This window comes from Gilliamella sp. B2828 (assembly GCF_026537125.1).
Classification (GTDB): domain Bacteria; phylum Pseudomonadota; class Gammaproteobacteria; order Enterobacterales; family Orbaceae; genus Gilliamella.
This window is the reverse complement of the sequence record NZ_JAFNMU010000007.1, coordinates 1-57,671: the sequence shown is the minus strand read 5'-3', so window position 1 is coordinate 57,671 and position 57,671 is coordinate 1. Positions and strand designations below refer to the sequence as shown.

Annotated in this window: 54 protein-coding genes and 1 pseudogene (1 of these 55 running past the window's edge); 14 read left to right on the top strand and 41 right to left on the bottom strand. The window is 35.1% G+C overall.

Going from position 1 to position 57,671, the window contains the following annotated elements; translation table 11 throughout:
• On the top strand, window positions 1-679 hold the 3' portion of the coding sequence (gene pssA, locus J3U19_RS07485; protein ID WP_267341346.1) for a CDP-diacylglycerol--serine O-phosphatidyltransferase. 677 nt of this gene lie to the left of the window's left edge; only the last 679 of its 1,356 coding nucleotides appear in the window; its start codon lies beyond the left edge, outside the window; its stop codon occupies window positions 677-679.
• Window positions 680-1,021: 342 nt separating this feature from the next.
• On the opposite strand, the gene J3U19_RS07480 is transcribed toward pssA, so the two are convergent.
• The 14 genes from J3U19_RS07480 to ilvI form a co-directional block, all read right to left on the bottom strand.
• Window positions 1,022-1,996, bottom strand: coding sequence for a sugar-binding transcriptional regulator (locus J3U19_RS07480; protein ID WP_267341348.1), 975 nt, complete (start codon window positions 1,994-1,996; stop codon window positions 1,022-1,024).
• A gap of 23 nt (window positions 1,997-2,019) precedes the next feature.
• Complete coding sequence (locus J3U19_RS07475; RefSeq protein ID WP_267341350.1) at window positions 2,020-2,799, bottom strand: triose-phosphate isomerase; 780 nt, start codon at window positions 2,797-2,799, stop codon at window positions 2,020-2,022.
• Window positions 2,800-3,009: 210 nt separating this feature from the next.
• A complete protein-coding gene (locus tag J3U19_RS07470; protein ID WP_267345904.1) occupies window positions 3,010-4,122 on the bottom strand; it encodes a glycerol dehydrogenase in 1,113 nt (370 codons plus the stop codon).
• 68 nt (window positions 4,123-4,190) lie between these two features.
• The gene (gene dhaL, locus J3U19_RS07465) at window positions 4,191-4,847 is read right to left on the bottom strand and encodes a dihydroxyacetone kinase subunit DhaL (RefSeq protein WP_267341352.1); all 657 of its coding nucleotides are present in this window, start codon (window positions 4,845-4,847) and stop codon (window positions 4,191-4,193) included.
• A 17-nt stretch (window positions 4,848-4,864) separates the two neighbouring features.
• A complete protein-coding gene (locus J3U19_RS07460) occupies window positions 4,865-5,863 on the bottom strand; it encodes a dihydroxyacetone kinase subunit DhaK (RefSeq protein WP_267341353.1) in 999 nt (332 codons plus the stop codon).
• 44 nt (window positions 5,864-5,907) lie between these two features.
• Entirely contained in the window at window positions 5,908-6,252 is a 345-nt protein-coding gene (locus tag J3U19_RS07455) for a Lin0368 family putative glycerol transporter subunit (RefSeq protein WP_267341355.1), read from the bottom strand.
• Between the two features lie 13 nt (window positions 6,253-6,265).
• Window positions 6,266-6,748, bottom strand: a complete 483-nt coding sequence (locus J3U19_RS07450) for a Lin0368 family putative glycerol transporter subunit (RefSeq protein WP_267341356.1) — start codon at window positions 6,746-6,748, stop codon at window positions 6,266-6,268.
• 15 nt (window positions 6,749-6,763) lie between these two features.
• Entirely contained in the window at window positions 6,764-7,147 is a 384-nt protein-coding gene (gene dhaM, locus J3U19_RS07445) for a dihydroxyacetone kinase phosphoryl donor subunit DhaM (protein ID WP_267341357.1), read from the bottom strand.
• 306 nt (window positions 7,148-7,453) lie between these two features.
• On the bottom strand, window positions 7,454-8,365 hold the full coding sequence (locus J3U19_RS07440; RefSeq protein WP_267341358.1) for a lysine exporter LysO family protein: 912 nt from the start codon (window positions 8,363-8,365) through the stop codon (window positions 7,454-7,456).
• A gap of 199 nt (window positions 8,366-8,564) precedes the next feature.
• Window positions 8,565-9,509 carry a VirK/YbjX family protein gene (locus tag J3U19_RS07435; protein WP_267345903.1) on the bottom strand — a complete coding sequence of 315 codons (945 nt, stop codon included), beginning with the start codon at window positions 9,507-9,509 and terminating at the stop codon, window positions 8,565-8,567.
• 231 nt (window positions 9,510-9,740) lie between these two features.
• Window positions 9,741-11,042, bottom strand: coding sequence for a phosphopyruvate hydratase (gene eno / locus J3U19_RS07430; protein WP_267341360.1), 1,302 nt, complete (start codon window positions 11,040-11,042; stop codon window positions 9,741-9,743).
• 48 nt (window positions 11,043-11,090) lie between these two features.
• Window positions 11,091-12,728 carry a glutamine hydrolyzing CTP synthase gene (gene pyrG / locus J3U19_RS07425; RefSeq protein WP_267341362.1) on the bottom strand — a complete coding sequence of 546 codons (1,638 nt, stop codon included), beginning with the start codon at window positions 12,726-12,728 and terminating at the stop codon, window positions 11,091-11,093.
• Between the two features lie 417 nt (window positions 12,729-13,145).
• Entirely contained in the window at window positions 13,146-13,640 is a 495-nt protein-coding gene (ilvN, locus tag J3U19_RS07420; protein ID WP_267341364.1) for an acetolactate synthase small subunit, read from the bottom strand.
• A complete protein-coding gene (gene ilvI / locus J3U19_RS07415; protein ID WP_267341366.1) occupies window positions 13,640-15,358 on the bottom strand; it encodes an acetolactate synthase 3 large subunit in 1,719 nt (572 codons plus the stop codon). The genes ilvN and ilvI overlap by 1 nt, the downstream gene beginning before the upstream one ends.
• Before the next feature lie 285 nt (window positions 15,359-15,643).
• Between ilvI and ygfZ the strand changes: the two genes are divergently transcribed.
• Window positions 15,644-16,522, top strand: a complete 879-nt coding sequence (ygfZ, locus tag J3U19_RS07410) for a tRNA-modifying protein YgfZ (protein WP_267345901.1) — start codon at window positions 15,644-15,646, stop codon at window positions 16,520-16,522.
• Window positions 16,523-16,638: 116 nt separating this feature from the next.
• Here ygfZ and J3U19_RS07405 read toward each other — a convergent pair whose 3' ends face one another.
• From J3U19_RS07405 to ppdD, 5 genes are all read right to left on the bottom strand, one after another.
• Window positions 16,639-17,790 carry a M20 aminoacylase family protein gene (locus J3U19_RS07405; RefSeq protein ID WP_267341370.1) on the bottom strand — a complete coding sequence of 384 codons (1,152 nt, stop codon included), beginning with the start codon at window positions 17,788-17,790 and terminating at the stop codon, window positions 16,639-16,641.
• A 150-nt stretch (window positions 17,791-17,940) separates the two neighbouring features.
• Window positions 17,941-18,723 (bottom strand): prepilin peptidase, encoded by a 783-nt coding sequence (locus J3U19_RS07400; protein ID WP_267345899.1) that lies wholly within the window; start codon window positions 18,721-18,723, stop codon window positions 17,941-17,943.
• Window positions 18,724-18,728: 5 nt separating this feature from the next.
• The gene (locus J3U19_RS07395) at window positions 18,729-19,904 is read right to left on the bottom strand and encodes a type II secretion system F family protein (RefSeq protein ID WP_267345897.1); all 1,176 of its coding nucleotides are present in this window, start codon (window positions 19,902-19,904) and stop codon (window positions 18,729-18,731) included.
• Window positions 19,901-21,010, bottom strand: a complete 1,110-nt coding sequence (locus tag J3U19_RS07390; RefSeq protein ID WP_267345895.1) for a GspE/PulE family protein — start codon at window positions 21,008-21,010, stop codon at window positions 19,901-19,903. The genes J3U19_RS07395 and J3U19_RS07390 overlap by 4 nt, the downstream gene beginning before the upstream one ends.
• Window positions 21,011-21,043: 33 nt before the next feature.
• Complete coding sequence (gene ppdD, locus J3U19_RS07385; RefSeq protein WP_267345893.1) at window positions 21,044-21,475, bottom strand: prepilin peptidase-dependent pilin; 432 nt, start codon at window positions 21,473-21,475, stop codon at window positions 21,044-21,046.
• Between the two features lie 203 nt (window positions 21,476-21,678).
• Between ppdD and ampD the strand changes: the two are divergent.
• Window positions 21,679-22,227: pseudogene (ampD, locus tag J3U19_RS11570) on the top strand (1,6-anhydro-N-acetylmuramyl-L-alanine amidase AmpD); the annotation flags it as partial.
• A complete protein-coding gene (locus J3U19_RS11565) occupies window positions 22,207-22,542 on the top strand; it encodes a YqcC family protein (protein WP_416380232.1) in 336 nt (111 codons plus the stop codon). The pseudogene ampD and the gene J3U19_RS11565, both read left to right, overlap by 21 nt.
• 119 nt (window positions 22,543-22,661) lie before the next feature.
• On the opposite strand, the gene mltG is transcribed toward J3U19_RS11565, so the two are convergent.
• Together mltG and alr are read right to left on the bottom strand one after the other, a co-directional pair.
• Window positions 22,662-23,672 carry an endolytic transglycosylase MltG gene (gene mltG / locus J3U19_RS07375; protein WP_416380231.1) on the bottom strand — a complete coding sequence of 337 codons (1,011 nt, stop codon included), beginning with the start codon at window positions 23,670-23,672 and terminating at the stop codon, window positions 22,662-22,664.
• Between the two features lie 6 nt (window positions 23,673-23,678).
• Window positions 23,679-24,767 (bottom strand): alanine racemase, encoded by a 1,089-nt coding sequence (gene alr, locus J3U19_RS07370; protein WP_267345890.1) that lies wholly within the window; start codon window positions 24,765-24,767, stop codon window positions 23,679-23,681.
• A gap of 208 nt (window positions 24,768-24,975) precedes the next feature.
• On the opposite strand from alr, the gene J3U19_RS07365 reads away from it, so the two are divergent.
• Complete coding sequence (locus tag J3U19_RS07365) at window positions 24,976-27,123, top strand: TonB-dependent receptor plug domain-containing protein (RefSeq protein WP_267345889.1); 2,148 nt, start codon at window positions 24,976-24,978, stop codon at window positions 27,121-27,123.
• Between the two features lie 71 nt (window positions 27,124-27,194).
• Here the strand turns inward: J3U19_RS07365 and J3U19_RS07360 are convergent, their stop codons facing one another.
• A complete protein-coding gene (locus J3U19_RS07360) occupies window positions 27,195-27,533 on the bottom strand; it encodes a nitrous oxide-stimulated promoter family protein (RefSeq protein WP_267341382.1) in 339 nt (112 codons plus the stop codon).
• Window positions 27,534-27,605: 72 nt separating this feature from the next.
• Between J3U19_RS07360 and J3U19_RS07355 the strand changes: the two genes are divergently transcribed.
• Window positions 27,606-28,436 (top strand): shikimate 5-dehydrogenase, encoded by an 831-nt coding sequence (locus J3U19_RS07355; RefSeq protein WP_267345888.1) that lies wholly within the window; start codon window positions 27,606-27,608, stop codon window positions 28,434-28,436.
• A gap of 75 nt (window positions 28,437-28,511) precedes the next feature.
• Here J3U19_RS07355 and ycaO read toward each other — a convergent pair whose 3' ends face one another.
• Entirely contained in the window at window positions 28,512-30,278 is a 1,767-nt protein-coding gene (ycaO, locus tag J3U19_RS07350) for a 30S ribosomal protein S12 methylthiotransferase accessory factor YcaO (protein ID WP_267341385.1), read from the bottom strand.
• A gap of 127 nt (window positions 30,279-30,405) precedes the next feature.
• Here ycaO and J3U19_RS07345 point away from each other — a divergent pair, with 127 nt between their 5' ends.
• A complete protein-coding gene (locus tag J3U19_RS07345) occupies window positions 30,406-30,765 on the top strand; it encodes a DUF4282 domain-containing protein (RefSeq protein WP_267341386.1) in 360 nt (119 codons plus the stop codon).
• 109 nt (window positions 30,766-30,874) lie between these two features.
• Here J3U19_RS07345 and tsaD read toward each other — a convergent pair whose 3' ends face one another.
• The 4 genes from tsaD to coaE are packed head-to-tail and all read right to left on the bottom strand — an operon-like array spanning window position 30,875 to window position 33,495.
• Window positions 30,875-31,900 (bottom strand): tRNA (adenosine(37)-N6)-threonylcarbamoyltransferase complex transferase subunit TsaD, encoded by a 1,026-nt coding sequence (tsaD, locus tag J3U19_RS07340; RefSeq protein ID WP_267341387.1) that lies wholly within the window; start codon window positions 31,898-31,900, stop codon window positions 30,875-30,877.
• Window positions 31,900-32,118, bottom strand: a complete 219-nt coding sequence (yacG, locus tag J3U19_RS07335) for a DNA gyrase inhibitor YacG (RefSeq protein WP_267341388.1) — start codon at window positions 32,116-32,118, stop codon at window positions 31,900-31,902. The genes tsaD and yacG overlap by 1 nt, the downstream gene beginning before the upstream one ends.
• Before the next feature lie 28 nt (window positions 32,119-32,146).
• Window positions 32,147-32,884, bottom strand: a complete 738-nt coding sequence (gene zapD, locus J3U19_RS07330) for a cell division protein ZapD (RefSeq protein WP_267341390.1) — start codon at window positions 32,882-32,884, stop codon at window positions 32,147-32,149.
• A 2-nt stretch (window positions 32,885-32,886) separates the two neighbouring features.
• The gene (coaE, locus tag J3U19_RS07325) at window positions 32,887-33,495 is read right to left on the bottom strand and encodes a dephospho-CoA kinase (protein WP_267345887.1); all 609 of its coding nucleotides are present in this window, start codon (window positions 33,493-33,495) and stop codon (window positions 32,887-32,889) included.
• Between the two features lie 406 nt (window positions 33,496-33,901).
• Between coaE and lexA the strand changes: the two genes are divergently transcribed.
• The gene (lexA, locus tag J3U19_RS07320; RefSeq protein WP_267341393.1) at window positions 33,902-34,528 is read left to right on the top strand and encodes a transcriptional repressor LexA; all 627 of its coding nucleotides are present in this window, start codon (window positions 33,902-33,904) and stop codon (window positions 34,526-34,528) included.
• A gap of 51 nt (window positions 34,529-34,579) precedes the next feature.
• A complete protein-coding gene (locus tag J3U19_RS07315) occupies window positions 34,580-34,951 on the top strand; it encodes a hypothetical protein (RefSeq protein ID WP_267341395.1) in 372 nt (123 codons plus the stop codon).
• Window positions 34,952-35,079: 128 nt separating this feature from the next.
• Here the strand turns inward: J3U19_RS07315 and hisM are convergent, their stop codons facing one another.
• From hisM to J3U19_RS07300, 3 genes are read right to left on the bottom strand one after another with little or no spacing between them, the layout of a single operon-like run.
• Window positions 35,080-35,784 (bottom strand): histidine ABC transporter permease HisM, encoded by a 705-nt coding sequence (gene hisM, locus J3U19_RS07310; RefSeq protein WP_267345886.1) that lies wholly within the window; start codon window positions 35,782-35,784, stop codon window positions 35,080-35,082.
• 19 nt (window positions 35,785-35,803) lie between these two features.
• Complete coding sequence (locus J3U19_RS07305; RefSeq protein ID WP_416380226.1) at window positions 35,804-36,487, bottom strand: ABC transporter permease; 684 nt, start codon at window positions 36,485-36,487, stop codon at window positions 35,804-35,806.
• On the bottom strand, window positions 36,488-37,273 hold the full coding sequence (locus J3U19_RS07300; protein WP_267341399.1) for a lysine/arginine/ornithine ABC transporter substrate-binding protein: 786 nt from the start codon (window positions 37,271-37,273) through the stop codon (window positions 36,488-36,490). It lies immediately after the preceding gene.
• Window positions 37,274-37,715: 442 nt separating this feature from the next.
• On the opposite strand from J3U19_RS07300, the gene argS reads away from it, so the two are divergent.
• Window positions 37,716-39,449: an arginine--tRNA ligase gene (gene argS / locus J3U19_RS07295; protein ID WP_267341401.1), complete on the top strand. Its 1,734-nt coding sequence runs from the start codon at window positions 37,716-37,718 to the stop codon at window positions 39,447-39,449.
• 123 nt (window positions 39,450-39,572) lie between these two features.
• Here argS and J3U19_RS07290 read toward each other — a convergent pair whose 3' ends face one another.
• Window positions 39,573-39,866 carry a putative quinol monooxygenase gene (locus tag J3U19_RS07290; protein WP_267345885.1) on the bottom strand — a complete coding sequence of 98 codons (294 nt, stop codon included), beginning with the start codon at window positions 39,864-39,866 and terminating at the stop codon, window positions 39,573-39,575.
• A 475-nt stretch (window positions 39,867-40,341) separates the two neighbouring features.
• Between J3U19_RS07290 and J3U19_RS07285 the strand changes: the two genes are divergently transcribed.
• Complete coding sequence (locus J3U19_RS07285) at window positions 40,342-41,358, top strand: amidohydrolase family protein (RefSeq protein WP_267341404.1); 1,017 nt, start codon at window positions 40,342-40,344, stop codon at window positions 41,356-41,358.
• 639 nt (window positions 41,359-41,997) lie between these two features.
• On the opposite strand, the gene rluB is transcribed toward J3U19_RS07285, so the two are convergent.
• The 3 genes from rluB to rnm all read right to left on the bottom strand — a co-directional run bounded on the left by rluB (window position 41,998) and on the right by rnm (window position 45,072).
• On the bottom strand, window positions 41,998-42,888 hold the full coding sequence (gene rluB, locus J3U19_RS07280) for a 23S rRNA pseudouridine(2605) synthase RluB (RefSeq protein ID WP_267341405.1): 891 nt from the start codon (window positions 42,886-42,888) through the stop codon (window positions 41,998-42,000).
• Window positions 42,889-43,572: 684 nt separating this feature from the next.
• On the bottom strand, window positions 43,573-44,193 hold the full coding sequence (locus J3U19_RS07275) for an L-threonylcarbamoyladenylate synthase (RefSeq protein ID WP_267341406.1): 621 nt from the start codon (window positions 44,191-44,193) through the stop codon (window positions 43,573-43,575).
• A 27-nt stretch (window positions 44,194-44,220) separates the two neighbouring features.
• Entirely contained in the window at window positions 44,221-45,072 is an 852-nt protein-coding gene (gene rnm, locus J3U19_RS07270) for an RNase RNM (RefSeq protein ID WP_267345884.1), read from the bottom strand.
• Window positions 45,073-45,143: 71 nt separating this feature from the next.
• Here rnm and rraB point away from each other — a divergent pair, with 71 nt between their 5' ends.
• Complete coding sequence (gene rraB / locus J3U19_RS07265) at window positions 45,144-45,536, top strand: ribonuclease E inhibitor RraB (RefSeq protein WP_267341409.1); 393 nt, start codon at window positions 45,144-45,146, stop codon at window positions 45,534-45,536.
• 125 nt (window positions 45,537-45,661) lie between these two features.
• Here the strand turns inward: rraB and J3U19_RS07260 are convergent, their stop codons facing one another.
• The 5 genes from J3U19_RS07260 to prfA form a co-directional block, all read right to left on the bottom strand.
• Window positions 45,662-48,340 carry a beta-N-acetylhexosaminidase gene (locus J3U19_RS07260; protein WP_267345883.1) on the bottom strand — a complete coding sequence of 893 codons (2,679 nt, stop codon included), beginning with the start codon at window positions 48,338-48,340 and terminating at the stop codon, window positions 45,662-45,664.
• 9 nt (window positions 48,341-48,349) lie between these two features.
• Entirely contained in the window at window positions 48,350-49,765 is a 1,416-nt protein-coding gene (locus J3U19_RS07255; RefSeq protein WP_267341411.1) for an OprD family outer membrane porin, read from the bottom strand.
• 453 nt (window positions 49,766-50,218) lie between these two features.
• Window positions 50,219-51,073, bottom strand: coding sequence for a 3-deoxy-8-phosphooctulonate synthase (gene kdsA, locus J3U19_RS07250; protein ID WP_324123793.1), 855 nt, complete (start codon window positions 51,071-51,073; stop codon window positions 50,219-50,221).
• A gap of 16 nt (window positions 51,074-51,089) precedes the next feature.
• Window positions 51,090-51,926 (bottom strand): peptide chain release factor N(5)-glutamine methyltransferase, encoded by an 837-nt coding sequence (gene prmC, locus J3U19_RS07245; RefSeq protein WP_267341413.1) that lies wholly within the window; start codon window positions 51,924-51,926, stop codon window positions 51,090-51,092.
• Window positions 51,923-53,008 (bottom strand): peptide chain release factor 1, encoded by a 1,086-nt coding sequence (gene prfA / locus J3U19_RS07240; RefSeq protein ID WP_267341414.1) that lies wholly within the window; start codon window positions 53,006-53,008, stop codon window positions 51,923-51,925. The genes prmC and prfA overlap by 4 nt, the downstream gene beginning before the upstream one ends.
• A 349-nt stretch (window positions 53,009-53,357) precedes the next feature.
• Between prfA and J3U19_RS07235 the strand changes: the two genes are divergently transcribed.
• Together J3U19_RS07235 and manA are read left to right on the top strand one after the other, a co-directional pair.
• Window positions 53,358-54,542, top strand: a complete 1,185-nt coding sequence (locus tag J3U19_RS07235; protein ID WP_267341415.1) for a carbohydrate porin — start codon at window positions 53,358-53,360, stop codon at window positions 54,540-54,542.
• A gap of 170 nt (window positions 54,543-54,712) precedes the next feature.
• Window positions 54,713-55,900 carry a mannose-6-phosphate isomerase, class I gene (manA, locus tag J3U19_RS07230; RefSeq protein ID WP_267341416.1) on the top strand — a complete coding sequence of 396 codons (1,188 nt, stop codon included), beginning with the start codon at window positions 54,713-54,715 and terminating at the stop codon, window positions 55,898-55,900.
• Window positions 55,901-56,296: 396 nt separating this feature from the next.
• Here manA and J3U19_RS07225 read toward each other — a convergent pair whose 3' ends face one another.
• Both J3U19_RS07225 and J3U19_RS07220 read right to left on the bottom strand, forming a co-directional pair.
• The gene (locus tag J3U19_RS07225) at window positions 56,297-57,181 is read right to left on the bottom strand and encodes a putative type VI secretion system effector (protein WP_267341417.1); all 885 of its coding nucleotides are present in this window, start codon (window positions 57,179-57,181) and stop codon (window positions 56,297-56,299) included.
• Between the two features lie 27 nt (window positions 57,182-57,208).
• On the bottom strand, window positions 57,209-57,671 hold a 463-nt coding region (locus tag J3U19_RS07220), incomplete at its 5' end, for a hypothetical protein (protein WP_267341419.1).

Here is a 57,671-nt window from a genome sequence, read left to right as displayed (position 1 = left end):
TTATCAATATACCAATAATGCAAATAATCATGAGTTATCCGTATCACCCATTGCTGGTCTTGGTCGCAATAATGCATTAAATAAAATTATTCATCATTTAATTAATTCTGCACAACATAAGATTATTTTGTGCACGCCATATTTTAATCTGCCGAATATTTTAGTTCGTGACATTATTCGTTTGCTTAGAAAGGGTAAACAAGTTGAAATTATTATTGGTGATAAAGAAGCGAATGACTTTTACATCCCTGAAGATAAGCCATTTAATATTTCCGGCGGCTTACCTTATTTGTATGAAATCAATTTAAGAAACTTTATCGAACGTTTGCAGTCTTATGTTGATAAAGAACAGTTAATTATTAGATTATGGAAAGATAATGATCAAACTTATCATTTAAAAGGTGTTTGGGTTGACAATGAATGGATGTTAATTACTGGAAACAATCTTAACCCAAGAGCTTGGCGTTTAGACCTTGAAAATGGAATATTGGTGCACGATCCTAAACAAGAATTACAAGAACAAATCACCAATGAACTTGATACAATACGCCAAAAAACGACATTAATTACACACTTTCAACAGATCCAAGCTAGCCAATTTTATCCAAAGCAAGTCCATAAATTAATAAAAAGATTGAGCCGTATCCGCGTGGATAGAGTGATCAAACGTCTATTATAATTATCTGATATGAATTAAGTTAGACATAATAAATTTAAATAAGTTAGATTTAAAATTATCAGTTTGGCGTTAAAACAACATGCTCTAGTGCATTTATCCGTGTACTAGAGCCATAATTTATTTAACCACCTATAAAAATAAGCACCCAAATCAAATTTAAAAAATGGAGAGTTGCTCATTACATATTGTAATGGAAACACAAAACGCTATTAACGGATTGCTTTGGATTAATAGAGCTAATATTAATCGCTTATGTAACCGGTATCATTATTACATGATTTGGATAATTACGTTATTTTTATACTCAAACATAGAGTTAACCTCAAACTTTTTTACAATCGATTATTTAATCTGATTTTGTTGTAAATTGAGTACCGTTCGAGCATTTGATGCACTCGTTGCAATAATGTCAATTACCCCTGAACGAAGCGCGCCTAAAATCGCTGTTGCTTTTGTATTTTCTGAAGCTATGGCAATAACACACGGAATATTACGCAATTCATCAATACTAAGACCAATGACGCGATCATTCATGACCGTATCTACGGGCTCACCATTAATATCAAAAAAGCCATAACCTGCAATATCACCCACCACCCCCTGTTTTAAAGTTGCATGAGTTATCTCTTTTGGAGTAAACCAACCTAATTGCACCATGTAACTATTTTCGTTCATATCACCAATACCAACTAAAGCAATATCAGCCTTAGCTGCTCGCTCTAAAGTATCTTTGATAACTCTATTTTGAATAAAAGCTTCTTTAAGTTCACGATTTTCAACATAAGCAGGGGCATAAAGCGTTTCGCTCGTTGCATTAAATTTTCTGGCTAAGCTTCGGCTAATATGATCAGCATCAATAAGTTCTCCAACCCTTTGGGTGCCGCCAATACCGCAAATAAATTTACACCTTTTTTCAGGGTAAACGCCTACATGACTTGCAATGGCTGCAACATTACGACCTTGTCCAACAGCCACCGTTACGCCTTTTTTTAAAACACTTGATAAATAGTTAGTCACAAGTGCTGCTACTTGTCTACGTTGTTCATCCTCATCTTGATGATCCAATGCGATGAGCGCACGTTTTATACCAAAACTATTAATAAATTGTTGTTCGATTCTTGAACTAAATATTGGATGATATTTAACATTAATTTCTACAATTCCTTCAGATCTGGCTTTTTTCAGTAACCGACCGACTTTAATGCGAGAAATACCAAATCGCTTAGCAATTTCTTCTTGCGTCTGTTCATACTCATAGTAAGCAACAGCAATTTCGGTAAGTAACTCTGTTTCTTGCTTATCTTCAAATATATCCATTATTTTAGCCTTTTGTCATAACATTAATGTTGCTGATTAATAGCTGATAATATATTACAAAAATCTTTCGCTTGCCATGCACCTCGGCCAATAAATAAACCATCAATGTCTGGTTGAGCAATTAACGGTATTGAATTTTCTAGATTCACACTGCCTCCATATAACAGTAGCATTTGTTGGGCTATCTGTTGACCATAAAGTTGGATTAAAGCCGATCTCAGTTGCTGATGTATATATTGAGCCGCTTCTGGAGTCGCTGCAATACCCTTTTCACCAATAGCCCATATTGGCTCATAAGCTATAATCACTTGGGTTGCGTGCTGTTTATCAATTTCAAATAAGGAAATTTTCAGCTGTTTCACAACAGCTTCAGTTGACACACCTAAAGACCTTTCTTCATCACTGTCACCAATACAAACTAAAGGCGTTAATCCATGTTTTAAAGCAGCCTTCACTTTTTTATTAATCGCTATATCATTTTCACCAAAATTAGATCGACGTTCACTATGCCCTATTTCGACAATTTTTGCTCCGGTATCTTTGACCATGATAGGTGATATTTCACCAGTAAAAGCACCTGAATCTTGAAAATGCATATTTTGGGTACCGGTTAAACAATTAATATTATAATTTAGCAGATAATCAGAAACTTCACGAACACAAGTGAATGGCGGAATCACAAATGGTTGGATTTGAGATTTTAAGTTTTCCGGATAAAAAGTCTTAAATTGCTCACAAAATAATAACGCTTCAGCAAGAGTTTTATTCATTTTCCAACTGGTGCCTATGTATATTTTTTTCATAACTCATCCTTTAAATCACCAAATAATTTTCAGGCAAAAGTGTTAGTCTCTTTAAATATGAATAAATGATTAGTATGACATTAGGATAAAAATAGCTCAACTTATCATAGACTTAATAAACTTATTTGCCTTGAACCATTTGAAAAGGTCATATAAAAAACACTTTATTCTCGAATTTTATCCTTTCAAGAACAAAGTGTTATTGCAATTTTATTTAATGCCTAAACGTTTTTTATAACTTTTAACATGGTAATCGGTCGCTTTGATAGCTTGAATAACATCATCAGCAGTAACTTTAAAAGGTAGGCTATGAATAGTTTCAACCGGATCAATGGCTTTTTTCCCAATGAGTTGAAACTCTTCTTCGGTAATTTTATCTAAATGCACTTCTTCTAACGTAATGGGTAAACCAAGCTTGATATATAAATCCATATATCGCTCAAGTTCATCAATTGGACGACCTTCTAAAACAAGTTGAGCAATGGTTCCATAAGCTACTTTTTCACCATGGGTTAAATGATGTACATCACCTGGTACAGCAGTAAAGCCATTATGAATAGCATGAGCAGCACCTAATCCCCCATTTTCAAATCCCAAACCACTTAGTAAAGTGTTGGCCTCTATTACAGCTTCTAATGCTGGTGTTACTAATTTTTGTTCATTGGCTTCAACAGCTAACAATGCGTATTCAAAAATTGTTTTTTCACATTCTCTTGCAATTGCTTCTCCTGCTATGGTAGCAATCCCTCCGGCATCTGTCTTATGGCAACTGCGTATAGAGGTTCTCGCTTCAACCCAAGTTGCCAATCCATCAGCAATACCCGATTTTAATGATCTTACTGGAGCATGAGCAATAACTCTTGTATCAACTAGTACTAAGTCTGGATTTTTATAATGGTGCCATAAGAAATCAAAAACCCCCTCTTCAGTATACACAACAGAAACTTTCGCAGTAGGCGCATCGGTTGATGCAGTTGTCGGTACACACACTTTGGGTATGTTATATTTTGCTGCCAGCGCTTTAGCCGTATCTAAGGTTTTACCCCCACCGACACCAATAATTGCATCAAACTTTTTAGATTTATACTCTTCAAGTAATCGATTAATTTCTACCATTGAACATTCGCCATTAAAAACAGCTTTGGTAATGTTTAGTCCGGTTTTTTGTAATGAATCGGCGAGTAAATTAGCAGCAATATTCCAAATGTTTTTATCTGCTAGTATTAAAAAATTAGTGCCAAAAGGTTTGATATATGCATCAGCACGTGTAAGTAGATCTTTACCTTGTACATATCTGTTAGGGCTTACAAAAACCTTATCCATATTGATTTCCTCGTATAAACACATCACTAACCAATTAATTATTAATAAATAATAACTAATTTACTTCTCTAGAATGACTTCTCTAGTTTTAATTGCTGTAAAAATTCATTCATTATCATCCATGCTGATTCAGATCCTGCGTCCCTATGACCAATTGCCCTTTCACCTAATCGCATTGACCGACCTTTTTTAGCAATTAGATCAATAGTATTGTCCGAGCCTTTTTTCATTTCACTAATGCAAGTCTCTAATGTTTTAATCGGATCATCCTCTTCCTGATATCTTTTTAATACATTAAGCCCTGGAATGAGTGCATCGATCATAGTTTTATCATTGAGTTCGGCTTTCCCACGCATTTGTACGGCTTCAACGCCATCTTGATACATTTGGCAAAATTCTTTAAATGTTACTGCTTGTTTTCCAACAGTATGGTTAGCCATTTTCATAAAAAAACTTCCATATAATGGTCCTGATGCTCCGCCAACCTTACTTAATAAAATCATGCCAATTTTTTTCATCAATTCTGCGATATCCGCCGTTGTATCCGATAACATGTCAAGTTGCTTTGAAACTTCACGAAAGCCAATGGTAAGATTGATACCGTGATCACCATCACCAATATCTGAGTCTAATTGACTTAAATGATCACGATTTTGTTCTGCCATATCAGCAATTTTTTTAAAGGTCTCAATAAAGTAGGATTTAGTCAGTTCCAAAGCACTCATTTTTTTCTCCTAGATAATTAATAGGCAATCTTGAAATAAGGTGTATCGCAAGGATGGCTTAATAGTTCTTTCAACTCATCATCAAGTTTAATAATTGAAATTGACATCCCGACCATATCCATAGAAGTGACATAATTACCTACAAGAGGTTTATAAATCTTTATCCCTATTTGTTCGAGTAATTTATGAGCTTTTCGATAACAGATATATTGATCCATTAACGCCAAACCGCCTAATCCATTAATCAGCAATTGAACTTCATCACCAGTTTGTAGTTTTGATTCTTGTAAAAGATGTTCGATTAATTGACTTACTACAATATCGGCACTTTTAAGCTTAGTTCTTTCAATGCCAGGTTCACCATGAATACCCATTCCGACTTCCATATCACCGTCACGCATATCAAAAATTACTTCACCTGTAACGGGCAATGTACAAGAAGATAATGCAACACCCATAGAATAAGTATTCGCGTTGGCTTTTTCAGCAAGCTTCTTAACTTTATCTAATTCATACCCTTTAGCCGCAGCACTGGCTGCAATTTTGAAAACGAACACATCACCAGCTACCCCTCGCCGTTCGTCAACATTTTGTGAGGAATAGATATCGTCCGTCACGATAACAGTTTCAACGCGAATCCCCTCTTCAGCCGCTAATTCTGCGCCCATATCAAAATTCATTACATCACCGGCGTAATTACCATACACGAAAAGGCATCCCTTTCCACAATCAACGGCTTTGACAGCTTCATAACAATATTCAGGAGAAGGGGACGTATTTACATTACCAACCGCAGCTGCATCTGCAAAATCTTTACCAACGTATCCTAAAAACGCTGGTTCATGTCCTGAACCACCACCAATAATTACTCTTACTCGGGGTTCAGAACTCATATGTTTACTTACCACTACTCGATCGCAATTTTGTTTAAGTTCAACATAGTTGCTGTGTGCCAGACAATAGCCTTCTAACATCTCTTCAACAACATCATAACCATCATTAATTAACCTTTTCATAGTGTTACCTCTAACCATCCTTCCAATATTTACTGCATCACTAATCAAACAAGGAAAAGTGACAATATATATCCGCCAACAATACCAGCGCTCACAGCTGCCACTACATTTTTAGCTGATTTAAGTTTGCTGCCGCCCGTTAAAGCTGAAGCCACCCATACACCGATTCCAGCAGCTAACCCTTGATCAACCCATACCGAACCACTTTGAGTAATCATTGGTGTTGTAATGCCATGATTAATACACCAAACTGTACCTACAATGAAGGCTGCTGCCATCCATCCACCAATAGGTCCCCAATTATCTACCATCCTTCCCCATGCCATGCGTATCACGAATGGAAAAATAAAAGCACCAATCACAGTAGCTATCGCAAGTTTTATAGGCATAATTATTGACTCCTTAATCCAGTTTTTTCTTTTTTTGAAAAACTTTAATTTGTTTGCTACGCAAAATCTTTTCTTTTGTTTCCTTTAATTTTTCAAAATCAGAACGCCTCAAACCAGGCTCTCTTGGATTTTCATTGGTAAATTCCTTTTTCTTTGCCATATCCTTTTCAATATAAGCGGCTGTAATGCCACCTAAAGTTGCACCAAAAATAACGAATACTATCGTGGGTAAAGAAGTGGCAAAAGCAGCTCCTCCTTGGATAAAGGTGTCTCGCATGATGCCACAAATTGAAATGGCTAATCCCATATCAACAAAAGCCGCATCATCTTCATTACCGGTTAAATTGATGTAATGATTCATATACCACATTGGTCCAATAATAATAATTGCAGCCAAATATCCGCCAAAAATACCGTAAGTTCCGAGTTGAGACCAAACCGCCATGACGATCATTCCTGCAATACAATAACCAACAAAACTTCGAAAAAATTTCATCTCAATTTTCACTTATTAAATATTTTGTAATTCAGCTAAAATCCCTTCAACATCGTTATCAACCATAGCTTGAATTGATGCGACAAAAGCACCTTCGACTAAAGGAGCATCAACCAATATCACTCTATTTTTTAGTGATTCGTTTTCTATAAGGTCAATGGCCGTTTCAGCACTTAATATGGCACTACCAATATCGGCAAAGATTAAAATATTACGATGATTTGAGCATTGTTTAATGATGTTATAAATTGCAATTGAATCGGTTCCCATTCGACCATCTTCCGTTCCGCCTGCTGAAAAAATTCTCACATCACCCGTAGAATCCACCATGTCTTCAATCATTTCTTTAAGACCATCAGTGATTTTTTTACTGTGTGACACTAATATGATACTTACCATAACCACTCCGAACAAATGATTGATTGTTAATCTTTTGTTCAATTATATAGAGTAAAAAATTAGAGAAAATTATTTTTTATGAAATTTGTGACTGAGATCTAAATATAAAAATGATGAGGATTTACGGTTAAATGAAAGACGACGATCAAAAAATATTAAATTAGAGACGGGATAAATGGCTTAAATATTTTAATAAAGAAGAATAAAAGCAGAGTAATACGTTATTAAATCGCGTGATCATAAGTTTTATAACCAAACAAAAGTAAAGCATTCAATCAAACTTTGATCACAACTTATTACTCGTTACTAAAAAAAGTAGCCATAATTAAATAATGTCATAAATATTGGCATAATTATGGTTAATAAAAATCCTTGCACAATTGCAGAAGGAACAATCATTATACCAGCACCTTTTTGTAGCATCGGTAAGGTAAAATCCATAGAGGTGGCTCCACATAAACCAAGTGCAGTAAGTTTATAACGTTTTATTAAGCTGGGAATTAAGATGATGGCGCACAATTCGCGCAAGATGTCGTTCAAAAAAGTAGCGCTACCAATGATTGCACCATGCGCTTGCGTCATTAATAGTCCAGAAAGTGAATACCAACCAAACCCTGATGACATGGCTAATCCAACGCGACTGGGTTGACCAAATATTAATGCAGCGATAATACCACCTAAAAATGTACTTATTATTACCACTATTGTTGTAGCTAACCCGACTTTACTGAGCAAGATTTGCTTTAAAGAAATATTATTACTTCGTAATTGAATCCCGACTAATAAAAGTAAAAAACACAATACTATTTTAGTGATATCTTCGTTGAATTGCCAGATAAATAGAGGAATTAAACCAGCAATAAAACCTAGAATTAAAGCGATACACACCTGTAAAGATTCGAAAATCATTTTGAAGCGTGAACCAATATTTTGTTTAGTGTGACTGGTTTGCCAAGGTAGGAGGATGTCAAATAACATTAAAAAAATAAAATTACTACCAAAAGTACAAACAAATAAGACGCCAGCATAAAATAAGATGGTTTGTAAATTATCTTTGAGATTATCAAGATGAGCTAATTCCGATCCCATTAGAAACAGAATAAAATAAACCATCCAGCTAAGGACTTTGTTAATTTTGATTATCCATTGTTGATCTTTAAAGGTAATTAAATAACCCAAGCACAATGGTATAAATGCGATCAAAAGACCAAAATACATTGTTTATTCCCTGACTATGTGATTTAGTTATTATCTTAATTATATTGAGCTTTCGATAAAATCGACAATTGGTTTAATTTAATTAGCCTAGCTATATAAGAAAAGTCGATTTTGCGTGTCGCTTGCAAACACCGTTTACAAACGACAGTTTTATATACTTTAATACAGCAATATTGTTAATAACAAATAAAGCTCACTTTTATTTTAATAAAGCCAAATTCTCTGTGATACTGTTTTCCAGTTGATCCAATAGAGCATAACGATTGCGATATTCTGATCGTTTTTTACTGGCGATTTCATCTAATGATTTTCGATAGATTTGATTTGGTAATATAAATAAACCATGACTATCTTGCTTACCATCAATAGTTAACCAAAAATCATCGTAATCCGATAAAATGCGTTCTTGTCGGCTATTATAGCGCCAATTGTTGTAAATATGCGTTTTGTTACCCACAGCCACTATTTGCTCAAGATTAAAATAACGCGCAATCACTAAGGCTGCTTCTAATACAACACGTTTAGGAAACAGTCCATAACACTGTTTTGTTGCTTGTTGTACTCTAATGCGAGCATCATGATGGCCTGTACCTTGTAGCCCAGCAATAAAAAGTGTTGTTTTTTGTTGATATTGCATTACCGTAAAAGTTATCGTAGCCAAATCAATGCCATCATTATCATAAAAATACAGACTAATTTCACCTTCGCGAGCAAACTTATTGCGTGCTTGAATAGCAATTTTGATGTTAGCATCGTTTTTTACCTTAACATCAGCCAATACAAAAGCGAGATTCGGATTATAAAAGGCTTTCGTCATGCTATCAGGATACTTAGCTAAAAAGTCATAATGATAGGCTAATGCCTCAAAACGCTCTTGTTGACTTAAACAAGAAGCTAAATAAGGACGTTGTAATTTACAGGGTAAATTGGTTTGGCATGAAAAATAATAACCCAGTAATGGATACTGTCTTAATTTATCCAATAATTTGAATGTGATCGGACTTAAAAATAAAGTTCTAAAAAAAAATTTGAAACGATAAGTCGATTTTAGCCACAGTTCATTAAGCGGAAGTTTACCTGTACAAAGCCAGAAAAACAGTTGCCACTTACTTTTAGGCTGGGACATATTCGTAATATTATTCATAAGCAGAAAAATTAAATCAATAAGTTATTTTATTAAATATTTATAGGATGAATAAATTAATAAACAATAATGAAATATTAATAAAAATTCATAAGAATCGGACAACAAGGTTACAACACAACCTAAGTTGGTGCAACTGATCCGAATAAAACACTTAATTATAAAAAAATAAAAAACGGTGAACTGGTCACCGTTTTTCTATAAAGTAAATAATTAATTTATTAAAAATAATTATTGTCCTTTCACTTCTTTTAAACCGTTAAATGGTGCTTTAGAACCTAGTGCTTCCTCAATACGAATTAATTGGTTATATTTAGCAACACGGTCAGAACGGCTCATAGAACCAGTTTTGATTTGACCTGCAGCTAAACCAACAGCTAAATCAGCAATAGTTGAATCTTCAGTTTCACCAGAACGATGAGAAATAACAGCTGTATAACCAGCATCTTTCGCCATTTTAACCGCAGCGATAGATTCAGTTAATGTACCGATTTGGTTTACTTTAACTAATATTGAGTTTGCAATGCCTTTTTCAATACCTTGTTTAAAGATTTTAGTATTTGTAACAAATAGATCATCACCAACTAATTGGATTTTGTTACCAAGCGCTTTAGTTTGGTATGCCCAACCTTCCCAATCGCTTTCATCCAAACCATCTTCGATAGATACGATTGGATACTCATTAGTTAAACCTTCTAAATAGTGAGTAAATTCTTCCGCAGTAAATTCTTTATTGCCTTCACCTTTTAATACATATTTACCCGTTTCTTTGTTATAGAATTCAGAAGCAGCACAGTCCATCGCTAAAGTAATGTCTTTACCTAATACATAACCTGCTTTTTCTACAGCTTCTTTAATACATGCTAAAGCTTCTGCATTTGAACCTAAGTTAGGCGCAAAACCACCTTCATCACCAACCGCGGTATTCATACCTTTAGCATGTAATACTTTTGCTAAGTTATGGAATACTTCAGAACCCATACGGATTGCTTCACGAACTGTTTTAGCACCAACAGGTTGAATCATAAATTCTTGTAAGTCGATGTTGTTATCAGCGTGTTCACCACCATTGATAATATTCATCATTGGTAATGGCATAGAGTATTGACCTGGTGTACCGTTAAGATCTGCAATATGTTGAAAAAGTGGAACACCTTTAGCAGCAGCAGCAGCTTTAGCAGTCGCTAAAGATACAGCTAGAATTGAGTTAGCACCTAAGTTAGATTTGAAGTCAGTTCCATCTAAATCAAGCATAATTTGGTCGACAGCTGCTTGATCTAACGCATCCTTACCAACAACAGCTTTAGCGATTGGACCGTTTACATTTTCAACAGCTTTTAATACTCCTTTACCTAAAAAGCGAGATTTATCACCATCACGAAGTTCTAATGCCTCACGTGAACCTGTTGATGCACCTGATGGAACGATTGCTAGACCAACAAATCCACCTTCTAAATGAACTTCTGCTTCAACAGTTGGGTTTCCACGAGAGTCGATTACTTCACGACCATGTACTTTAACGATTTTTGCCATGTTATTTTCCTCTATATGACAGATATATTACTAATGTTAATCCAAAAACTATTTTTGTTGCTGCTCCTGATAAGTTTTAGCAGCTTTCACAAAACTCCCAAATAGTGGGTGTCCATCTCGTGGTGTCGAGGTAAATTCCGGATGGAATTGACAAGCAACAAACCATGGATGATCTGGGATTTCAATGATCTCAACAAGTTTTCTGTCCGTTGAAAGACCTGTTACTTTTAACCCAGCGTCAACCACTTTTGGTAATAAATTATTATTGACTTCGTAACGATGACGATGACGTTCCGTAATCGACTCATTTTTATACATACTATATACTAATGAATTCGGTTCTAAATGGCAAATCTGAGAACCTAAACGCATAGTTCCACCTAAATCACTGTTTTCATTACGTTGTACTACATTACCCGACTCATCACTCCATTCAGTAATTAAAGCAATAATAGGATTAGTACAATCTTTAACGAACTCAGTAGAATTGGCATCTTTAATCCCAGCGACATTACGGGCATATTCAATCATTGCAACTTGTAAGCCAAGACAAATACCCAAATATGGAATTTTATTTTCACGGGCATAGCGAGCTGCCATGATTTTACCTTCAACGCCACGATAACCAAATCCACCAGGAATGAGAATTGCATCTAATCCTTTTAACATATCCGTACCTCGTGATTCAAGATCTTCTGAATCAATATAACGGATATGTACAGTTAAACGGTTTTTTAATCCACCATGTTTTAATGCTTCATTCACTGATTTATAAGCATCGGGTAGCTCAATATATTTACCCACCATACCAATTGTAACTTCACCAACTGGATTGGCTTCTTCATAAATTACTTGCTCCCACTCAGAAAGGTCGGCATCTTTGCATTCAAGATGGAAGCGATTGCAAACAAAAGTATCTAAATTTTGTGATTTTAATAATGCTGGAATTTTATATATTGAATCGACGTCTTTCAGTGAAATAACCGCACGTTCAGGAACATTACAAAATAGAGCAATCTTGGATCTTTCATTGGCAGGAATGATGCGATCTGAACGACAGATAAGAACATCTGGTTGAATACCAATTGAAAGAAGTTCTTTTACTGAATGCTGAGTTGGTTTAGTTTTAACTTCACCAGATGATGCTAAATAAGGCACTAATGTTAGATGCATAAATAGCGTATGCTCACGACCTACATCTACGGCTAATTGACGGATCGCTTCTAAAAATGGTAGTGATTCAATATCCCCAACAGTGCCACCAATTTCAACAATCGCGACATCAAAACCTTTTGCACCTTCAATAACACGTGATTTAATCTCATTAGTAATATGAGGAATAACTTGAATTGTTGCTCCTAAATAGTCTCCACGACGCTCTTTACGCAATACATCAGAATAAATACGTCCTGTCGTGAAGTTATTTTTACGTGTCATTTTGGTACGTATAAAACGCTCATAATGACCTAAGTCCAGATCTGTTTCAGCGCCGTCCTCAGTCACAAAAACTTCACCATGTTGAATAGGACTCATTGTACCTGGATCAACATTAATGTAGGGATCAAGTTTTAGCATGGTGACTTTTAAATTGCGGGCTTCTAAAATTGCAGCAAGAGACGCTGCGGCAATGCCTTTACCTAAAGAAGAAACGACACCGCCTGTAACAAAAATATAATTCGTGACCATTAATACCAGACCATTATTAATTTAATTGAATAACATTGCATCGATTTTAAACTATAAAATGACTGCAATATATGTGGAATCAGACGGGAAGTTAGTATAACAGAATCTGTCTTAGCTCACAATTGAATAATTAAGCTCAATAAATAAGTTCATCATTTTGCTCGTAAAGAATTTGCGGACATGATAACGGGTTATGAAAATTGTTTAGATTAGTAAAGATAAGCTCCGTTATAATATTTATTGAATAATTAGTTATTTATCCTATTATTGAATAAGGATCTATTTCATTCAACAGTGACAGAAGCCCGAAACCACAGTTCTAAGCCACCATTTTGGAATTTTTATTAATTTTAATAATTAACTTATCATCCATAGGTAAAAAAGGCGCTTGATGCGCCTGTAAATTAAATCACACATTTACTTAACCGTTTTTTCACTGCGTGATAGACCAATAATACCCGAACGGACAATTTCGACAATATTGCATGTTTCACGAACTGAGGCTAAAAACGAGTCTAATTTTTCGCTCGTGCCAGATAATTGCACAATATAATGTGTAGCAGTTACATCAACAATCGAACCTCGAAAAATCTCTACGCAGCGTTTAACTTCTTCACGTACATCAGAATTTTTAGCGGCCACTTTTACTAACATGATTTCGCGTTCAACATGTGGACCTACGGTTAAATCATTCACCCGATACACATTGACTAATTTATGCAATTGTTTTTGAATCTGTTCAAGCACATGTTCATCGCCAGTGGTTTGTATAGTCATGCGATGCATTGTTGGATCTTCAGTTGGTGCGGTAGTAATCGTTTCAATATTGAAGCCACGTTGTGAAAACAAACCAATAATACGTGACAATGCGCCTGGCTCATTTTCTGTTAAAATTGATAAAATATAACGCATTAGGTTCTCTCCGTTTTACTAAGCCACATTTCGTTCATTGCACCACCACGTATTTGCATTGGATACACATGTTCTGTAGCATCTGTCATGACATCCAAAAAGACCAAACGATTTTTAATTGCTAACGCTTGTTTAAGTTTTGGTTCGAGTTCTTCACGCTTAGATATTACTATACCAACATGACCGTAAGCTTCGGCAATTTTGGCAAAATCAGGTAAAGACTCCATATAAGAACATGAGTGACGACCAGCATAAATCATATCTTGCCACTGTTTAACCATACCTAAAAAGCGATTATTAAGATTCAATACCAACACAGGCAAGCCATATTGAAGTGCGGTTGAAAGTTCTTGGATGTTCATTTGAATACTACCATCACCAGTCACGCAAACAACAGTTTTATTCGGAAAAGCCAATTTAACGCCCAGAGCTGCTGGTAAGCCAAAGCCCATGGTACCCAACCCACCAGATGTAATAAAGTGACGCGGTTTATCAAATGGGTAATAAAGTGCAGTGAACATTTGGTGTTGACCCACATCGGTTGTCACATAGGCATTACCTTTAGTCAATTTATACAATACTTCGATGGCTTCTTGAGGTTTGATATTTTGACCTTCGTGATTATAGGCTAAGCAGTGACGTGCACGCCAATGTTCAATTTGTTTCCACCAATCAATTAAAGCATCAAGATCACGGTCAATATTTGATTCATCTAACATAGATAATAGGATTTCAAGAACAACTTTGGCATCACCAACAACCGGAATCGTTGCCTGTATTGTTTTGGATATTGAGGTAGGATCGATATCAATATGGATGATTTTGGCTTTTGGACAATATTTTTCAACATTATTGGTCGTGCGATCATCAAAACGTGCACCGATAGCAACAATCACATCTGCATTATGCATCGCCATATTGGCTTCATATACTCCATGCATACCGATCATCCCTAAAAAATGCTTATCTGTTCCAGGAAAAGCACTAATACCCATTAGTGTTGAAGCTACAGGTAAATTTAATTTTTCTGTTAGCGTTTTAATTTCATAGCTCGCATCAGCACTAATTACACCACCACCTACAAATAACACGGGCTTTTTAGCGGACAATAAAGTTGTTAACGCTTTTTTGATCTGTTGTTTATGACCCTGAATAGTTGGATTATACGAACGCATTAATACTTTTTCAGGATAATGATAATGATATTTATTAGCAGGGTTAACAATATCTTTCGGTAAATCAACCACTACCGGTCCAGGTCTACCTGTCGATGCGATATAAAACGCTTTTTTTATAGTTTCAGGAATATCTTTGCTATTTTTGATTAGAAAACTATGTTTAACAATTGGACGTGAAATACCAACCATATCGCATTCTTGAAAAGCATCATTACCGATAAGATTACTGGCTACTTGACCGGACAAAATTACCAATGGCACTGAATCCATATATGCGGTGGCAATCCCAGTTATTGTATTAGTTGCGCCAGGACCTGATGTAACCAAAACTACACCAACATCACCCGTTGATCTAGCATAACCATCCGCCATATGCACAGCAGCTTGTTCATGACGAACTAAAATATGTTCAATTCCACCCAGTGTGTGAATTGCATCATAGATATCAAGAACACTTCCTCCAGGATAACCAAATATTTGTTTTACTCCTTGATCAATCAAAGATTGAATGACCATCTCCGCACCTGACAATTTTGCCATGCTTATTGCCTCCAATATAACTAATTTGTCATCTAATGGTTCATTTTGCATTAACTTATACATAAAATCAATAAACTCAATAATATAAGTGAGACAAATTTTAATAATCATCTGATATTTTAAATTGTGATAAATAAAATTAATTAAAACAATGTATAATAATTTTTCGTTAAAATATTATTTATTGATTTTATTGTTATTTTTCTCGTATTTATATAAACTCTTAATAAGTTAATTTCTGGCAATACTGATTCTAGATTCCATTACTATAAAATAGGTCTTATTATGAGCATTCTCTCAATTAAACCCATCTCACTTGCTGATTGGCAATTAGTCAAAGTTTCTGGTACTGATAATCATAAATATTTGCAAGGACAAGTTACAATAAATATTGATAATCTTACAGAACAAACAGCATTATTTGCAGCACACTGTGACTCTCAGGGAAAAATGTGGAGTAATTTACTAATATTCCAACGAGGTCAAGATATTTACTACATCGTTCGAAAAAGTGTAGTAGAAAAACAAATGGCTGCCTTAAAAAAATATGCAGTCTTTTCTAAAGTAAGCATTGAACCTGTCACGGACTTAAATATTGTTGGATTAGATTCTCCAGCAATACCTAGTGAAATACTTTCTAAATTCACAAATAATAATTGCTTTACTGAAAATAATGTAACCTATATAAAATTAACCTCTCCTCATGTTAGGGTCATAAAGATAACACCTGAGGCAATCAATAATGATTTAGAACCTTGTAGCCGTTGGTTACAACTTGATTTAGAAGCTGGTTATGCCATTATTGATGCAGAAAATATTGTAAGCTTATTACCTCAAGCCTGTAATTTACAGTATCTCAATGCTATTAGTTTTGATAAAGGATGTTATTGTGGGCAAGAAATGGTCGCTCGAGCACAATATCGAGGAGCCAACAAACGTGGGCTTTATTTATTAACCGGTAAAAGCGCTGTCTTACCTACTATCGGTGGTACGATTGAATACCAAATTGATGGTAATTGGCGAGAAAGCGGTCAAGTTTTGGCGGCTTTAAAACTTAATCAAAATAATGATATTTATGTACAAGTTGTTCTGGTTAATGGTATCGATTTAAATACCCCGTTTAGAGTAAAAGGGGAAACTGATAGTGTACTTAGTTTCCATTAATAAAACATCTGATTCATAGATACTCATCAAACAGTTAACCATAAAATAGAGTTAATTGGTTAACTGTTTAATCATTTTAATATTTATATTAATTAAACATTAATTAATAAGGGTGTTTATTTGCCTAATTCTTGATGAACTATTTCAATAAAATATTCAACGCCAGTGGTTAAAACCTCATCATTAAAGTTATAAGCGGGATTATGTAAGTTAGCGCCTTCACCAGCACCTAACCACACATAAGCACCGGGTATTTTTTTTAACATAAAAGCGAAGTCCTCCGCACCCATTGATGGATTTGGATCAATAATAACATGGGATTCTCCCACTGCCTTTTTAGCCGCTTTAATAGCAATTTCTGCTTGTTTTACATAATTGATAGTGGCAGGATAACGTCTTTGATAGTCTACTTCAGCTTTAGCTTCAAAGGTTGATGCGATACCTGTTGCAATTTGTTTAATACGATTTTCAGCCATATCTTGAACTTGTGCATCAAAAGTCCTAACCGTTCCTCGAATCACTGCTTGTTGCGGTATGACATTCCAAGTATCACCACTATGGATTTGAGTTACGCTGACCACTAATGCACTAAGTGGGTCAGCATTACGACTCACAATACTTTGTAAACCATTAACAATTTGAGTCGCGGTCAAAATTGTATCTTTACTCAAATGAGGCGCTGCTGCATGAGCACCGACACCTGTAATTTTTATCTCGAAAACATCATAGGATGCCATCATTGGACCATGAGTTACATAGAAATGGTTGAGTTTCATATTAGGCTGATTATGAATTCCGTATACCGCTTGTATTGGAAAACGTTCGAATAATCCATTTTCAACCATAACACGTGCCCCTCCTTCGTTTTCTTCGGCAGGTTGAAAAATGACAACAACTGTCCCAGCAAAATCCCGATGTTCACTTAAATATTTAGCTGTCCCTAATAACGTTGCTGTATGACCATCATGACCACAAGCATGCATTTTACCGGTTATTGTTGAACAATAAGCCATATCATTTTCTTCAATAATATCTAAGGCATCAATATCAGCCCGCAAGGCAATCCATCGTCCATCTTTATTACCTTTAATAATACCAACTACGCCAGTTGGTGCAAACTCTGTATACAATTCGGTAATACCAAAAGATTTCAATTTTTCGATTATAAATTTTGTCGTATTGATCTCTTCAAAAGCGGTTTCAGGATGAGCGTGAATATGATGGCGCCAATTGATCATTTCTAATTTCAATTCATTGATGGTACTCATTATAAATTCCTTATTGATTTTCTTTTTTTAACTGAAAAGGGTATAAATGCGCTTTACTATACTGCTATTTTACCTTTTATGAAAATAACAATTTTTACTGAGATTAGAGTTTTTGAGTTATTTCATGTAACAGCAACAGTTTGGTACCAGTTAATTATTGATTAAAACGGATAGTTGATCTGAAACTTCTTGACAAAAATAACAAAGATAATAACCAGAAATTAATAAAAATGGACCAAATGGAATCATGGTTAAAGATTGTTTTTTCAAGATATTCTTCTGAAATAAATAATAGAGCATACCTAATAGTGAGGAAATTATTAATAATAATGCTAGCAATGGATAAGGAATCCAAGTACCAAGAGCAGCAAGCAGTTTTATATCCCCTCCACCTAATCCCTGTTTTTTAAAAATTAGATAAAACATAATAGCTGGTAATTTCAATAAAAGATAACCACATAAAATACCAATTAAAGCATCATCTAACCTAATGAGGGTTAGATTGAAATAGGCGGCAATTAACCCAGACCACATCAATGGTTGAGTAAAAAAATCAGGCAGTAAAAAGTACTTAAAATCAATGGATGCCAACAGTAAAAAATAGCAACTGAGAAACATCAAAATGACACTTTGATAACTGAAACCTTTATCTAAATAAATAACCACAAATAAAACAGCGACCACTATTTCCCATATAACATATCTGAATAAAATGATGTTTTGACAATAATAACAACGCCTTTTTAAAATTAACCAAGAAACAATGGGAATTAAATGCCAATAGTTTAATTTAGTTTGACAAGTAGGGCAGATTGAATGCTTGAAACTTATTTCTTTTAGGTAAACAGATAATGTTTGTGAAGGAACAAAACGACTGTATGCGACATTAACAAAGCTACCCACACAAAGTCCAAGACATAGAATTATGAACATTATCATTAATGAATCACTTCACCAAGTTGGAATATCGGTAAATACATAGCAATAATCAAACCACCAATGATCACTGCCAATACTAACATCAATAAAGGTTCAAAAAATTGAGATAGATTTTCAATTAATGTTTGATTTTGTGCTTCATAATATTGAGCCAAACGACTTAACATCAGATCTAAGGTGCCGGATTGCTCGCCGACATGAATTAACTGACGGCACAAGTTTGGAAAACAAGGTTGTTGATGTAAAACATGACTGAAGGAGTGTCCTTGCTCAATTCCTGAAATGATTTGCAAAATACTATTGCGATAAATACAATGGTAAGAAGCATTAGCCGCAGCGGTTAAACCCATCAATAACGGAATTCCAGCTTGTTGAGTTATTGCAATTGTTTGGAAAATTTGAGTTAAACAACTTGTTTGAATGATCTTATTAACGAAAGGCATTTTGGCTAAGGCGATTTCAATTTTAGTATGATATCGCTTTTTAATATAATACTGAAAAACAACCATCCCCCCAAAAAAACCGATAGTGTATATTGGCCAATTTTGTTGCAGATAATGACTAATATCAATAATGCATTGTGTAAAAAAAGGGAGTTGAGCATCAAAATCATGATAGATATCTGAAAATTTTGGCAAAACAAATAATAACATAACTAAGCTGACTATTATTGCTACAGAAAATAAAAATATAGGATAACGCATAGCCTTTTTAAGATTTTTTTGTAATTTAATGGATTTTTCGAGTAATGAGGCCAATTGTTCAAAACTTTCATCAAGTTTACCCGTAAGTTCCCCTGTAGCAATAATTTCACAATACAGTGAAGAAAACACATAATTATGTCTGGATAATGCACTGGATAAGGATTCACCCTTTATGATTTTCTCCCCAATTTCATTCATTAAATATTGCCAATGGGGTTTAGATTGTTCTTCGACCAATAAATTTAGACTGTCAATTATCGATAATCCAGCCTTTAACATAGTTGCCAATTGTATCGTTATATTCAGTAATTCCGAGCGGTTAAAAGTATGGGCTGTTATAAAATTGCCCGCTTTGACTTTTATGGCTATTTTACCTTGCACTAATAGTTGTTTTTTTGCATCACTTTGTGAAGTTGCAATTACTTGATATTGATGAAAATCTAAGTCATACCAACTATAAAGCCTTTTCATACAAAATCACCTAAAACTCGATGTAATTCAGCAACTGAGGTAATGCCATCTTTGATCATCTTATAACCTGCTTGTTTTAAAGTGATCATACTTGCTGGAACAGAAAGCTGATGAGTCAATATTTGATGTTGGATTTCTGGCGTTAGCACAAGAAATTCGTATAAACCCATTCGTCCTTTATAACCACCAATGCAATGTGAACATCCCGTTGCAATATGATGAGGTATAGCTTCATCACCTAAAAAAATTAACTGATTGGACACAACTTTACAATAGTTGCAAAGCTTACGTACTAATCGCTGTGCAATAATTAACTTCAAACTCGATGAAAGTAGATAATTTTCAATTCCCATTTGATTTAAACGTGTCAGCGCTTCAATACTTGAATTGGTATGTAATGTCGATAAAACCAAATGCCCTGTTTGCGCTGCTTGAATTGCAATTTCTGCCGTTTCTTGATCGCGAATTTCACCTATCATCATTACATCAGGATCTTGTCTTAATAATGCACGAAGTATTACGGAAAAAGTCAAACCAGCTTTAATATTAACTGAGGTTTGATTAATTCCTTCAATTGGAACTTCAATCGGATCTTCAACACTACAAATATTTCGATCACTGCGGTTTAATCTTTTTAGTCCACTGTATAGTGTCACTGTTTTACCGCTACCAGTTGGACCGGTCACCAAAATTAAACCTTGCGGGTAATCAAGTAGCTTTTGAAAACTCAGTAAATTATCAGCACTGAGACCTAAATCATTGATCGTCAACTTAGATTCTTGATTATCCATCACTCGTAAAACAATTTTTTCACCGTTTATGACCGGTAACGTAGAGATTCGCATGGCATAGCGGTCAATCATCAATTGTCCATCTTGTGGTAATCTCTGCTCGGCAATATTAAGATTGGCCATAATTTTCAATCTAGCGGCTATTTGTTTAGCTAAGGAAAACGGTGGCGTTAGCATATCTTGTAACACACCATCAATACGCATTCGAATACGATAGTAATTATGATAAGGTTCAAAATGAATGTCCGAAGCTCGTTTATCTAACGCTGATAGCAGCAATTTATCAAGACTTGCGACCAACTGTTCTTCTTGCATTATAAACTTTCCTTACTCTAAATATTTATTAAACTAGAATTTAAAAATATCTTCACAGGCAGCTGTTAGACTGTCATCTACTGGTGAAGTTAAGCAAGCTCGAGTCCAATCTAATCCTCCATGACCAGAATTGACAGTGGGTGTTAAAGTCGTAGTTAACCCCGTCAAAGCACTTGTACCAACTAAAGTGATTGTACCGTTTGCAACGGTAACTGAGGTAACATAATTGGTACTTTTGGTTAGTGGCACACCATTACTACCGCTTTTGCAATGAGTTAAATTACCTTGTTCAATTGCACAAATTTCAACAGCAGTTTTATAAGCCGTCATGGTTTGCAGCATATCAGTTAAAGCTGCTTTTTTTACATATCCTTGATAAGCAGGTAAACCAATAGCAGTTAAAATAGCGATTACAACAATGGCAATCATTAGCTCAAATAATGTAAATCCTGATTGATTGGACATAATTTCCTCGTAATATAAAGTAAAAGATTCAAGTAACGACTTTATAGCAAAACAAAAAAATGAAATAATAAGAAAATCGATATTTTGGAAAATAAAATGCACTATTTTTGCAAGATTTTGAATGCAGTAAGCTTTGTTTGTGAAATACATCACAATTGTAAATGGTATAAACAAGCTTCTTTTAAAGTCAGTTGGAGTTTAATATGTCACTAAAAATTGTTAATGGTTGGTTACAAGGTGTTAAACAGATCATTTCGCCTTTTTATGATGAGCGCCCAGTCAACCAATCTATTTCATTACTGGTGATCCATAATATCAGCTTACCACCTAATCAATATGGTGGTCCTTATGTAGAGCAGTTATTTACAGGTAAGCTTGATCCGAATGAACACCCTTACTTTGCAACAATCCATCAACTAAAAGTATCAAGCCACCTATTCATTCGTCGTGATGGTGAAATGATGCAATTTGTACCATTTGATAAACGTGCTTGGCATGCAGGTAAATCAATCTTTGAAGGTCAAGAAAACTGTAATAACTTTTCAATTGGTATTGAAATGGAGGGATGTGATACGGATAATTTTACGGATATACAATATCAACAACTTATCGCGGTAACCTTATTACTGCAACAAAATTATCCTATTGAAAATATTACAGGTCATAGTGATATTGCCCCTGATCGTAAGACCGATCCCGGTCCATGTTTTGATTGGCAATATTATCAAGGGTTGCTTGCTCAACAATCGCAATTAAAACAATTTGAAAATCAACTTGAGTTAATCGTCGAAGAATTGCAAAACATTTCATTATGGCAAACGTCGCCGCCTAATCCTGATGCCTTTTTAAGTGAACAACCTTTTGCGCTTGATACTATGCAAGCACATGAATGGTTACAATGGATTTTTATTCCTCGAATGCGAGCACTCATTGAGTCTAATGCCAATTTACCGCAATTTGCCCTACATCCGTATTTTGAAGAAGCCTTAAAAGATGAAGAAACAAGCACCCATAATTTGTTAATTTTAATCAAGCAGCTTGATGAATTATCCTCATCACAAAAGTAATGTTAAAAAAATTACCGCAAATTTACTTGCGGTAAATTCCAATTTTAACAGGTATGAAGTCAATTAAACTGGTTGAAAAAACCGTTAATTTTATTTAAGTGATTTTAAACTTAATTCCCCTATTTTGTCATTTTACGATACTCATTGACCGCCTGCTGGTGATTTCCATAATTGCTAGAAAACGTATGCCCACCTGTACCATTAGCGACAAAGAACAGATAATTTGTTTTAGCTGGGTGTGCTGCCGCTTCTAATGAGGCTAAACTTGGCATAGCAATAGGTGTTGGCGGTAATCCGTCAATGACATAGGTATTATAAGGATTTTTGGTATCTGTTAAGTCTATACGCCTAATAACTCCGGTATAGTTATCGCCTAAACCATAAATAATAGTGGGATCGGTTTGCAACTTCATTTTTGATTTCAAGCGATTTACAAATACGGAAGCGACATTCGCGCGTTCAGAGCTAAGAGCCGTTTCTTTTTCAATGATTGAAGCAATAATCAGCATTTCATAAGGTGATCGATACGGTAAATCACTATCACGGTTATCCCAAATTTTTTGTAAATTGCTTTTCATAGTCATATGCGCACGTTTTAATATATTAATATCTAACGTATCAGCCGTATAAAGATAGGTGTCAGGAGTCAACCAACCTTCAATTGAACCTTCGATACCTAACAATTTTGCAATCTCTTCATCCGTTTTTTCAGCTAAGGTTTGCTGAATATATGGGGTATTGTGAATCAATTTTAGCCAATCTTTAGCACGTTTACCTTCAACAAACTGAATGGAGAAATTACTTTCTTTACCCGATACCATTAATAGTAAAAATTCTTCAACTGTCATATGAGGATGTAATTGGTACGTTCCAGCTTTGATGGAACTTAAGGATGGATCTAACTTATATAAATAAGGCAACAGAAAAGCTCTATCCATCAATTTCGACTCTTTAAGTTGATCGATTAATTGATGCATTGATGTACCTTTTTTCAAAACAAACATTTGATTTTCAGGTGTCACATTAATTTGCTGCTTAGAAAACTGCTGTAAACAGTAGTAACAGATACTAAAAGAACCAACGACAATTATAATAAGGGTAAATAACGTATATAAAAATATTTTTTTAATCATAACTTATCTATCTACATAATGGATTTTTGCTCGTGCAGTCAAGCGTGTAATTAATTCATAAGGACTGATACTTGTATATTTAGCGATCTCTTCAACTGGCAACATTTGTCCCCAAAATATCACTTCATCACCTGGTTTATCCTGACTATCGATACCTAAATCGACCACAATCATGTCCATTGATACATGACCTACGATCGGTACTCTGCGACCATTAACTAAAACTGGCGTATTTTCAGGGATATTTCTAGGATAACCATCACCATATCCCATTGCTACGACACCCAATTTTGTATCTTGCTCACTACACCAGATCTGACCATAACCAACTGATTCACCCTTTTTATGACTCCGTACTGCGATAAGTTCGGATTTAAGTGTCATAGCAGGTTTTAATTCGCCAATGGGTTCATTAAAGGGCGATATGCCGTATAACGCAATGCCAGGGCGAATGATTTCACGTTGCGATTGCGGCCAAGCAAGTGTACCGCCTGATGCTGCGATCGAACATTTACCTATCAGAGATTTATTTTCAATTGAGGTAATGAACTGATCGAATAATGCAATCTGTTTTAAAGTTTGTTCGGAGTTTAATTCATCGGCAGAACTAAAATGACTGATAATATTAATGGGTTTACGTACTACCGAACAACTGGCTAAGCGATAAAATTCCCTCTTGGCTTCATCAAGATTAAAACCCAAACGATGCATCCCTGTATCAAGTTTGAACCATGCAGTAATTTCGTTTTCAAGGGAGGAGGATTGTAATGCATCAATTTGCCATTTACTGTGAACAGCAGATTGAATATTGAAATCAACTAAATCAACGATATCATCATGAGGAAAAAAACCTTCTAAACAAATAATAGGGGTATTGATCCCTTTTTGACGCAACAGCATTGCTTCACAAATACGCGATACACCAAAGCTGTCCACCTTGTTTTGCAACAGTTCAGCAACACCTATAATACCATGAGAATACGCATTTGCTTTAATGATGGCTACCAATTGACTATTTGGTGCAATCTTTCGAATATACTCGACATTATGAACAATTGCTTGACGATTAACTTCTATTACTGCGATAGACATTTTTATCAACCTAAATCTTTATTAAGTAATCATTGTAAATATTGTTATCAATAATGACAAATTTTTCTTTTCATAAGAAAACCAAGTCCGAACAATCAAACTTTCACAATTTCAATAAATTTAATTATTTACATATAGAATAATAATGATTATCATTTACATTATGTTTACATAGTTAAGTAAAAAACTGTCCAGGATAAGTAAGATAATGAGAACAATTTGTACCAAAAATTTCATTAAACCAAGCTGTTATGTAGCGATGTTCAACCTCTTCTTTTGTACGGATGCTTTTGCAAATGAACAAAAAAGCAATCCTCAAGATACCATTATTGTTAGCGCAGATCGTAACGAAAAAACCATTTGGGATAGCACAGTATCTGTAAATGCCATTAATCATGATGAAATCGAAAAACAAAATGGTGACTCAATTGTTGAAGCACTACGAGACATTCCTGGGGTTGAAATTACTGATAATGCTCTTGCAGGACGCAAACAAATCATGATTCGAGGTGAAGCGCCTTCCCGTATTTTAATGTTAATTGATGGTCAAGAAGTTACTTATCATCGTTCCGGGCATGGTTCGAGTGCGGGTGTGTTAATCGACATGGAATCTGTTGAACGCATAGAGGTGATCAAAGGGCCTCATTCCGTATTGTATGGTTCACAAGCGATTGGTGGCGTGGTTAATTTTATTACGCGTAAAGGTAGCAAAAATGGCACACCCTTCAATGGCGATATGAAATTTATTTATAATCAATCGACTAATGGTTTTACTGAGATGGGCACTGTAAACGGTTCAATTGATGGTATTTTTGATTACCGTGTTAGTGGAACTTATGCTGAAAATAATGATCGTAAAGCTTATCAAGGCAAACTTCACGATACCGATTTTAGTAATAACAGTTTAAGTTCATGGTTAGGGCTAAATCTTGATAAACACAAATTGGGCATATCATTAGATCGTTATAAGCTTGATACTAAAACCTATACGGACAAAGATGATAACTTACCAGAAGTTAAAGAATTCTGGGTGAAACTCCCGAAATTACAACGAGAAAAAGTCGGATTCTTTTATGACTATGAAGTTAATGGTAATTTCTTAAAAAGACTTCACTATGATGCTTATGCACAAAAATTAAATCGACAATTTAGAAATCATGTTGTGGTGTCACCCGCACCTATTATGAACGTGAAAACCAACACAGCCACTGATGATGAACAAAAAACATATGGTATGACATTGCAATCAGATTTTGAGCCACGTAAAGATATGAAACTTATTAGTGGTATGCAGTATCAACTAGATAATGTTGATCAAGATTCCCATAATGTCGTTGTAGCAAAAATGCCATCATCAAAAACAAGTTACACACAGCATAAATATTTAACCAATAAATGGCAGCAATCAAGCTTGTCACTATTTGGACAAAATGAATGGGCAATTACCGATGATATTTCCTGGAATATTGGTGCTCGCCAATCCTGGGTAAAATCAGAACAAATAAAAGGTTATACGACAGTCAATAAAGTTCCTGTTACAGGCGCAACTTCATCAGACATTAAAAATGATGGGAAGAAGAAAGACCATGATAATAACTTTGTTGTGTCATCAGGTTTAACTTATTCTGGAATTGAAAATGCTCAATTAAGAGCCTCTTTTGCACAAGGATATGTTTATCCAACACTTTCACATCTTTATGCAGTCACTTCAGCGGCCTCGCAAACGATTTATGGTAACTCTGATTTAAAAGCTGAAAAATCCAATAACTATGAAATTGGTTTACGTTATAACAATCACAAATGGTTAATTGATAGTGCAGTTTATTTTTCGAACGCAAAAAATTACATTACACAAATGAACTGTAATGGTTCAGCTATTTGTGAAGGAACATCGGGGCGTAATTATACTTACTACATTAATGCCAATAAAGCCAAAACTCATGGATTAGAATTGAGTATTGAGTATTTAGATCTACCTGCCACCCCTTATTTAAGGGCCAATTATTTACGCCGTAAAATTGAAACAGAAAGCGACAGCACTTATAATACAGGCAATCCACGCTTTACAGGAAATACAGGAATAAAACATACCGCCTACTTTGATACATTTGATATTGATTCCGATCTGTTTATGCGATTTGCAAGCAAAGCTAAACAGCGTAGTGATTCAGCCGTTTATCATTATCGAGGATGGTCTACACTGAATTTATCAACAACAACATCGTTCGGTACCGAACGCCAATACCATATTGGTATAGATCTCAATAATATTTTAAATAAGAACTATACGACAGCTTATGAATCGATTCCAGCAGCTAAATTCCACGCTGTCTTAAGTGCAAGTATGAAATTCTAAAGTGAATGATTAACCTTGCTTACTCATTAGCGATCAGAAAATACCGCATCATTGCTAGTGAGTAAAACAAATTAGCAATGCTTTTTATTCATCAAATTTTTGTACAAATGCTTAAAAGCCATGATTGGATGATGAATAATCATTCTTGGTCCTGCAAAACGCATAACTTGTTTAATTTTGTGTTTATAATTTTTTGGATAACAATGTTTAGGGCATCGCTCACAGGTCGTTTTTTTCTCACCAAAACGGCACATAGTTAAGCGTTTCATGGCAAATTGCAACAAGTCATCGCACTCTTCACATAATTGGTTAAATTTGGAATGATGATGTTTGTTGCAATATAGATAAATCATTGCTCTAACGGTTTTTTTTTCTTCTTGTATTTTTGGTCCGGTATTGTGGGCAACCATAATCTTATCAGTCGATTAAATAAAGTGTTAAAATAAATCTGAGTTTAACTATGATCACAAGGATTCGATACAATGGCAAGAATTATTAATAAAGATACAATCGTTTGCATGTCCCTTTCTGCAAGACCAAGCAATTTCGGTACCCGTTTTCATAATTATTTATATGAAAAACTCGATTTAAACTATCTTTATAAAGCTTTTACCACTAATAACTTGAAAGATGCAATTTATGGTATCAAAGCATTAGCCATTCGTGGTTGTGCCATTTCAATGCCTTATAAAGAAGCCTGTATCGAGTTTATTGATGAATTAGATGATTCAGTAAAGTCGATTCAATCGGTCAATACGATAGTCAATACTGACCACTATTTAAAAGCCTATAACACTGATTATATTGCGGTTGCTAAGCTCGTTCAAGAAAACAACATTGATAACAATACGACCTTTGTATTAAAAGGAAGTGGTGGAATGGCTAATGCAGTAATTGGAGCCTTTTATGATGCAGGTTTTAAAAATGGCTTCATTGCTGCGCGTAACCAAACAAAAGGTGAAGCTTTAGCCAAACGCTATGGTTATGCATGGGTGAAAAACGAACAAGACATCGCTCCTGAACAGGCAAAACTCATTATTAATGTAACACCAATTGGCATGCTTGGCGGCAATGAAGCTCATGATTTGGCTTTTCCAAAAGTAATGATTGAAAATGCCGATATTGTGTTCGATGTGGTTGCTCTACCCGTTGAAACGCCAATGATCAAATACGCCAAATCACTCAATAAAAAGATTATTTCTGGTGCAGATGTAGCTGTAATACAAGCATTAGAGCAATTTGTGTTGTATACCGGCGTTACGCCAAGTAAAAAGTTAGTGGAGCAAGCAGGAAATTTTGCAAGACAAGGTTAGATCACAAACTCTTCCACCCGTTTTTTAGGTGGAAGAGTATGAAAAATGAGTAATCTACTTTTAACAACTAAAAATTTATTTCATAGCTTGATGTAATGTTTGATAGACTGACAATAACTTTTGATGCATTGCAAATTGTTGCAAATGGTTATTGGATGATTTAACCGTCGTGGTTAAATCATCCAAGCCGAAAAACGTTTTCTCACCATTAGCATATTGCCACATTTCATCGACACAGTTTTTACCATACATTTTATAAAATGCATCTTGATAATGGATAAACTGTTTTTTATCTCGCTCAAGCATAAAATTAACCAATGTTTGTAAGCAACGATAAGCGTGATTGCGTTCAGGGGTAAAAACCGACTCATTCATTTCAAGAGTCCAGTCAATCCATGCTTGAGCTTGCTCTAAATCTTTTGCCGCCAATGCCAGCATCGCTTTGAGTTCACCGATGCGTAATGTAAACCAAGCATTATCTTTTCCGGTTGCAATACCAAGCAATTCACGAACTCGGGCAAAATCATCTAAGCCCTCATCATCCAACTGTTCAATGATGGCTAGATACTGTTTCGCGACGAGCTTTTCATAAGGCAACGACAAAATTCTATCTCGAAGATGAATCGCCATATTATTATTAGCGAGCAATAAATCCTCTGGTGGATAAATTTCTGACATTCCGACCGCCAAAATTCGACAAGCATAAACACCTAAATGCTCATAATCCATAATTAAAACTTCGGTTTTATGGCGTTTAAAAATCGCCATTAAGTTTTCAAATTCTTGTTCGGTGGTACCGGAAAAATCCCAATCAACAAAGTCATAATCGGATTGCTTATTAAACAGATCCCAAGAAATTAATCCGCTTGAATCAATAAAATGTGTTTCTAAATTACTCAAATCAGCAACATCATCGTTATCAAAACTTGGTGGTGAAAACACATCAAGATCTTTCAAGCTTCGACCTTGTAACAGCTCAGTAACGGTTCTTTCAAGCGCAACACCAAAATTAGGATGCGCACCAAAGGATGCATAACTCGTGCCATTTTTGGGATTAAATAACACGACACAAATCACTGGAAACGCTCCACCGAGTGAAGCATCAAAGCAGTAAAGCGGGAAACCTTCATTTTCAAGCGCTTCAATCGCCGCTAATACCTCAGGATAGCGACCAATAACATCAGTTGGAATTATCGGTAAACTAATGGCTTGAGCAATAATTTTATTTTTAACGAAACGCTCAAAAATTTCTGATAATCCTTGCACGCGCGCTTCATTACGCGTATTGCCAGCAGACATACCATTAGAAGCATATAAGTTAGCTATCAAATTGACTGGCACATACACGGTTTTTTGATCTGACTGTTGAACAAAAGGTAAAGCACATATTCCTCGTTCAGGATGACTTGATTGCAAATCAATTAAATCCATAGCGGTTAATTCACCATTGGGATTGTAAAACTTAAGCAGTTTTTCAGTTAATAATCCTTTTGGTAAAAGTCCATCTTCAGGGATTGAAAACCATTTTTCTGTTGGATAATGTACAAAATCGGCATTTGCAACATTTTCACCGAGATAAAAATCTGAAAAAAAATAATTTGTCGATAAACGCTCAAAATATTCACCTAATGCTGACGCTAATGCCGCTTTTTTACTTGCTCCTTTACCATTTGCAAAGCAAAGTGGACATTGGGTATTTTGAATATGAACAGACCATACATTTGGCACTGGATTAAGCCAAGAAGCTTCTTTCACTTCTAAATCATAGTAAGCGAGTTGTTGATGGAAATAGTTAATGGAATCTTCAAGAGCAGCGTCTTTGCCGGGAATAAAAGTTTTCATGTAGTTTCTCAAAAGTTTTTTATATGATAAAAATATTGCTTTATTGGTAGATTTATTCTTAAATGTATACGCTATTGTTCTAAATTAAAAGTATTAATCATCAATAATTTTTAATTAAGGAAATAAAATGAAAAAAGTAACAAATTCTGAGAATTTTTCGCTAACTGATTTTTTCACTCTCAACAAAATGATCACTCCAGCATTTATCACTATTATTTATTGGATAACGTTAGTGTTTATCGCTATAGGTGGATTGAGTATGATTTTTGCTAGTTTTGCTAGTTTTCAATACAGCTTTTTTGGTGGAATGTTCACGCTTATCAGCGGTATTATTACTCTTGTGGTAGGCATTATTTCAGCCCGAATCGGTTTTGAATTAATCTGTGTTTTATTTAATATTAACCGAAACATCGAAAAATTAGCGTTAAACAAAAACGATAGTATTACTGATGGTTCAGACGATCACACTATTATGAATCAAAACTAATTTTCGTTTCCTAGTCACAATAAAAAGTGGGAAAGATTCCCACTTTAAAAATCATTTTCTAAATTAATCGTTGAATCGAATCATAGTCCAACATTAAATAAATTACATTTTACGATACATTTAACTCGCTTAATGGCCATCTTGGTCTAACATTAATCGCTAAATCGCAAAACTGTTGTTGTTTTAAATGAATCATACCAGCATACGCAATCATAGCGCCATTATCTGTACAAAATTCAATACGCGGATAGTAAACTTGACCTTTACGTTGAGCCATCAGCTCAGCTAATTTATTACGTAACGTTTTGTTGGCACTTACTCCACCCGCAATCACCAAACGATTAAAACCTGTTTGCTCAAGTGCTCGGCGCGATTTTATTAATAATGTATCAACTAACGCATCTTCAAACGCACGCGCAATATCGGCTTTGGTTTGATTATCAAGCTCAACACCTTGATGATATTGATGGATAGTGTTGGCCGCAGCCGTTTTTAATCCCGAAAAACTAAAATCCAGTCCAGGACGATCAGTCATAGGTCTTGGAAAGTGAAAACGTGAAGGATCACCTTGCTCAGCTAATTTCGAAAGTTTAGCACCGCCTGGATAGTCTAAACCAAGTAATTTAGCTGTTTTATCAAATGCTTCACCAGCAGCATCATCAATTGATTCGCCCATTAAGCGATATTGACCAACGTCCATTACACTAATAAGCTGTGTATGCCCACCTGACACCAATAAAGCTACAAATGGATACAACGGTGGGTTATCTTCCAACATTGGCGCAAGTAAATGCCCTTCCATATGATGCACTGCAATTGCAGGAACATTCCAAGCATAAGCGAGAGAACGACCTATTGACGCTCCAACCATTAAAGCTCCTACTAAACCTGGGCCTGCAGTGTAAGCTACAGCGTCAATATCCGCTGAAGTCAAGTTAGCTTCTTTTAGTGCTGCTTGAATTAATGGTACGGTTTTACGAATATGATCACGAGAAGCCAATTCAGGTACAACGCCACCATAATCAGCATGCAATTTAATTTGTGAATAAAGTTGGTTAGCGATCAAGCCTTGCTTTTCATCATAAATAGCAATACCTGTTTCATCACATGACGTTTCAATTCCAAGCACTTTCATTAATGTTTACCTGCATAATTGGAAAGGTCATCTTCACTCCAAAGATCTTGTTCAGACATCTCTTTATCTGCGATACGGTGTTCTTCATTAGCCCACTCACCTAGATCGATAAGTTGACAGCGTTTACTGCAAAATGGTCGAAATGTACTTTTGTCTGACCACTCAACCTCCTTTTGACAAGTGGGACATTTGACAAATTGGATAGTTTCTTTATTCATTGCATCTCTTCTAAAATATTTAATAATGTTAACAACAAGCTAATTCAAATTCGATTGCTTCGGTATTGGTGTTTTCACTCGCTTCAAGCGGTATAAATCGAATACTATAACGTGACATATGCCCAGAAACTTGAGGATAAACATTTTTATCCAATGAAACTCGAATTCGAATTAAATTAAACTCGCCATTGGTTTCTTGAAAAAAATTATTGTTATAAACAAATGATTTAAATTCACCCATTTGCCGAATCATTTGCATACAACATGCCAAAGCCTCATCAAGAATTGTCAAATGTTGTAACCAATTTTGTACTTGCCTATCGCGTTTTTCTTGTAACTGTTCTAACCATAAATAAAACGAAGGAAGATCAAAACTACAGCAACCCCCTGGGATCATTAAACGTTGACGAATGGCATTAATAAAACGGTCATCTTTTAAAGTCTGCCCTAAACGCACGATTGAGTTAAATTTAACTAAGTAATCGTCCAATTGAGAAATTAAATTATTTAATAACTCTTGATCGACCCCCTCAATATTGACCCAAGATTGAAGTTTATTTTTTAGCGACTCAATTTCCTTAATTAATTCACTTTTTACATCATTACGTTCAATGATTTCTAATAATTCAGATAGAGCATGAAAAAACAATAGTGCATTATTTTGATCAAAATGACGATGTAAATTTAATTGCTTTAATAAAAATTCAATACGTAGCCATGTTCGCATCTTTTCATTTAGTGGATGTTCAAAAATAATCTTATCCATACTTAACCATTCTTAATATTAAAGTTTTTTAAATATTGTTGATGCAATTTATTTACTTGTGCGGTTAATAAAGTCAAATCACCATTATTGACAATAATATCATCAGCATAAGTTAATCGTTTTTGAGAAGAAATTTGTGATGATATCATTTTCTGTGCTAGCAATTTATCGATATTATCTCTCTGAATAAGTCGCTCTAATTGTAATTGTTCAGGTGTATCAACCATTAAGACTTTATCTGCATAATGATGTAAATTATTCTCAACTAATAGGGGAACAACCCAAATGACATAAGCAGTAGTTTGCTGGGCAATTTGGATTTGTGTTTGTTCTTGAATGATTGGATGTAACAAATTATTCAGCCAGAGTCTTTCATGATCATTATTGAAAATAATTTCTCTTAATTGACAACGATCTAGCTCATTATTGGGTAATAAAATTTCTTGGCTAAAATGTTTAACAATTTGCTTATATGCATCTGTTCCTATTTGAACAACTTGCTTAGCAATTACATCAGCATCAATAATAGGCACACCTAACTGAGCAAAAAGATTCGCAATGGTGCTTTTACCGCTAGCGATTCCACCACTCAAAGCAACAATATAAGGCATGAAATAGATTCCAAATCCAATCAAGTAACATTCTTGAAATAGTATATCATATAACTCATTCCCATTACACACGCCAAATTATCTAAAAAGTAAAGAAAAATAGAAAATTTGTTTAGATAGGATAATTGATGTGTTTTCAATTCAGAATCTTAATTGATCAAAACAAACAATTTTAAAAAAATATTAAAAATGTGTTATTTTTTATTGAGAAATTGATTTAAATAAATAAAAGCATTTAGCACTGAATCTTTTCAATAGTCGATAAAAAACAGTCTCTATTTTGCAGAAATAGTCCGCTATTGCTTTTATTAATTATTAAACCAAAATAAATTTAATAAAATTGTTGGTTTTATATTTTTAGCTGTATATAATCACATACATCTGTATAAAAACACAGGAATTGATAATGAGACCATTAACGGAACGCCAAAGACAGATTTATGATTTAATCAAAGATAATATTCAAACAACCGGTATGCCACCTACTCGAGCTGAAATTGCGCAAAAATTAGGATTTCGCTCTGCAAATGCAGCTGAAGAGCACCTCAAAGCTCTTGCCAAAAAAGGGGCAATTGAAATGATTGCTGGCTCATCTCGAGGAATACGCTTATTACTGGAAAGTCAGGAAGATCAAAACGATTTTCAAGGAATTCCTCTCATTGGAGAAGTTGCGGCTGGCTCGCCGATTTTAGCTCAAGAACATATTGAAAGTCACTACCAAGTCGACCCCTCTCTCTTTAAACCAAATGCCGATTTTTTGCTCAGAGTTCATGGCATGTCAATGAAGGATATAGGAATCATTGATGGTGACCTACTTGCCGTACATAAAACTCAAGACGTTAAAAATGGGCAAGTTGTGGTCGCACGTATTGATGATGAAGTAACGGTTAAAAGACTATCACGCAAAGGCAAACATGTTCAATTAATTGCTGAAAACCAAGACTTTTCACCTATCGAAGTGGATCTTGAACAGCAAAGTTTCGCCATTGAAGGAATTGCAGTTGGTATAATTCGTAATGGATCATGGATGTAACAACAAAGTTAGTATAAAATGGCGAATAATTGTTAATTAGGAGATAACAATATGTGGCTATTTTGGTTATATGAATTTTTAGGATTTTTTGCGGTCATTTCGCTTATTTTTGTTTACTGCCATTTTCGTGATAAAAAGTTTTGGTCTTTTACATGGAAACATTTAAAGTGGGTATTATTATCAATTGTTGGAGTGTGGTTAATCATAGCCATCCTTTGCCGACATGATCTTTACAATGCCACTCATTGTTATTTTCGCGGAGTAAGTATGCATGCCCAAACAAAATATTCGATCTATTTGGGCGAATGTCAGATAGAAACCCCAAATGGCAGTTATGTGCCGATCGATCGCACTCGAGCATTACCTTTCTCAAATGACCATAGTAGAGATGATGAGACTGATGATTTTTATCCAACAAATTAAATAATTCTTTACTAAATTTCAAAAAATCAGGCTATCATAATTATGAGCGCCTGATTTTTTGTTTCAATAAATGTTTCATCCATTGAAAAAAGTGACAGCTTTAAATATTTCTGTTTAGAATGATGGTGTTATTGATGCTGATAGGCTAAACAATGCTTTTCTAATTTTTTAAAACCAAAAATTAATACAAAACTGACACAAAGATAAATAATTGCTGCAATACCAAACGCATGAAAAGGTTGATACGTTTCAACATAAATATCCCGAGCAATTTTCATCACATCTTGAACCGTTACTGTAAAGGCGAGTGCCGTCGAATGTAACATAAAAATTACTTCGTTACTGTAAGCGGGTAAAGCAATATGAAAGGCTCTTGGAAAGATAATATATTGATATAATTGCCAATGATTAAAACCTAAAGCTGTTGCAGCTTCAATTTCACCCTCCGGCACATTGCGTATGGCACCAGCAAAAACTTCAGTTGTATAGGCACAAGTATTAAGTGTGAAAGCCAAAATAGTACAATTTAAACCACTTTGAAAAAAATCGCTCAGCCAAGGGTGATTTTTAACGATGCTTAAGGTATAAATTCCAGTATAAATCACGAGCAATTGTACATACAGTGGCGTGCCTCTAAAAACATAGGTGAATAACCAAATTGGCAGTTTAATAAATTTATTTGGACTATTACGCCCTATCGCTAAAAATACTGACAAAATGCCGCCAATCAAAATAGATAATATTAATATCCAAAGCGTCATAGCCAGACCAGTGATATTATGGCCATCAGTCCATAACAAAGCTTGCCAATAATTTTGAAGAATTTCTATCATTCACTCATGCTCTTTTTTATTATTTTGCTTTTGTTAGTCCTACGGAGTAGTGCTTATCGAGCCAACATAATGCAACCATTGAAATCGTGGTAAAAAGTAGATAAAAAGCTGCGGCAATTAATGCCAAAAATAAAGGTTGATAAGTTGCTTCCCCTACTGTCTTAGTCGCTTTAACTAAATCAAACAACCCTAATAGTGAAACCAATGCTGTCGCCTTCAGTATAATAAGCCAGTTATTAGCCATACCAGGAAGTGCAAAACGCATCATTAAAGGAAACATCACATAACGAAATACCTGCATCTTACTCAAACCAAGTGCTACAGCTGCATCAAGTGTATTTTTTGCTACTGATTGATAAGCTCCACGAAAGGTCTCGGTAAAGTATGCACCATAGATAAAACCAAGCGTTAACGTACCCGCAATAAAAGGATTAACTTCAATGATATCCGCATTAAAAAAATCAGTAATATTATTGACCGCAAATTGCAAACCAAAAAAGATTAACATCATTAACACCAAATCAGGCACGCCTCGAATTACCGAAGTATAAGCCTGACAGATTAATCGTAAAAATTTCAATGGTGACAATTTACCAAGTGCGCAAATCGCACCAAGTAAAATAGCAACGACTAGTGAAGCAATTGACAGTCCCAGTGTGAGGAATGCCCCTTGAAAAATGAGTATACTATAGCCTTGCATCACTTATTTCTTATTATAAACATCAAAATCAAAGTATTTATCATTGATTTTTTGATAAGTTCCATCGGCTAAAATTTTAACCAGTGCGTGATTAAACGCTTCCCGAAGTTCATTGTCTTTTTTACGAAACCCTAAACCAACGCCGACATCAAAATATTTTTTATCCGTTAGCGCGTCACCAGCAAAAATAAAGCCCTTTCCTTGTGGTTGTTTTAAAAATGCATAACTTCCAGTCACTTCATCTTGCAACGCCGCATCTAATCGCCCTGCGGCCAAATCTGAAAAAACTTGTAACTGATTTTGATAAGGAACAATGGTCACACCATTTGGACGCCAAACTTCATTAGCAAAATGTTCTTGCGAAGTGCCTTGTTCAATGCCGACTCGTTTGCCTTTTAAGGATTCAATTGTTGGCATTATATTCGTGCCTTTTTTTGTTATCAGGCGTGATTGAGTCGCAAAAATTTCATCTGAAAATGCAATCTGCTTTTTACGTTTTTCTGTCATCATCAATGATGATGAAATCACATCAATCTTTCTTGATAACAGTGAAGGAATTAATGCATCAAAGTCTGTGGTTTGAAAAATACATTTTAGATTGGCTTTTTCACACAATGCTTTGGTTATTTCAATATTAAAACCCGTAATTTCCCCATTCTCATCAATGTAATCAAAGGGAGGATAAGAAGTATCAGAACCTATTTTAACTGATTTTGATAATGCCGCCTGACTGGATAGAGATAAGTTTAAAAAGACAATACAACATACTATTTTTATAAATTTGTTCATCCTCAGTACTCTTATAATTTTATTAAATAAGTAATATAACGGGTTATCCGAATTTTTAATAATAAAAAAATATTATTAACCTACAGCAAAATATAAGGATTTTCTTATAAAACTCTGTTCAATAAAGTGTCATTCTCTAGTTTTAACTCAAAACCTAATCTAATAAAAATATTAAAGCGAATTATCCTAAAAACAACCACAGCAATTTTGTAAAAAATATTTAGGTGTCTATACCGTTTCATTTTCCTTTTGTCTAATAGATAACGTTATTGACTGGTTGACATGATCAATGATGCTGTTAACTGATGGGGCATTTTGATAAGTTTTTAAAAAAGACACATAAGATTTCTAAAAAAAAGCCCCTAAAACTAATCCTACAGTGACAATTTATCACTTTGTCGGTATCATATTGGGCATTTTATTATACTCAATTAGGTTTAGTGTGAATATTCAACAATTATTAACGCAACGCGTTTCGCAAGCAATGATACTGGCTGGAGCCGACAACAACTGTGATGCTTTAATTAAGCAATCGGCTAAAGTGCAATTTGGTGATTATCAAGCTAATGGTATTATGGCAACCGCCAAAAAACTAGGTATGCCACCAAGAGCATTGGCAGAGAAAGTTTTACAGCATTTAGATATTGATGATATTGCCGATAAAGTTGAAATTGCTGGTCCGGGTTTTATTAATATTTTTCTAAAAAACAGTTGGATTGCCGAGCAGAACGAAATCGCATTAAACAGTGATAAACTCAATATTACTTTGCCTGCTAAAGCACAAACGATTGTGGTTGACTATTCAGCACCAAACGTAGCTAAAGAGATGCATGTGGGTCATTTGCGTTCTACAATTATTGGTGATGCCAGTGTGCGAGTATTATCCTTTTTAGGACATAATGTCATTCGAGCTAATCATGTCGGGGACTGGGGTACGCAGTTTGGTATGTTGATCGCTTATCTGGAAAAGATGCAAAATGAACATGCCAATGATATGGAACTGTCGGATTTAGAGTCTTTTTATCGCGCAGCGAAAAAACATTATGATGAAGATGAAGTCTTTGCTGAAAAAGCGCGTAACTATGTGGTTAAATTACAAGGTGGGGATGAGTACTGTCGTGATATGTGGCGTAAGCTTGTTGATATTACCATGACACAAAACATTGCTACGTATAAACGATTAAACGTAACATTGACCGTTGAAGATACCATGGGTGAAAGTATTTATAACAGTATGTTACCGGGTATTGTTAAGGATCTAAAACAGAAAGGATTAGCGGTTGAAAGTGAAGGCGCGATCGTCGTATTTTTAGATGAATATAAAAATAAAGAAGGCGAACCGATGGGCGTTATCATCCAAAAACGTGATGGTGGCTATCTGTATGCAACAACCGATATCGCTTGTGCTAAATACCGTTATGAAACGTTACACGCCGATCGCATTCTTTATTATACTGATTCTCGACAACATCAACATTTAGAACAAGTTTGGGCGATTGTACATAAGGCTAAATATGTTCCTGAATCGTTAAAATTAGAGCACCATATGTTTGGTATGATGCTTGGTAAAGATGGTAAACCATTTAAAACACGTTCTGGCGATACCGTAAAATTAAATGACTTGCTTGATGAAGCTTGTGAGCGTGCCAGTTCACTGATTCGTAGCAAAAATCCTGAACTGTCACAAGCCGAACTTGCCCAAATCATTGATGCTGTTGCCATTGGTGCAGTTAAATATGCGGATCTTTCTAAAAACCGTACTACTGATTATGTATTTGATTGGGATAATATGTTGTCATTTGAAGGGAATACTGCGCCTTATTTACAGTATGCTTATACTCGGGTGCTATCAGTTTTTAGAAAATCTGATATTTCTGAAGACAGTTTAACCGGCAACATACGTTTGGACACGGATAAAGAACGTGCTTTAGCTACTCGTTTGATCCAATTTGATGAAACGATCACCACTGTAGCAAACGAAGGCACTCCGCATGTGCTTTGTGCTTATCTTTATGAAATTGCCACGCTATTTTCAAGTTTCTATGAAAACTGCCCTATTTTAACGGCCGAAAACGAAGACTTGAAACAAAGCCGCTTAAAGTTGGCTTCATTAACCGCTAAAACACTTAAAGTGGGTCTTGATATGTTAGGTATTAAAACCGTCGATAAGATGTAATTAAAATAGGCAATTAGCTGTAAACAGTTAAGATTATCTTGCAAAAAAACTTTATAAAAGCCGCCAGTAAAATTGTATTGGTGGCTTTTTTATATTTAAACGTATAGTTAACCTCAAAGTTTTTTATAAATTAACAGGTTTTACCACACAAATTTCTAAACCCTCTACATGACGTTTAGCAAATGTAGCAAATTCAACAAAATGAGGCGTGGCATTATGTCTATCTATCGCTGCTTGAGAAGCCCATGTTTCAATGACTACATAAACATTGGGATCAGTAATACTTTGATTAAGTTCATAGTGGATGCAATCCGCTTCTTTTCGGCTTGCTTCGACAAGTTTTTTAAAAATAGGTTGAAAAGCTTCATGATACTCAGCTTTTACCGTTATTGTGGCGACAATATTTAATTGGCTCATATTAACCTCATGATCGTTAAAAAATGAAATCGGTACACAATGTATTTTTAGAGAGATAAAAACAAAAATACCCTATTTATTTGATTATTTTTTTGAGAAAGATATTTTACGACAAATCTATTTTTTTGTACGAGTAAATTTAATATTAAACAAAAAGTTAAATATTTATAATAGGATAACCTATAAAAACCCCACCTGATATTATTTTAATACTGATGATAATATCTAAAAAATAATACTTTAACCATTTCATTTATTTATATATTTTCTAAAATTTTAGGCTTGCTATTCACTTCGATTCGGTTAGAATCCTAACTGTTTTAAAAAACAAACTAGGTTAGCTTGATATGTTAAATTTAAATCAACAATATTTTCATCCACAGTTGTTGATGTTTTTAATCCTCCTTCATGGAGGATTTTTTTATCCACCATTTTCCTTACATCCCCAAAAAAAATTGAATTATAGAGGCACATTATGACCGATAATAAAAAAATGTTATCAACCAATCGAGATCAAAGTTTAAAAGCATATTTGATGAACAAAATTAAGCAAAATGGCGGTTGGGTAAATTCACATATGCATGCTGATCGTGCTTTTACCATAACGGTAGATAGCTTTGATGTGTATCAAAAACAGAGCTTAATTGAAAAGTGGGATACCTTAGATAAAGTCAAAGCATCAATGAGCGAAGAGGATTACTATCGTCATTTTAGTATGGCCGTTGAGCGTATGATTGAACAAGGTGTGACAGCTATGGGGTCATTTGTGGATATTGACCCAATTGCTGAAGAGCGTGCTATTAGAGGAGCAATTCGAGCTCGTGAAACATACAAAGACGACATTATCATTAAATTGGTCAATCAAACTCTTAAAGGCGTCATTGATAAAGAAGCTCGCTATTGGTTTGATAAAGGTGCCGATTTGGTTGATATTATAGGAGGATTGCCTCGCCGAGATGAACGTGATCATGGTAAAGCAATGGGATTAAAGCATCTTGATGTGCTCATGCAAACAGGCAAATCAATGGGAAAAATGGTGCATGTCCACGTAGATCAATTTAATTCATCGGACGAAATCGAAACCGAACAGCTTACGGATAAAACCTTAGAACATGGCATGCATGGTCGTGTTGTTGCCATTCACAGTATTTCAATCACAGCGCACAGCTTAGAATATCGTCAAAAACTGTATCAAAAAATGAAAGAAGCAAAAATGATGGTTATTGCTTGTCCATTTGCATGGATTGATAGTCCTCGCCGTGAAGAACAAGGTCCAACCCGTAACTCTCTCACACCTGTTGACGAACTTGCCGAAGCAGGAATTCCTGTTGCCATTGGTACCGACAATATTAGCGATTATATGTTGCCATTTTCAACAGGTAATATGTGGGAAGAACTAAAACTGCTTGTTACTGGCTGCCGTTATACCGATCTGGATAATGTTGTAAATGTTGCCACCAGAAATGGACGAATGGTGTTAGGACTGGAATAATAAACCAACTGATATAAATAAGAATCTCACCTACAATAATTAAACCATGGTGAGATTTTTCTCATGATCATCTTATTTTAAAAAGCCTTTTTCTAAACATTGGATTCCTGCATTAAGCAGGTTATCACTTATACACTAGATGCAATAATAAGATAAAAACAACTTCACTCTACTCAACATCATGATTCGATAAATAATTATGCAATAACGGATGAAGCGGCTTACAAACTGATACAAGAAAATAGAATAAGTGCTTACTATCCCACCATAACTTGTCTACACGATTTATTACTTTTATTCTGCATTCTCCGCAGCTTTAATCCAATTTATACAGTTATGAACAAATCAAAGCAAAGTGCATTTTTCATTATTGAATGAGCCATATTTTAAGATAACGATCGGTAGAATTAAGATTTTAAGATATTTGCGTAATGATGCAATTCACTCAGGAAACAAAGACTAAATTGTCCATTACGAACCTCAAGATGCTTCTTATCAGGTTCAATTGCTTGTTTATTGTTATCACTTTATTTTCCAACTCATTGATAGAAAATTGAAAAATAACATTTTTAACATTAATCGCTATTTTCATTGGGTGTCTACCTCAATACCAATTATGTATTGAGGTGATAGATAACACTATTTTCGAGTAGGTTTTTTAGCCGTAGCACGGCGTGGTGGTTTGGAAAAATTATTCAATTTAACACGCTTTGGTCTAACAATTTTTTTGTCCGATGAGGTAGCAGTTTTAGTAAAACTTTTCACTTCTGCCGGTAAGCCGACAAGCTCACGTAAATAGTTAACAGAATCAATGCCGAGCTCCATCCATGTACCACGCGATAATCCTTTTGGTAAATTAATATTACCATAACGAATACGTAGTAAACGGCTGACTTGTACCTCGATCGCTTCCCACATTCTGCGTACTTCTCGATTACGACCTTCGGTTATAACAACATTAAACCATTGGTTGAGTCCGTCACCACCCTGAGCTTTAATTGACTTAAATGAGGCGGGACCGTCTTCAAGCTGAACACCTTTACGTAATTGATGAATTTGCTGATCGGTAATATGACCAAATACTCGCACCGCATATTCACGTTCGATTTCATGTCTTGGATGCATTAATCGGTTAGCAAGCTCACCATCTGTGGTAAATAATAACAGGCCAGAAGTATTGATATCCAAACGACCAATATTGATCCAACGAGCATTTTTTAAACGAGGTAATCGTTCAAATACCGTCGCACGACCTTGAGGATCGTTACGCGAACAAATTTCCCCCTCAGGTTTATAATAAGCCAGGACTCGGCAGACTTCTTTTTCTTTACTTCTAAGTTGAACTAAATGCCCATTGATACGAATTTTAGGGTTAGCGCTAACATCAACACGATCGCCTAAATTAGCGATTTTACCATCAACGCTGATCTTCCCTGCTGCTATCATGGCTTCAATCTCACGACGTGAACCATTGCCTAAATTTGCTAATACTTTCTGTAATTTTTCAGTATTGTCTTTAATATTTTTCATAACCAGTTCTCGCTACCTTCACAGGTATCATATTTGTTTAACTTTTAGTGAAAACTTATATCAAAATCGATATGATTCTTTGATATAGTCAGTAAATATTGTAGGTTAAATCGTAAGTTTCTCAATTTTTAACAAACAATAAAAATAAATTCTTCATATTATTACTTGGATCTTTTAGTGACGTCTATTTTCTGAAGTTTTTTATTTTTGAAACTAAGCTGTTTGCGGTTTAATCATGTAGTATTATTTTCTTCAAATTGTTTAGAATAATAAGTCCACAAAATCCAATCAGACTCAATAAAGTCCCCAAAAGCGCCTAAAACGGTAGGAGCTCAAAGCGCATTAAAGTCAGACATTGTAGCATACTTAAAATGATAAAGAACGTTTACTTGTTCACTCAATAAAAAGCATTACCATTTGATTCTGGCAATGAAGTAAACAACGCGCTTTTTATGCTTTTTGTTCCCCCAAAAAAACAATAGGATAATAAAAATTATGCCGATTAATTGTTTATAGTCATAGAAATATTTAAAAAATAAAATCGGCAATATCACTGTTTACATAATCAAATTAGGAAATAACACGAAATTGTTCATAAACGATATAAAATTGGATAAATACTATACCTATCCGTTAAACCTATTAACATAATCGGTTGATTGGTCAGGATATTGCTCTCTCATTTTAAATAAATGGGCTGATATCACCACTGCCTTGACGAATAATATCGGGATAGTCATGGGTTAAATCGATAACGGTTGTCGGTTGCGCACCAATGTATCCACCATGCACAATGGCATCAAGCTGATGACCAATTTTATCTTCGATCTCTTCAGGATCAGACTGTGCTTCATCCTCATTAGGTAAAATTAATGTGGTTGTCATTAATGGTTGTCCCAATAATTCCAGCAATGCTAAATCAATTTTATTATCAGGAATACGCAAACCAATGGTTTTACGTTTTTCATTCATTAATCGGCGCGGAACTTCTTTGCTGGCTGGTAAAATAAAAACATATTTACCGGGAGTATTATTTTTTAATAGTCGAAAAGTTGTGTTATCAACAAATGCATAAGATGAAAGTTCAGAAAGATCACGACACATTAAGGTGAAGTTATGATATTTATCAAGCTGGCGAATTTGGCAAATCCGATCCACACCATACTTGTTATCCAGCAAGCAGCCTAGTGAATAACCTGAATCTGTCGGAAAGGCAATGACGCCTCCATCATTTAAAATTTTGACAACTTGATCTAATAATCTTGTTTGTGGATTATCTGGATGAATATAAAAAGTTTGGCTCATAGTTTTCTTCTATTATTCGTGTTATCGTTAAATGTTATGTTTAATATCGTCATTCCAATCATGCCAGATAGGTGTCACACTGGCAGGTAAAGGGGTGGTTTTACCTAAATCAAGATAATTAACCAGATCGTGAAAATCGGAACCTTGTGATGCCAATAATCCAAATTCATTAGCTAATTTCGCCAATCGTTGTAAATCATCTTGCGTTTGTCTGCTTTGTGATACTTCCATGGCATTACCGCCATATTCTTTAAATTCAGCAATCAATGTTTTTAATTTTGTTAACGTTAAATCATAACGGCTAGGATGAGCAAGTACTGCTTGCCCACCTGCTGCATGAATGGCATGCACCGCTTGAACAATACTACAATATTTTGCAGGCACATAGGCATAACCACTTTTGCCTAAATATTTTTTAAAGGCGTGTTTAATATCTTTAGCATGACCATGAGCAACTAAAAAACGTGCGAAGTGAGCTCGTGATACAATATCACCTTTCGAAAATTGTTGTGCTTGTTGATACGCATTATTAATACTGACTTTCGCTAATTTTTGGTCAATGCAAATTGCTCTATCAATTCGCTTTTGTTCTTGGGTGGATAGCAAGTCAAGTAACAATGAGTTTTCAATATCGACATTCAATCCAACAATATGAATTTCATTATTCTTCCATATTGTTGATACTTCAACACCATAAATTAATTTAACGGGTAAACTTTCACGTTCTATCGTATTTTTGGCTTCTAATAGACCTTTGATAGTATCGTGATCGGTAATGGCTAACATACTGATATGATTATCAGCCGCTCTTTTGACCAGTTCACTGGGTGTCAATGTGCCGTCTGACGCAGTTGTATGCGAATGTAAATCAACGATCACTTTTTTTCTCGAAAATTATTTTTAAACGTGTAATATACCACACAAATTGCATGACCACTAAAAGGTAAATTATGAAAGATCAAATTATGCTTGCCCAACAAGATACCAACGCGATTATTGAAGAACTGTTAGAAGATGGTAGCGATCCTCATGCGCTTTATATTATTGAACATCATATTTCATCCCAAAATTTTGATCAGCTTGAAAAAGTCGCTGTAGAAGCCTATAAATTAGGTTATGAAGCTACCGATCCTGACGAAGACGTAGACGAGGTGGGCAACGTTGTTATCGGTTTTGATATTGTTGCTGAAAGTCCACTTAATGCAGAATCAATTAATGCCCAAATAGCAGAAATAATCACATTAACATATCAATTCGGTGTCAACTATGATGGTTGGGGAACTTATTTTGAAGATGGCAGCGATGATTTTCATGAAGATGATAATCTCGAAACGCTTCATTAATACGATTAATGATATTATTTAACCTATTTATTGTTTCGAAGCTATTTACCTCTTTTGGACTTTTCTTCTTTTCACTTTTATTCTTATCCGCTAAATGACGGATAAGAATAGTGAGTGATAGGAATTTATTTCACAATTTCAATGCGACTTGTCCTTTGTTGATTTGGCGATACACTACGAATAAAGACACTTTCCCCTTTCTTAATGGAAGTGGGACCTCGATAACGTAACCATTGATCGCCTTTATCAATTGAATATTCAATACTTAAACCAGGGAAAACAATATTTGCCATCAATTTACCATTTTCAATTTTTGCTCCAGGGATAGGTAGACGATAATCAACCAAAGCCGCATCTAATTTAGCTAATTCTCGTTGTCCTAATAAATTGGCAAATTGGTTCCAATCATCAAAAAGTTTCTGCTGATCAACATAATGGGTTTCACCTAGTTGGAATTGGCGATCTTTTTGATAATTTGTTTCCCAATCGGCTTTATGCCATGCGCGTTCTGCAACACTGAGTAATCGAGGATAGGTCATATACGCCATTTTCTCATCTGTACGAATATTTTCAGTCCATATTTGAGCTGATAATCCATATGCACCTGGCCAATCCATTGTACCTTTCGCTGCAAAAGCATCCCCGTTACGATCAAAAGAAGTTTCAGCATTCTGTGGCAAGTTATCTGGCGCAAAACTGAAGATTTTGCGTTCGTCATTAAATCGAGCAGCCCAATAATAACCGCTTTCTTTTGGATTAACTTCGTAAGGCATATCTAAATAGACATAATCAGGATTAGACACAATAACTTTATAGCCCTTATTGGCAAATTCATTCACTGAATCATACCCGCCCCAATATAAGTTATCCCAGAAATTGACAATCACTTCATCAGTGGCAAAAGCGTTGGCATCGGTAGCAAATTTTACACCATCTTGCCAAACTTGCATGCGATTAATCCCATTTTTTTTAATGATTTTACTTACTTCGACGGCAAAATAGCTTGGTAAATGTTCAAAATTCTCAACTACGCCAGTTTTGACAAAGGTTTGGCAAGCTTGTGATTTTGCCCATGGGTGATCTTCAACACTTTGATCGATTAACCCTTTACCATCCTCTTTTTGAGCGGCGTTGATATCTTGGTAGCCATTACCGAAATGAATGTTTTTTGCTTCATCACCACCAAAATGCCAGGTTGTAATAGGTTGTTCAGCTTCAACATGCATTTTAGCGATTTCACTAATGACTTTATTAACAAATTTTTTTGAAGACTCCAAACATGGGTTGAGATAACTTTGTCGATTATAAAATTGTACCGTTGTTGTATTGGATGTATCGGTTGGATCAATTAATCGATATTCGTTAGCTTGTTGTTCTTGTCCTTTATCCATTAGGTGTTGATATCTCACTTCCATCGATTTAATAGCGGCTCTAGCATGAGCGGGCATATCGATTTCTGGGATGACTTCAATAAATCGAGCTTTTGCGTATTTTACTATCTCAATATAATCAGCTCGAGTAAAGTATCCACTGCCGCTATTATTGCTATTTGGACCCGATCCAAGTTGTGGCAATAAGCACTTTTTCTCACTCAAATCATGACAGCGTTTACTACCAAAATTGGTGAGTTCAGGTAAACCTGGAATTTCAATTCGCCAACCTTCATCATCACTCAAATGGAAATGAAATTTATTCATTTTATATTTTGACATCGTATCAAGTAGCTGTAATACCGCTTCTTTACTTTTGAAATTTCGACCGGTATCTAACATCATTCCTCGATATTCAAAACGCGGGGCATCTTCAGCTGAAAGTACAGGAATAACATGAGGATTATCGGCATGTAATACAGATAATATCGATTCTACGCCATAAAAAATGCCACTTTGGTCAAAAGCTAAAATGGTGGCCCCTTCAGGAGTGATATCTAACTTATAACTCCCTTTTACGCCTTTTTCAAATGCACTTTTATCAATTGAAGCCTTAATGTTAAAGCCTTTAGGACTAACAGGGATGTTTAATATTTTAAAATGTTCATTTAATACCGCTTCGCTCTCTTTTGCTAAGCCATTAAGAACTAAATTAACGCCATTTTCATTGAGTGTAACCATTTCCTTACCAACAGTAAGTTTGGATGGGGTCGGCAAAATCTGCCCTTTTAACAAGTCGGCATTAATAAGTTGCATCTCTTTGTTATGTTGATAACGATTTTCAGGCGTCATTAAAATATTATGATCATTGGGGGATATTTTCCATTGTTTGCCTAAAGGTTCAACAAATGCCGATAGATTATCGGAATCGGTATCCGTATTAACAATCATTTTGGGTTCAGCATTTGATGAGGTGACATACCATCTAGGCATCACATCACTTTCACTGATTTGCCAATATTCCCCAATGATGGGTATTTTCACAATAGCTTTCTCGGGAATTCCTTTGAATTTTTTAGTAGGTTCAAGCTTATGCAAATCACCTGTTATATGGGTAATTTTAAATTGATCATGATTGACGGCTAATATCATGCGAATATTGTGAAAATAGATTGCCCAATCTTTGTCAGTTATCGCAGAACCCGTATTTTTAAGCGTTAAAGTTACTTTGTTACAAGATGCCCAATCTGCCCCCAATGCAGCACAATCTACACCATGATTGACAGCATTATTATCAACTATATGATAATTTAGTCGCAATTGTGAACTCATGGTATCCACAATTTTTTGTGAAGCGCTAACTGATTGTGCAGCTCCCATACTGAATAATGATGCTATCGATGTAGCAATAATAGCTGATTTAAATTTTATCATGACAATTACCTATTTTTGTTTAGCATTGAAAATGGTGAAAGGGACAGTAACAATAAATTTGATATCGTGTTCGTCTTGGAAGATATTGCCATATCCGCCCCCCCAGCTTGGGATATTGGTATGATTGTTATATTTGGTATAATGAAGTTGTAAAGACGTATCTTTTATCCAACCATTTTGTACGGTATAACCTAAATCAAAATTGTAAGCTGATTCAATTAAACGTTTCTTCTGATTAAATTGTTTGTCTGTGCTCGGTTTCGCATCCCAACCATAAGCATAAGAAACGCCTGTTTTCCAACCAGTTAAAGAATTGGATAGATCGCCTAAATCATAAGTGACTTCAGCAAATATCGCCTTCTCACCATTGGCATTAAAGTCAGAACGTGAATTCCACCACACATCTAATCGACCATTTGAAGAAGCATAATCCGGTGTCATTCGCTGTAGAAAGAACCCTTGTTCACCTTCAGCTTTAACAACCACACCTTCAAGTCGTAGACCAACCGGCCCCATTTGATAACCTAAAGTAGCTGCTTGTAACCACGCCAAGCCATCATAAACATTTTTTCCTTTATGTGACTGATCTTTAGCGCCATAAAATTGATAACTCATCGTAAGTGGATTATTGAATATATCGGTTTTATATGAGGCTTTACCAAAAAATTGGTTCATATAATTTTGTGCTTGACCAAAAGCACTTTCTACCACTAAATGGTTTTTAAAGTCATACTTCAAACCAGCAGAATGGAGGTAATCAATTTTTTTCCCTTTTCCCCATTGTTTAAATTCATAAAGTCGCTTATACCAAGGCGCTTTGTATTTATCAGTCCACATATACGACATGGATAAAACACCGGCTTCATCGAAATCAAGCAAAGTACCAAATTCCACACCTCGATAAGTACCGGGTAATAAACTCCAGTGTGGCGCCAGTAATGTTTGACCTGAAGGTTGAATATACCCTGCTCTAAGCCAAAATTTGTCGTCGATTTTAAAATTCACTAACGCTTTATAAAAACTCAGCCCACTGACATCTTTCTTCCAATCCTCATCCCATCGGGTATTGGCGCCACTAAAACCGATTTCATTAGGATGTCCATTGCCACCGTTACTGACTTCCCAAGCACCGTAACCACCTAACTCAATTGCAAATCGATCAGCCATATACCCCGATTTAAAATCCAAATTTGTGTTAAAAGAGGAATGTCTAAGATTTTTTTCATATTTATGTTCATCGACATTTTTTCTTTCACGATCACGATTCCAGAAAAATACATTACCTGTAAGTGACGAATCATCAACAAAATTATTTGCATAAGTAGCATAAAGCGGTGTAATGCTGGTTAACACGGTTAAAGAAAGTATGAGTTTTGTCAAATAACTCAGCGAACGAGGAATGTTTAATGCATTATAGTTATTCATAATTTATTTCCTTAAATCAATACTGTGTAATTTAAACAGCCGTTCTTCATTAGACCACCTCGTTATTAAGCACAAAATAAAATCCGTTTTCATTTTAAAAACTTTTATTAACACCTTGAAAAACTCAGTAAAACCAAAAAAGAGGCTAAACAGCTATTTTTTATAATGCATAAACATATTTTAGTTAGCAAATTAAATAATTTAAATTCGTGATCCTAGTCACTAAAAAGATTTCACTTTGAATGATTTCATTTGGGGAAATGTTTACTTTTTTTATTTAAAAAAATAATAAAATAGAAAAGATAAAAGAGGTTATGTAAATCATTGCTTTTATTATGCTGAGCTAAATTAGCAGTATCATTTTGGTTATGACAAGTCAGTATAGAGGCTAAAAAAAGAGAAATGCCCAGCATTTCTCTTATCATTAATATTGAATTTCAATACAGCGTTAAACTAATTTTCAGTATCAATTTCTTCAAAACTTTTTACTAACTCATCAATCGCTTTCATCTGTTTTAAGAAAGGTTCCAATTTCGCTAATGGTAATGCTGACGGACCGTCACATTTTGCGTGACTTGGATCTGGGTGGGATTCTAAAAATAATCCCGCTATACCGACTGCCATGCCTGAACGAGCAAGTTCAGTGACTTGACCTCGGCGTCCACCGGATGCAGCCCCCATAGGGTCACGACATTGAAGAGCGTGAGTAACATCAAAAATTACTGGGGATCCTTTGCTGGCTTTTTTCATAATATTAAAACCTAACATATCAACGACCAAATTATCATAGCCAAAACAACTACCTCGGTCACAAAGAATCACTTTATTGTTACCCGCTTCTTCAAATTTTTCAACAATATTACCCATTTGACCAGGGCTAACAAATTGCGGTTTTTTAACATTAATTACCGCACCTGTTTTTGCCATTGCAACAACCAAATCAGTTTGTCTGGCTAAAAAGGCTGGTAACTGAATCACATCGACCACATCAGCGACTGGTTGACACTGCTCTTGAGTATGGACATCGGTAATGATTTTGATGCCAAACTGCTGTTTAAGCTCCTGGAAGATTTTTAGGCCTTCTTCTAAACCAGGTCCACGATAAGAATGGATTGATGAGCGATTGGCTTTATCAAAAGATGCTTTGAAAATATAAGGAATATTGAGTTTATCAGTTACAGTGACATAATGTTCACAAATCTTCATAGCCAAATCACGTGATTCAAGTACGTTCATACCACCAAATAATACAAACGGTAGATCATTGGCTACGGTAATATCACCGACATTTACTTTTTTTTGATTCATCATAAAATTATCCTTGTTAAGGTTTAAACCAGCGACCGATCGTGACCCTATCATTGCCACTATAGTCGGTAAAGGTTTCAACTAATTGAAATCCGTGTTGTTTGAAAATGGTCTGTACCGCTTCACCTTGTTTCCAACCATGTTCGATAAGTAGCCAGCCGTATTGAATTAAATGTTTTGTGGCACCTTGAACAATCAATCTAATGTCAGCTAAACCGTCATCTTCAGAAACCAAAGCACTTTTGGGTTCGAATCGAACATCCCCTTGCGATAAATGAATATCTGTGGGTTCAATATAAGGTGGATTACTGGTTATCATTGAAAATTTACGGCTTTTTATCGGTTTATACCAATCACCTTTTAAAAAATAGACATTGTTAACCCCAATTTGGTCAGCATTTTTTTGAGCCAAAATTAAAGCGTCATTATTTTTTTCAACGCCTGTAAATAAGCAATCAGGGCGTTCGGTTGCCATAGCAATCGCTATCGCCCCCGTACCGGTACCGAGATCTAAAACTTCACACGGTACTTTAGGTAAATAGTCTAAACTGAGTTCAACTAATTTTTCAGTATCCGGTCGCGGAATTAATGTTGCGTTAGACACATTAAACTTCAAAGACCAAAATTCTTTTTCACCCGTGATATAAGCGATTGGCTCGCCCGTTTGACGACGTTTTAAATTTCTCTCTAAAGCAATGAGCTCATCTTCAGTTAATTCGGTTTCGCTAAATGCCATCAAAAATGTGCGTGTTTTATGTGTGACAAAACTTAATAAAATTTCGGCATCACGCTTAGGGCTTTCACTATCAGTCAGCGTTTGGGAAGCGCCCTTAAGCCATTCTAAATAGGTCATTCATCTTGTTCCGATAAAGCTGCAAGTTGGTCTGCTTGATATTCTTGTACAATTGGATCGATTAACATTTCTAGTTTACCTTCCATGACTTCATCTAAGCGATAAATGGTCAGGTTGATTCGGTGATCGGTCACTCGACCTTGTGGATAGTTATAGGTTCGGATTCTATCTGAGCGATCGCCTGAACCTAAAAGATTACGTCGAGTTGACGCTTCTTCTTGCTGACGTTTACGTATTTCAGCATCCTGAATGCGCGCCGCCAATACTGACATGGCTTTAGCTTTGTTTTTATGTTGTGAACGTTCGTCTTGACACTCAACAACAATGCCGGTTGGAATGTGAGTAATACGGATAGCAGAATCGGTAGTATTAACGTGTTGCCCGCCCGCACCCGATGAACGATACGTATCGATTTTTAAATCCGCTGGATTGATTTCAGGCATTTCTGCCTCAGGGATTTCAGGTAAAACAGCAACAGTACAAGCGGAAGTATGAATACGACCTTGAGACTCTGTTTCCGGAACCCGTTGAACGCGATGACCACCTGATTCAAATTTTAAGTTACCGTATACACCATCGCCACTTATGAGCATGATCACTTCTTTATAACCACCATGTTCGCCTTCATTAGAACTCATGATTTCAACTCGCCAACGGCGTGATTCAGCATAGCGGGTATACATTCTGGCTAAGTCACCGGCAAAAATTGCCGCCTCATCCCCACCGGTTCCGGCACGTACTTCAACAAAACAGTTATAATCATCATTAGGATCTTTAGGTAATAATAACACCTGCAACTGCCTTTCTTGTTCTTCGACTTGTCCTAATGCTTCATTCAATTCTTCTTGAGCCATTTCACTCATTTCCGGATCGGAAAGCATCATTTTAGCCGTTTCGATATTTTCTTGAGTTTGCTTCCAGCTCGTAAAACACTTCACGACATCATTTAATTGTGCATATTCTTTAGAAAGTGTGCGAAAGCGATTTTGATCGGCGATTACCGAAGGGTCAGATAATAATGCTTGAACTTCTTCATAACGTTCTTGCAATGTTTCTAACTTATTGATAATTGAAGATTTCATAAATATGTAACTTAAACTTAAATTAATTGAATATGGTCATCATTATATACTTAATCACTAGTAAAATATAGCTTCGACTCATCTTCATCTTACTTGAACATTTTCGATCGCCTCAAAAAAATGAAATTGACGATAAATTCATCCTAAAAATGTTACCCCTGTCACATAAATACATCCTGGAAGTTTAAAAAACGACAATCAACATATAACATCATGAATGTAAACGATATCATTTATGATCTTTTCAATATTTATTCCAATAATTATTGCCATTATTACCAAACATAGCGGTATCGCATACACCATACAACACAATGAAATAATACAAAATAGGTGAGAGGAGAGTTTTATGAAAAAAATCGTGATATTCATTTTAATAGGGTTGAGTTCAATGGCTAACGCTGCAATTGAGTGGGATACACCACAAGGAAAACTTAAACTCTATGGTGATGTTGAAATTAATGTTGATGCCGCAAGCAGCAAACAACAACTTAGCTCCTTAAAAGAAAGCGCCGAGAAAAAAAATAAACCTGCTGATAAAGATCGCTGGGATATTAATGGTCGAATTTTGATAGGGTTAGAAGGTTATCACGAAATAAAGGATCACAATTTTGCTGGTTTTGTAGTACAGCCACTGGCTGATTTAGGTGGTGATATGAATTTGGACGATGCGGCTTTTTATTTTGGACAAAAACAAGAATGGAGCATTAAAGTCGGACGTTATGAGGCCTATGATATGTTTCCTCTTGGTCAAGATACTTTTATTGAATATTCAGGTAATACAGCTAATGATATCTATGAAGATGGTTTTGGCTACATCTATATGATGAAAGAAGGTCGAGGTCGCAGTAAAAATGGCGGAAGTATTCAATTAAATAAGCCATTTTTCAATAATTTCAATTTAGAAGTTAATGCCTTAGTCAGTAACGGCGAAAAAATGTTTAATAAATCGACCTATCACGGTTATGATATTGAGAAAAAGAAAAACGTCGTTTATGTCCGTCCAGTTTTATCATGGAAAAATGATCATTTCTCAACCGGCATTGCAGCTGAAACCAATGTTGTAAAAAATGCTTATGGTTATTACGATAATAATGGTAAATTTCGCGATCAATCTCAACGAACTGGTTACGGCGTAACCTTTTCTTGGAACAGTGAAGGGGACTGGGGAGCAGAAAACAAAGGACTTAAAATCAATACCAGCTTCGCTTACCTGAACGCCAAAGATGAAAATGATATGACCATCGGTTCAGATATCATCTGGGAGAAAGTCGGGCTGGGCTACTATTATGCTCACAATAATATTAAGAAATTTAATTCAGACAATAAAATTAAAGATGGGCATATCAATAACAAGGGTAAATATAAAATTCACACAGTTAATGCTTCTTATTTAATTGATAATGTATTGGATATGGATAATTTTAATATCTATTTAGGTGCATATTGGTCATTATTAGATCGAAATAAATCTCATGGTGACAATAGCGATGATCGATATGGTGCGCGCGTAAGATTTAAATATTTCTATTAATTCATCGTAAGTGTGACATAGCGAACCTATTTCGTCTTTTAAAACAAACCAGTTTATTGCAATATATTGGTTTGTTTTTACGAAATGTATTTGCAATTATCAAGAGTATTATAACCTACGCCAAGTATAAACACTCTGGGCAGTGCTGAACAAACTGGAGGATTAAATATATGCGCCAAACTATATGGAAACTTGAAAATAGTGTTAAAAACTACGATTGGGGAAGTATTGATAATATTCCTAAAATGTTTGCTATCGACAATCCAACAAAAAAACTCATTGCTGAAATCTGGATGGGCGATCATCCAAAGGGTTGTTCATTAGCGATTGATAAAATGCATAAAAAAATCAGACTTGATAACCTTATCAAAAATCATCCGTTAGCAACGTTAGGTGCCAAAACTTTTCAAAAATATTCCGATCTTCCCTATTTATTTAAAGTGCTATCAGCGAATAAAGCATTATCAATACAAGTACACCCAACCAAGTTTAATGCCGAGCAAGGTTTTGCAAAAGAGAATCAATTAGGCATTGCTTTAAATGATCCGAAACGCAATTATAAAGATCCCAACCACAAACCAGAGCTGATCTATGCTCTCACGCCATTTAAAGCCATGTGCTCTTTTCGCGCTATTACAGAAATTTTGGCATTGTTTAGCCAAGTTAACGTTCCAACATTAAGCAATGAACTTGAGCAATTGCATATTCATGCCAATGAACAACAATTAAAATGCTTTTTCCAAGCATTGCTGACATTATCACCCGAAAGAAAACATCAAGCGATAAACCAATTGTTAAATTGTATAAAACCGTTTACAAACGAGCCCTATTTAACAATAAAAACCCTTGCCAACGATTACCCAAATGATATTGGGATATTCATGCCATTAATCTTAAATGTAATTCAATTGCAACCATCACAAGCCATGTTTTTATCTGCCCAAACACCCCATGCTTATTTGTGTGGTACTGGACTTGAAGTGATGGCAAGCTCGGATAATGTATTGCGGGCAGGTTTAACCAATAAACATTTGGATATCGATGAATTGTTAAAAAATACCAGTTTTAATAGCCTTAGTTTGGATGCGTTAATCATTGCACCTATTATTCGACAAAATAAAATTGATTTTCCGGTTCCGGTTGATGATTTTAAATTTGAAATAATTGACAGTGATAATCAAGCAAGAAATGAAAAGGTCACTAGTGCGCAAATACTATTTTGTCTTGAAGGCAATATTACCTTAACTTCTAAATTTGAAATTATAACACTGACTAAAGGTGAATCCGCCTTCATCGCCTATAACACCAAGAATTATTGTTATCAAGGTGAAGGTAGCTTAGCCAAAGTTTCAAATTAAGGGATAGATTTTCTATTTTCATACTCAAACGTAGTGTTAACCTGAAACTTTTTGACAAAAAGAACGACTCAATTGTGATTAATGAGTGTCACCGATCATATTGAGCAAAAAGTTTCAGATTTTATTGCGTGACCATTTATGCGGTAGCTATCAAAGTATGCGTGTGTTTCACAAAATTTCTCATCAAAAAATGCATTTTCTGTTTTTAAACTCGAACGCTTGTTGTTGCTCGATATCAATGCGTTCTATCGTTCCACAAATCTTGGTAAATTCATTCCCCAAACACGGTAAAACCGGTGGTTTGGGGGGATGTCGCCAGGAGCGATCAATGATTTGCTTCTGAATTTTATAAAAATTTTTTAGACTCATATCTTAGCAATCTTGGTTTTGTTCTTGTTAATAATAAAAAAGATTATTATCACAAACTTTAATTCTATAGTTAATTTTAGGTTTATTATTATTTGCAGTATATTTACCTTGAAATTTTAATTTCCAACATTTTCTATTGGTGTACTTTCTTAAATCTATTCTGGATATTTTTGGCAGGTTTAAGGCGTTAAAAATTTGTTCAGCAATTTTCACTTTGGTTTTAAAACTGTCTTTTATGGCAATAATTAATCCGACAAATGCAAAACTACCAAAAGCCATTGCAACGGCACTTATGTCATCTAAATAGCTTTTACTTAATGATAATACTTCATTGAGCCCAAAAGAATAGACATCAAGACATGTAAAAAACAATAATACAAACAATACTATTATTATGGTACGCGACAAAACATAAAAAAAATAAGCCCAGCGCCCTCTAAAGCAATTGGGGCAAACACTTATTATCCTTTCATCCGGTTTGGCTATCGCATACAGTTCGTAATGATCCTTTTGCCACTCCACCACCACTTCAACGTTATCCCCTTCCCGAAATGGGCAATCACCTAACCAACCACAATAAATCTTATTTTCAATTTGCACATTAACAAAATTGGCATCTCGTAAAATAGGTTGATTATCTGCCATTCCGGTCAAACCAACTTGCCCTCGTAAGGCACCAATGATGGCCCCTATCTTGGCAGCTCTCTCGGTTCTTTCCATTATTTCTTTCATGTTTTCATACGATTCCACTTCAAACGCTTGTTGTTGTTGCTCGATATCAATGCGTTCTATCGTTCCACAAATCTTGGTAAATTCATCCCCCAAACACGGTAGAACCGGTGGTTTGGGGGGATGTCGCCAGGAGCGATCGATGATTTGCTTCTGAATTTTATAAAAATTTTTTAGACTCATATCTTGATAATCTTGGTTTTGTTCTTGTTAATAATAAAAAAGATTATTATCATCAGCTTTCATGTTATAACTGAGCCTTGGTTTTTGATTATTTGCTGTACATTTACCTTGAAATTTTAATTTCCAACATTTTCTATTGGTGTACTTTCTTAAATCTATTCTGGATATTTTTGGCAGATTTAAGGCGTTAAAAATTTGTTCAGCAATTTTCACTTTGGTTTTAAAACTGTCTTTTATGGCAATAATCAAACCGGCAAGTGCAAAAAGACCATAAGTTAATGCAGACATAGATATATTATCTATATAATCCTTACTTAAGGATAATACTTCATCAAGACTATAATAATATACATGTAGACCTGTCATCACTAATAGTGAAAGTAACCACATAATAATAGTACGCGGCAAAACATAAAAAAAATAAGCCCAGCGCCCTCTAAAACAATTGGGGCAAACACTTATTATCCTTTCATCCGGTTTGGCTATCGCA

What these genes read in the sequence shown, in the direction of transcription:
- J3U19_RS07390 (WP_267345895.1), bottom strand. Translation starts at nt 21,010, where the DNA reads ATGCAAGAAGAACAGTTGGTCGCAAGTCTTGATAAATTGCTGCTATCA.
- J3U19_RS07360 (WP_267341382.1), bottom strand. Translation starts at nt 27,533, where the DNA reads ATGGTTGCCCACAATACCGGACCAAAAATACAAGAAGAAAAAAAAACC.
- J3U19_RS07300 (WP_267341399.1), bottom strand. Translation starts at nt 37,273, where the DNA reads ATGAACAAATTTATAAAAATAGTATGTTGTATTGTCTTTTTAAACTTA.
- kdsA (WP_324123793.1), bottom strand. Translation starts at nt 51,073, where the DNA reads ATGAATCAAAAAAAAGTAAATGTCGGTGATATTACCGTAGCCAATGAT.
- J3U19_RS07470 (WP_267345904.1), bottom strand. Translation starts at nt 4,122, where the DNA reads ATGGATAAGGTTTTTGTAAGCCCTAACAGATATGTACAAGGTAAAGAT.
- pyrG (WP_267341362.1), bottom strand. Translation starts at nt 12,728, where the DNA reads ATGGTCACGAATTATATTTTTGTTACAGGCGGTGTCGTTTCTTCTTTA.
- J3U19_RS07455 (WP_267341355.1), bottom strand. Translation starts at nt 6,252, where the DNA reads ATGCCTATAAAACTTGCGATAGCTACTGTGATTGGTGCTTTTATTTTT.
- ycaO (WP_267341385.1), bottom strand. Translation starts at nt 30,278, where the DNA reads ATGAAAACTTTTATTCCCGGCAAAGACGCTGCTCTTGAAGATTCCATT.
- J3U19_RS07450 (WP_267341356.1), bottom strand. Translation starts at nt 6,748, where the DNA reads ATGAAATTTTTTCGAAGTTTTGTTGGTTATTGTATTGCAGGAATGATC.
- J3U19_RS07405 (WP_267341370.1), bottom strand. Translation starts at nt 17,790, where the DNA reads ATGAGTACCATCAATGAATTGAAATTAGAAATGATCAATTGGCGCCAT.
- J3U19_RS07440 (WP_267341358.1), bottom strand. Translation starts at nt 8,365, where the DNA reads ATGTATTTTGGTCTTTTGATCGCATTTATACCATTGTGCTTGGGTTAT.
- ilvI (WP_267341366.1), bottom strand. Translation starts at nt 15,358, where the DNA reads ATGGCAAAATTGTCAGGTGCGGAGATGGTCATTCAATCTTTGATTGAT.
- J3U19_RS07395 (WP_267345897.1), bottom strand. Translation starts at nt 19,904, where the DNA reads ATGAAAAGGCTTTATAGTTGGTATGACTTAGATTTTCATCAATATCAA.
- dhaM (WP_267341357.1), bottom strand. Translation starts at nt 7,147, where the DNA reads ATGGTAAGTATCATATTAGTGTCACACAGTAAAAAAATCACTGATGGT.
- J3U19_RS07480 (WP_267341348.1), bottom strand. Translation starts at nt 1,996, where the DNA reads ATGGATATATTTGAAGATAAGCAAGAAACAGAGTTACTTACCGAAATT.
- J3U19_RS07435 (WP_267345903.1), bottom strand. Translation starts at nt 9,509, where the DNA reads ATGAATAATATTACGAATATGTCCCAGCCTAAAAGTAAGTGGCAACTG.
- rraB (WP_267341409.1), top strand. Translation starts at nt 45,144, where the DNA reads ATGAAAGATCAAATTATGCTTGCCCAACAAGATACCAACGCGATTATT.
- J3U19_RS07400 (WP_267345899.1), bottom strand. Translation starts at nt 18,723, where the DNA reads ATGTTCATAATTCTATGTCTTGGACTTTGTGTGGGTAGCTTTGTTAAT.
- J3U19_RS07275 (WP_267341406.1), bottom strand. Translation starts at nt 44,193, where the DNA reads ATGAGCCAAACTTTTTATATTCATCCAGATAATCCACAAACAAGATTA.
- prmC (WP_267341413.1), bottom strand. Translation starts at nt 51,926, where the DNA reads ATGACCTATTTAGAATGGCTTAAGGGCGCTTCCCAAACGCTGACTGAT.
- J3U19_RS07475 (WP_267341350.1), bottom strand. Translation starts at nt 2,799, where the DNA reads ATGAAAAAAATATACATAGGCACCAGTTGGAAAATGAATAAAACTCTT.
- dhaL (WP_267341352.1), bottom strand. Translation starts at nt 4,847, where the DNA reads ATGAGTGCTTTGGAACTGACTAAATCCTACTTTATTGAGACCTTTAAA.
- rluB (WP_267341405.1), bottom strand. Translation starts at nt 42,888, where the DNA reads ATGAAAAATATTAAAGACAATACTGAAAAATTACAGAAAGTATTAGCA.
- zapD (WP_267341390.1), bottom strand. Translation starts at nt 32,884, where the DNA reads ATGGATAAGATTATTTTTGAACATCCACTAAATGAAAAGATGCGAACA.
- ygfZ (WP_267345901.1), top strand. Translation starts at nt 15,644, where the DNA reads ATGAGCATTCTCTCAATTAAACCCATCTCACTTGCTGATTGGCAATTA.
- J3U19_RS07235 (WP_267341415.1), top strand. Translation starts at nt 53,358, where the DNA reads ATGAAAAAAATCGTGATATTCATTTTAATAGGGTTGAGTTCAATGGCT.
- coaE (WP_267345887.1), bottom strand. Translation starts at nt 33,495, where the DNA reads ATGCCTTATATTGTTGCTTTGAGTGGTGGAATCGCTAGCGGTAAAAGC.
- J3U19_RS07260 (WP_267345883.1), bottom strand. Translation starts at nt 48,340, where the DNA reads ATGATAAAATTTAAATCAGCTATTATTGCTACATCGATAGCATCATTA.
- J3U19_RS07255 (WP_267341411.1), bottom strand. Translation starts at nt 49,765, where the DNA reads ATGAATAACTATAATGCATTAAACATTCCTCGTTCGCTGAGTTATTTG.
- yacG (WP_267341388.1), bottom strand. Translation starts at nt 32,118, where the DNA reads ATGAATAAAGAAACTATCCAATTTGTCAAATGTCCCACTTGTCAAAAG.
- ppdD (WP_267345893.1), bottom strand. Translation starts at nt 21,475, where the DNA reads ATGTCCAATCAATCAGGATTTACATTATTTGAGCTAATGATTGCCATT.
- J3U19_RS07285 (WP_267341404.1), top strand. Translation starts at nt 40,342, where the DNA reads ATGACCGATAATAAAAAAATGTTATCAACCAATCGAGATCAAAGTTTA.
- J3U19_RS07365 (WP_267345889.1), top strand. Translation starts at nt 24,976, where the DNA reads ATGAGAACAATTTGTACCAAAAATTTCATTAAACCAAGCTGTTATGTA.
- J3U19_RS07290 (WP_267345885.1), bottom strand. Translation starts at nt 39,866, where the DNA reads ATGAGCCAATTAAATATTGTCGCCACAATAACGGTAAAAGCTGAGTAT.
- J3U19_RS07225 (WP_267341417.1), bottom strand. Translation starts at nt 57,181, where the DNA reads ATGAGTCTAAAAAATTTTTATAAAATTCAGAAGCAAATCATCGATCGC.
- J3U19_RS07345 (WP_267341386.1), top strand. Translation starts at nt 30,406, where the DNA reads ATGAAAAAAGTAACAAATTCTGAGAATTTTTCGCTAACTGATTTTTTC.
- alr (WP_267345890.1), bottom strand. Translation starts at nt 24,767, where the DNA reads ATGTCTATCGCAGTAATAGAAGTTAATCGTCAAGCAATTGTTCATAAT.
- tsaD (WP_267341387.1), bottom strand. Translation starts at nt 31,900, where the DNA reads ATGAAAGTGCTTGGAATTGAAACGTCATGTGATGAAACAGGTATTGCT.
- prfA (WP_267341414.1), bottom strand. Translation starts at nt 53,008, where the DNA reads ATGAAATCTTCAATTATCAATAAGTTAGAAACATTGCAAGAACGTTAT.
- hisM (WP_267345886.1), bottom strand. Translation starts at nt 35,784, where the DNA reads ATGATAGAAATTCTTCAAAATTATTGGCAAGCTTTGTTATGGACTGAT.
- manA (WP_267341416.1), top strand. Translation starts at nt 54,713, where the DNA reads ATGCGCCAAACTATATGGAAACTTGAAAATAGTGTTAAAAACTACGAT.
- J3U19_RS07355 (WP_267345888.1), top strand. Translation starts at nt 27,606, where the DNA reads ATGGCAAGAATTATTAATAAAGATACAATCGTTTGCATGTCCCTTTCT.
- lexA (WP_267341393.1), top strand. Translation starts at nt 33,902, where the DNA reads ATGAGACCATTAACGGAACGCCAAAGACAGATTTATGATTTAATCAAA.
- J3U19_RS07315 (WP_267341395.1), top strand. Translation starts at nt 34,580, where the DNA reads ATGTGGCTATTTTGGTTATATGAATTTTTAGGATTTTTTGCGGTCATT.
- J3U19_RS07460 (WP_267341353.1), bottom strand. Translation starts at nt 5,863, where the DNA reads ATGAAAAGGTTAATTAATGATGGTTATGATGTTGTTGAAGAGATGTTA.
- eno (WP_267341360.1), bottom strand. Translation starts at nt 11,042, where the DNA reads ATGGCAAAAATCGTTAAAGTACATGGTCGTGAAGTAATCGACTCTCGT.
- ilvN (WP_267341364.1), bottom strand. Translation starts at nt 13,640, where the DNA reads ATGCGTTATATTTTATCAATTTTAACAGAAAATGAGCCAGGCGCATTG.